Annotated in this window: 59 protein-coding genes and 1 pseudogene (2 of these 60 running past the window's edge); 45 read left to right on the top strand and 15 right to left on the bottom strand. The window is 63.3% G+C overall.

From position 1 onward, the window contains the following. Together E2E30_RS18945 and E2E30_RS18950 are read left to right on the top strand one after the other, a co-directional pair. A protein-coding gene (locus E2E30_RS18945; RefSeq protein ID WP_240699143.1) for a relaxase/mobilization nuclease domain-containing protein crosses the window boundary here: on the top strand, positions 1-1147 show its 3' portion. 278 nt of this gene lie to the left of the window's left edge; 1147 of the gene's 1425 nt are visible here — the last part of the coding sequence; the start codon falls outside the window, past its left edge; it ends in the stop codon at positions 1145-1147. Next, positions 1144-2031: a hypothetical protein gene (locus E2E30_RS18950; protein ID WP_133192239.1), complete on the top strand. Its 888-nt coding sequence runs from the start codon at positions 1144-1146 to the stop codon at positions 2029-2031. Before E2E30_RS18945 ends, E2E30_RS18950 begins: the two co-directional genes overlap by 4 nt. A 40-nt stretch (positions 2032-2071) precedes the next feature. On the opposite strand, the gene E2E30_RS20855 is transcribed toward E2E30_RS18950, so the two are convergent. The 6 genes from E2E30_RS20855 to E2E30_RS18980 form a co-directional block, all read right to left on the bottom strand. Further along, positions 2072-2335, bottom strand: a complete 264-nt coding sequence (locus E2E30_RS20855) for a hypothetical protein (RefSeq protein ID WP_165954593.1) — start codon at positions 2333-2335, stop codon at positions 2072-2074. A gap of 289 nt (positions 2336-2624) precedes the next feature. Beyond that, positions 2625-2888, bottom strand: coding sequence for a DksA/TraR family C4-type zinc finger protein (locus tag E2E30_RS18960; RefSeq protein ID WP_024310576.1), 264 nt, complete (start codon positions 2886-2888; stop codon positions 2625-2627). A gap of 127 nt (positions 2889-3015) precedes the next feature. Beyond that, entirely contained in the window at positions 3016-3912 is an 897-nt protein-coding gene (locus tag E2E30_RS18965; protein ID WP_133192241.1) for a bestrophin family protein, read from the bottom strand. A gap of 67 nt (positions 3913-3979) precedes the next feature. Then, complete coding sequence (locus E2E30_RS18970) at positions 3980-4096, bottom strand: DUF2474 domain-containing protein (protein WP_133192242.1); 117 nt, start codon at positions 4094-4096, stop codon at positions 3980-3982. Further along, entirely contained in the window at positions 4096-5100 is a 1005-nt protein-coding gene (cydB, locus tag E2E30_RS18975) for a cytochrome d ubiquinol oxidase subunit II (protein WP_133192366.1), read from the bottom strand. Before cydB ends, E2E30_RS18970 begins: the two co-directional genes overlap by 1 nt. A 2-nt stretch (positions 5101-5102) precedes the next feature. Then, complete coding sequence (locus E2E30_RS18980) at positions 5103-6515, bottom strand: cytochrome ubiquinol oxidase subunit I (RefSeq protein ID WP_133192243.1); 1413 nt, start codon at positions 6513-6515, stop codon at positions 5103-5105. 288 nt (positions 6516-6803) lie between these two features. Between E2E30_RS18980 and E2E30_RS18985 the strand changes: the two genes are divergently transcribed. The 13 genes from E2E30_RS18985 to E2E30_RS19045 all read left to right on the top strand — a co-directional run bounded on the left by E2E30_RS18985 (position 6804) and on the right by E2E30_RS19045 (position 22575). Next, positions 6804-7094, top strand: a complete 291-nt coding sequence (locus E2E30_RS18985) for a metal/formaldehyde-sensitive transcriptional repressor (protein WP_133192367.1) — start codon at positions 6804-6806, stop codon at positions 7092-7094. Between the two features lie 247 nt (positions 7095-7341). Then, positions 7342-8262: a LysR family transcriptional regulator gene (locus E2E30_RS18990; protein WP_133192244.1), complete on the top strand. Its 921-nt coding sequence runs from the start codon at positions 7342-7344 to the stop codon at positions 8260-8262. 231 nt (positions 8263-8493) lie between these two features. Further along, entirely contained in the window at positions 8494-9705 is a 1212-nt protein-coding gene (locus E2E30_RS18995; protein WP_020486678.1) for a glutathione-independent formaldehyde dehydrogenase, read from the top strand. 341 nt (positions 9706-10046) lie between these two features. Next, positions 10047-11156 carry an S-(hydroxymethyl)glutathione dehydrogenase/class III alcohol dehydrogenase gene (locus tag E2E30_RS19000; protein ID WP_017980840.1) on the top strand — a complete coding sequence of 370 codons (1110 nt, stop codon included), beginning with the start codon at positions 10047-10049 and terminating at the stop codon, positions 11154-11156. Positions 11157-11208: 52 nt separating this feature from the next. Beyond that, a complete protein-coding gene (locus E2E30_RS19005) occupies positions 11209-11607 on the top strand; it encodes a VOC family protein (protein ID WP_062126553.1) in 399 nt (132 codons plus the stop codon). 147 nt (positions 11608-11754) lie between these two features. Then, positions 11755-12585 (top strand): S-formylglutathione hydrolase, encoded by an 831-nt coding sequence (fghA, locus tag E2E30_RS19010; RefSeq protein WP_133192245.1) that lies wholly within the window; start codon positions 11755-11757, stop codon positions 12583-12585. A 20-nt stretch (positions 12586-12605) separates the two neighbouring features. After that, on the top strand, positions 12606-13940 hold the full coding sequence (locus E2E30_RS19015; protein WP_133192246.1) for an NAD(P)/FAD-dependent oxidoreductase: 1335 nt from the start codon (positions 12606-12608) through the stop codon (positions 13938-13940). Positions 13941-13980: 40 nt separating this feature from the next. Next, a complete protein-coding gene (locus E2E30_RS19020; protein ID WP_133192247.1) occupies positions 13981-15255 on the top strand; it encodes a DUF3422 domain-containing protein in 1275 nt (424 codons plus the stop codon). A 64-nt stretch (positions 15256-15319) separates the two neighbouring features. Further along, on the top strand, positions 15320-17296 hold the full coding sequence (gene uvrB, locus E2E30_RS19025) for an excinuclease ABC subunit UvrB (protein ID WP_133192248.1): 1977 nt from the start codon (positions 15320-15322) through the stop codon (positions 17294-17296). 22 nt (positions 17297-17318) lie between these two features. Continuing rightward, positions 17319-19973, top strand: a complete 2655-nt coding sequence (locus E2E30_RS19030) for an excinuclease ABC subunit UvrA (protein ID WP_133192249.1) — start codon at positions 17319-17321, stop codon at positions 19971-19973. A gap of 56 nt (positions 19974-20029) precedes the next feature. Next, positions 20030-21127, top strand: a complete 1098-nt coding sequence (locus E2E30_RS19035) for a Dyp-type peroxidase (protein ID WP_133192250.1) — start codon at positions 20030-20032, stop codon at positions 21125-21127. Then, positions 21120-21941, top strand: coding sequence for a family 1 encapsulin nanocompartment shell protein (locus E2E30_RS19040; protein WP_062127258.1), 822 nt, complete (start codon positions 21120-21122; stop codon positions 21939-21941). The genes E2E30_RS19035 and E2E30_RS19040 overlap by 8 nt, the downstream gene beginning before the upstream one ends. A gap of 52 nt (positions 21942-21993) precedes the next feature. Beyond that, entirely contained in the window at positions 21994-22575 is a 582-nt protein-coding gene (locus tag E2E30_RS19045; RefSeq protein WP_133192251.1) for a PRC-barrel domain-containing protein, read from the top strand. Between the two features lie 11 nt (positions 22576-22586). On the opposite strand, the gene E2E30_RS19050 is transcribed toward E2E30_RS19045, so the two are convergent. The 4 genes and pseudogenes from E2E30_RS19050 to virB11 all read right to left on the bottom strand — a co-directional run. Continuing rightward, positions 22587-22883 carry a type II toxin-antitoxin system RelE/ParE family toxin gene (locus tag E2E30_RS19050; protein WP_021233331.1) on the bottom strand — a complete coding sequence of 99 codons (297 nt, stop codon included), beginning with the start codon at positions 22881-22883 and terminating at the stop codon, positions 22587-22589. Next, complete coding sequence (locus tag E2E30_RS19055) at positions 22880-23158, bottom strand: type II toxin-antitoxin system ParD family antitoxin (RefSeq protein WP_021233332.1); 279 nt, start codon at positions 23156-23158, stop codon at positions 22880-22882. Before E2E30_RS19055 ends, E2E30_RS19050 begins: the two co-directional genes overlap by 4 nt. A gap of 116 nt (positions 23159-23274) precedes the next feature. Continuing rightward, a complete protein-coding gene (locus E2E30_RS19060) occupies positions 23275-25194 on the bottom strand; it encodes a type IV secretory system conjugative DNA transfer family protein (RefSeq protein WP_133192252.1) in 1920 nt (639 codons plus the stop codon). A 21-nt stretch (positions 25195-25215) separates the two neighbouring features. Further along, a pseudogene (gene virB11, locus E2E30_RS19065) lies at positions 25216-25968 on the bottom strand (P-type DNA transfer ATPase VirB11); the annotation flags it as partial. A 64-nt stretch (positions 25969-26032) separates the two neighbouring features. Between virB11 and E2E30_RS19070 the strand changes: the two are divergent. The 3 genes from E2E30_RS19070 (at position 26033) to E2E30_RS19080 (ending at position 28746) form a co-directional block, all read left to right on the top strand. Beyond that, entirely contained in the window at positions 26033-26800 is a 768-nt protein-coding gene (locus E2E30_RS19070) for an IS6 family transposase (protein ID WP_066521070.1), read from the top strand. Positions 26801-26887: 87 nt separating this feature from the next. Further along, positions 26888-27397 (top strand): hypothetical protein, encoded by a 510-nt coding sequence (locus E2E30_RS19075; protein WP_133192253.1) that lies wholly within the window; start codon positions 26888-26890, stop codon positions 27395-27397. 53 nt (positions 27398-27450) lie between these two features. Further along, the gene (locus E2E30_RS19080) at positions 27451-28746 is read left to right on the top strand and encodes a hypothetical protein (RefSeq protein WP_133192254.1); all 1296 of its coding nucleotides are present in this window, start codon (positions 27451-27453) and stop codon (positions 28744-28746) included. On the opposite strand, the gene E2E30_RS19085 is transcribed toward E2E30_RS19080, so the two are convergent. Next, positions 28743-28985, bottom strand: coding sequence for a hypothetical protein (locus E2E30_RS19085; RefSeq protein WP_133192255.1), 243 nt, complete (start codon positions 28983-28985; stop codon positions 28743-28745). The two genes, E2E30_RS19080 and E2E30_RS19085, sit on opposite strands and share 4 nt — an antisense overlap. 50 nt (positions 28986-29035) lie before the next feature. Between E2E30_RS19085 and E2E30_RS19090 the strand changes: the two genes are divergently transcribed. The 8 genes from E2E30_RS19090 (at position 29036) to E2E30_RS19125 (ending at position 34226) form a co-directional block, all read left to right on the top strand. Next, the gene (locus tag E2E30_RS19090; protein WP_240699144.1) at positions 29036-29611 is read left to right on the top strand and encodes a hypothetical protein; all 576 of its coding nucleotides are present in this window, start codon (positions 29036-29038) and stop codon (positions 29609-29611) included. 259 nt (positions 29612-29870) lie between these two features. Further along, a complete protein-coding gene (locus tag E2E30_RS19095) occupies positions 29871-30155 on the top strand; it encodes a hypothetical protein (protein ID WP_133192256.1) in 285 nt (94 codons plus the stop codon). A 47-nt stretch (positions 30156-30202) separates the two neighbouring features. Beyond that, positions 30203-30745: a hypothetical protein gene (locus E2E30_RS19100; RefSeq protein WP_133192257.1), complete on the top strand. Its 543-nt coding sequence runs from the start codon at positions 30203-30205 to the stop codon at positions 30743-30745. A 175-nt stretch (positions 30746-30920) separates the two neighbouring features. After that, positions 30921-31436, top strand: coding sequence for a DUF736 domain-containing protein (locus E2E30_RS19105; RefSeq protein WP_133192258.1), 516 nt, complete (start codon positions 30921-30923; stop codon positions 31434-31436). A 243-nt stretch (positions 31437-31679) separates the two neighbouring features. After that, complete coding sequence (locus tag E2E30_RS19110) at positions 31680-32207, top strand: hypothetical protein (protein ID WP_133192259.1); 528 nt, start codon at positions 31680-31682, stop codon at positions 32205-32207. 214 nt (positions 32208-32421) lie between these two features. Then, entirely contained in the window at positions 32422-32634 is a 213-nt protein-coding gene (locus E2E30_RS19115; RefSeq protein WP_133192260.1) for a hypothetical protein, read from the top strand. A 58-nt stretch (positions 32635-32692) separates the two neighbouring features. Next, positions 32693-33025 carry a hypothetical protein gene (locus E2E30_RS19120; protein WP_133192261.1) on the top strand — a complete coding sequence of 111 codons (333 nt, stop codon included), beginning with the start codon at positions 32693-32695 and terminating at the stop codon, positions 33023-33025. Between the two features lie 178 nt (positions 33026-33203). After that, on the top strand, positions 33204-34226 hold the full coding sequence (locus E2E30_RS19125; RefSeq protein WP_133192262.1) for an IS110 family transposase: 1023 nt from the start codon (positions 33204-33206) through the stop codon (positions 34224-34226). 1223 nt (positions 34227-35449) lie between these two features. Here E2E30_RS19125 and E2E30_RS19135 read toward each other — a convergent pair. Then, the gene (locus E2E30_RS19135) at positions 35450-35803 is read right to left on the bottom strand and encodes a hypothetical protein (protein WP_133192264.1); all 354 of its coding nucleotides are present in this window, start codon (positions 35801-35803) and stop codon (positions 35450-35452) included. Positions 35804-36122: 319 nt separating this feature from the next. Between E2E30_RS19135 and E2E30_RS19140 the strand changes: the two genes are divergently transcribed. The 7 genes from E2E30_RS19140 to E2E30_RS19170 all read left to right on the top strand — a co-directional run bounded on the left by E2E30_RS19140 (position 36123) and on the right by E2E30_RS19170 (position 43143). Beyond that, the gene (locus E2E30_RS19140; RefSeq protein ID WP_133192265.1) at positions 36123-36548 is read left to right on the top strand and encodes a hypothetical protein; all 426 of its coding nucleotides are present in this window, start codon (positions 36123-36125) and stop codon (positions 36546-36548) included. 173 nt (positions 36549-36721) lie between these two features. After that, positions 36722-37180 (top strand): DUF736 domain-containing protein, encoded by a 459-nt coding sequence (locus tag E2E30_RS19145; protein WP_133192266.1) that lies wholly within the window; start codon positions 36722-36724, stop codon positions 37178-37180. Between the two features lie 177 nt (positions 37181-37357). Further along, on the top strand, positions 37358-37570 hold the full coding sequence (locus E2E30_RS19150; RefSeq protein WP_133192267.1) for a hypothetical protein: 213 nt from the start codon (positions 37358-37360) through the stop codon (positions 37568-37570). 712 nt (positions 37571-38282) lie between these two features. Further along, positions 38283-38621: a single-stranded DNA-binding protein gene (locus E2E30_RS19155; protein WP_133192268.1), complete on the top strand. Its 339-nt coding sequence runs from the start codon at positions 38283-38285 to the stop codon at positions 38619-38621. 107 nt (positions 38622-38728) lie between these two features. Beyond that, complete coding sequence (locus E2E30_RS19160; RefSeq protein WP_133192269.1) at positions 38729-39115, top strand: hypothetical protein; 387 nt, start codon at positions 38729-38731, stop codon at positions 39113-39115. Positions 39116-39634: 519 nt separating this feature from the next. Continuing rightward, positions 39635-40651, top strand: a complete 1017-nt coding sequence (locus E2E30_RS19165) for an SLOG family protein (protein ID WP_133192270.1) — start codon at positions 39635-39637, stop codon at positions 40649-40651. Between the two features lie 1934 nt (positions 40652-42585). Further along, positions 42586-43143: a hypothetical protein gene (locus tag E2E30_RS19170; RefSeq protein WP_133192271.1), complete on the top strand. Its 558-nt coding sequence runs from the start codon at positions 42586-42588 to the stop codon at positions 43141-43143. 169 nt (positions 43144-43312) lie between these two features. Here the strand turns inward: E2E30_RS19170 and E2E30_RS19175 are convergent, their stop codons facing one another. Beyond that, positions 43313-43531 carry a hypothetical protein gene (locus E2E30_RS19175; RefSeq protein WP_133192272.1) on the bottom strand — a complete coding sequence of 73 codons (219 nt, stop codon included), beginning with the start codon at positions 43529-43531 and terminating at the stop codon, positions 43313-43315. A gap of 545 nt (positions 43532-44076) precedes the next feature. On the opposite strand from E2E30_RS19175, the gene E2E30_RS19180 reads away from it, so the two are divergent. From E2E30_RS19180 to E2E30_RS19235, 12 genes are all read left to right on the top strand, one after another. Further along, a complete protein-coding gene (locus E2E30_RS19180) occupies positions 44077-44367 on the top strand; it encodes a CopG family transcriptional regulator (RefSeq protein ID WP_133192273.1) in 291 nt (96 codons plus the stop codon). Then, positions 44354-46840, top strand: coding sequence for a type IV secretion system DNA-binding domain-containing protein (locus E2E30_RS19185; RefSeq protein WP_133192274.1), 2487 nt, complete (start codon positions 44354-44356; stop codon positions 46838-46840). The genes E2E30_RS19180 and E2E30_RS19185 overlap by 14 nt, the downstream gene beginning before the upstream one ends. 3 nt (positions 46841-46843) lie before the next feature. Beyond that, positions 46844-49969 carry a MobF family relaxase gene (gene mobF / locus E2E30_RS19190; protein ID WP_133192275.1) on the top strand — a complete coding sequence of 1042 codons (3126 nt, stop codon included), beginning with the start codon at positions 46844-46846 and terminating at the stop codon, positions 49967-49969. Beyond that, the gene (locus tag E2E30_RS19195; RefSeq protein ID WP_133192276.1) at positions 49966-50208 is read left to right on the top strand and encodes a hypothetical protein; all 243 of its coding nucleotides are present in this window, start codon (positions 49966-49968) and stop codon (positions 50206-50208) included. The genes mobF and E2E30_RS19195 overlap by 4 nt, the downstream gene beginning before the upstream one ends. Next, complete coding sequence (locus tag E2E30_RS19200) at positions 50205-50531, top strand: hypothetical protein (RefSeq protein ID WP_133192277.1); 327 nt, start codon at positions 50205-50207, stop codon at positions 50529-50531. The genes E2E30_RS19195 and E2E30_RS19200 overlap by 4 nt, the downstream gene beginning before the upstream one ends. Continuing rightward, complete coding sequence (locus tag E2E30_RS19205; RefSeq protein WP_133192278.1) at positions 50521-51255, top strand: type IV secretion system DNA-binding domain-containing protein; 735 nt, start codon at positions 50521-50523, stop codon at positions 51253-51255. The genes E2E30_RS19200 and E2E30_RS19205 overlap by 11 nt, the downstream gene beginning before the upstream one ends. Continuing rightward, the gene (locus tag E2E30_RS19210; protein ID WP_133192279.1) at positions 51242-51931 is read left to right on the top strand and encodes a hypothetical protein; all 690 of its coding nucleotides are present in this window, start codon (positions 51242-51244) and stop codon (positions 51929-51931) included. The genes E2E30_RS19205 and E2E30_RS19210 overlap by 14 nt, the downstream gene beginning before the upstream one ends. A 130-nt stretch (positions 51932-52061) precedes the next feature. Then, positions 52062-52271 carry a hypothetical protein gene (locus E2E30_RS19215; RefSeq protein ID WP_133192280.1) on the top strand — a complete coding sequence of 70 codons (210 nt, stop codon included), beginning with the start codon at positions 52062-52064 and terminating at the stop codon, positions 52269-52271. Positions 52272-52333: 62 nt separating this feature from the next. Continuing rightward, positions 52334-52624 carry a hypothetical protein gene (locus E2E30_RS19220; protein ID WP_133192281.1) on the top strand — a complete coding sequence of 97 codons (291 nt, stop codon included), beginning with the start codon at positions 52334-52336 and terminating at the stop codon, positions 52622-52624. Next, positions 52617-53477: a CsgG/HfaB family protein gene (locus E2E30_RS19225; RefSeq protein ID WP_133192282.1), complete on the top strand. Its 861-nt coding sequence runs from the start codon at positions 52617-52619 to the stop codon at positions 53475-53477. The genes E2E30_RS19220 and E2E30_RS19225 overlap by 8 nt, the downstream gene beginning before the upstream one ends. Positions 53478-53527: 50 nt before the next feature. Further along, a complete protein-coding gene (locus E2E30_RS19230; protein ID WP_240699128.1) occupies positions 53528-54598 on the top strand; it encodes a nuclease-related domain-containing protein in 1071 nt (356 codons plus the stop codon). Further along, positions 54595-55104: a hypothetical protein gene (locus E2E30_RS19235; RefSeq protein ID WP_133192284.1), complete on the top strand. Its 510-nt coding sequence runs from the start codon at positions 54595-54597 to the stop codon at positions 55102-55104. The genes E2E30_RS19230 and E2E30_RS19235 overlap by 4 nt, the downstream gene beginning before the upstream one ends. 150 nt (positions 55105-55254) lie before the next feature. On the opposite strand, the gene E2E30_RS19240 is transcribed toward E2E30_RS19235, so the two are convergent. Then, positions 55255-55857, bottom strand: a complete 603-nt coding sequence (locus E2E30_RS19240; protein ID WP_133192285.1) for a plasmid pRiA4b ORF-3 family protein — start codon at positions 55855-55857, stop codon at positions 55255-55257. Further along, positions 55854-55861 carry the 3' end of an IS66 family transposase gene (gene tnpC / locus E2E30_RS19245; protein ID WP_133192369.1) on the bottom strand. Its footprint extends 1543 nt past the window's final position, so 8 of the gene's 1551 nt are visible here — the last part of the coding sequence; the start codon falls outside the window, past its right edge; the stop codon is at positions 55854-55856. Before tnpC ends, E2E30_RS19240 begins: the two co-directional genes overlap by 4 nt.

Consider the following 55861-nt stretch of genomic DNA (forward strand, 5'->3'; position numbering starts at 1 on the left):
GCCAGAGGTGATGGTCCGTATTACGGGGCGTCAACATGGCGGCGGGCACGTCCTCGCAAACTTCTCTTATATCAGCCGCCTTGGGCATGGGGCGGAGAAGCAGGTGCCGCTCTATACAAGTGACGGCGACATTCTCCACGACGGGAAGGATATGCAAATTCTTGCCCAGGATTGGCAGGAATGGGAGATGGGAGATGATGCGCGTCGCAAGGGCGCTACGTCCATTTCCATGATCCTTTCTATGCCCGCGGGCACCGATCCCGAGCGGTTGAGAGAGGCGGCGCTGGACTTCGCACGCGAAGAGTTTGCGAACCGATCATGGGTGGCGTCGCTCCATGTCGATCGCGACCATCCCCACGTCCACCTTACTTTCGCGCGCCGCGATCATGATGGCCGGCGCTTCCATCCAAGCCGCGATGACCTGTTTCGGTATCGGCAGCGGTTTGCGGCGAGGTTGCGAGATCGAGGTATTGAGGCGAACGCCACTCCTGCGAGAGCGCGGGGCATCGACCCGAAGCATGAGCCGATCGCGGCGAAGAAGGTGCGGGAGAAGGGGCAGGTTCCGCGCGTGGACAGAAGCCGTGCCGAACGCGCACGGAGCTTCCGCGACCGAGGCATTCCCGATCCGGTGAACGCTGTCCTTGCCAATCAGCGGGCAGCGGTGTTGACGGCCTATGAGCGGTCGATCGCGGAGCTATCATCGTCCCCTTCGCTCGCCGATCAGGCGATTGCCAAGAGCCTTGAGAAATTCGTCGCTTCCATGCCGGCGCCGGAACCCAATTCAGTACGGGCGGATCGATTGGCGAGAGGCGAGCGCGATGCTCCTTCCCAGCTTGGTCGCGATGGAGGTGTGACCACGGCGCTAGATCCGGTTGCTGCTGCGCTCGCGCGGGCGAAGGCGATGCGCGAGCAGATTGAGGCGGGCAAGAGCGACTTGTCCGCGCACGAGCAGCCGCAGAGCGGGGCAAATGCCGAGCGTCCTTCTGGCGTATCGGATCGTCTGCGCTCGCTGATGGACGACGCCAGTCGGTCGGCTCCGGCGCCGGAGCCGGGCAAAGCGGATGACATCATGCGACAGACCCAGGAGCGGGATCGAGAGCAACGCGAGCGCGATCGGACACGCGATAAGGATGGACCACGGCGATGACCACGGAAGGCAGCGACGTCATCATGGCGGCCGTGCTGGACGCCCTTACGATGGTGCAGGGGCAGCTCGACACGATCGCGAAGAGCAACGCGCGGATTGAGGCGACGCACAAGGACATTCTCCATCGGCTCGACACGATCGACGCGGGCCAGGCCGGCGTTACGGACTTGGTGCCGGTGTTAGAAACGATCCTTGGGCGGTTGATCGAGGACCGCGACGTGAACCGCGCAGGCTTCGCGAAGACGGCCGAGGTTGCCGCGTTCGCCTATGCCGCTGCTATGGGCAACCGGATGCCTCTGCCCGTCGAGGTGGCGGATGATCCGTTGCTCGAACGCTTCATGCTCCTTCAACCCCCCGATCATGTCGCAGAGGGCCGCGCCCTGGTGGAATGGCGGCGCACGATCAAGAGCGCCGGTACGGCCGAGCTGGTCGACGTCCTGAGTCGCCAATATGAACCATCGCCCACCGACACGCCCGAGGCGCGGGTGCTGCGCTATCAACTCGCTGCACTCACCCGCGCGGAGATCGACGGCCGTGGCGAGGCGTTGCCGGCGCTACCGCACGGCACGGTGGCGCAAGATCGGTCCTCGCAAGCCCGCAAGGCGCGTTCGGAGGATCTAGCGCGGTTGTGGCGCGCCGGCCCCAGCGTCGCGCTGTTCGCCGAGGCCGAGCTTGCGCCGACGCTGGACCTTTTCGCCAAGGCAGAGCGCGAGCGCGAGGGGACGATCGGCGAGGCGCAGCTTTCGGCCGAGCTGGCGGCGCTGCATGGCGATTTGGGCGATCGGATCGAGGCGGGCGAGCGCCCGTCGCTTCCGACAGGGCGGGAAACGAACGCCGGCGAGCGGTCGAGCGCGATCGAGGCCGATAACAGCAGGCGGCGCTAGGGCCTCCTCGCGGTTGACAGTTTGAGCGGCCGAGCCCCGGTTACGGCACATGATCTTCGCACGGGCCTGGCTCAAGACCTGACCCTACACGGACCATGTTGGTCAGAAATTCGGCAAAATGCCGGCCTTCGTCCAAGTCGATCCACAGGGGTTGGAAGGGGCCTTCAATCCTATCTAGCCACTCTCGCAGCTTTGCTCGGTTGTCGGCAGCGTTCTCACGTTCGACAAGCGCGCTCGCTATCGCGGCTGCCTGCATGGAATAGCCGACATTGGGCAGGCCGGCAGGAAAACTCGTAACACCCATTATCGTCCCTTTCTGGAATAGAGCCGAAGGCGATGGCTCACATCGACTTCTGGCCCTCGCCGAGAGCGGGGGGTGAATGGGCAAATGGGGCCGATCGGGGGGGAGGGGGATCGCCCGCCCTGCACAAGCCGCAGGCGCGGAAGGGTGGGGAAACCGCCCCGATCGCCAAGCGGAGCGCGCCCGCGCGCGGAGACGGTCCAGCCCTTGCACAGAGGGGGGCGGCGCCCCCTTCATCCTCAGCGCCGCTTTAGCGGCGCTCGAATAACGTGGTTGGCCCCCCCTCGCGCAATTAGCGCAACTGGCTGTCCTTGCTGCCCCGGCGATTGATGCCGGTGAAGGTCGGGCGCTTATCGCGCTCGCTTTGACAGGCGACACAGGTTCTTACGCCGGGTATGGCCGTGCGGCGTTTCGCCGGGATTTCGTCGCCGCAAACCTCGCAGTCGGTGCTACCCTCGCCGGAAGGCAGACGCGATCGGGCGGCGAAAACCGCGTCCATGATCGTTGCATCAATCTGGTCCTGCACCGCACTATCGGGTGCCCATCCATTTGCCATCGCCACAAGCTCCTCGATTTTGACCTTGGGGGTCAGATAGTCGGGGGCGCATGGGCAAAGCACGCGACTATCCAGCACAGCACCCGAATATAGGGTACTCCCTGCCAGTATCAAGGAGTGTGGAAATTTAGCTCAGGACGGATTTATGGGGTTCCAGTGGCGCGGGTAGATCTTCTTCGCCAAGCAGCGACAACATATCCCGCTCGATTGTCCGCTTCATCGCATACAGCGGCAGACAGTTTGGCTCGACGCCGAACGGGTCTTCCAGCTCGTGACCCAGCGCATCGAGGCCGAAAAAGGTATAGGCGGTGAGGAGCACCGGCAGGAGCGTCCACCAGTCGAGTGATCCTGCGAGCGCGAAGGGAAGCATCACGCAAAAGATAATTGCGGTGCGATGGAGCAGCAGAGAATAGGCGAACGGCACGGGCGTTGTGGATATCCGCTCACAAGCGCCCTGAACCTTGCCGAAGGATCGCATGTCTTCTGCCACGACGGCATAGTGAATCGGCGTAATGACGCCAGTCTGCTTTAGCTGGAGCAGCCTGCGCCCCATACGATCGAGCACGAGGTTCGTGACGTTCGGGCTCTTTGTCGCCGGGCCGATATCGACCCACGGCGCAATGGCGGCGATTTCGTCCTCGCCGCGAAGGCGTGCGGTGAGGCCGCAGGCAAAGCCACATATGCTATGGAGCAACGCGCGCCGATCCTCGTCAGGGAGAAGCGATGTCTCGCGCGCGAACGAACGGGCCGAGATAATCAGATCGCCCCATAGCTGCCGCCCCTCCCACCATCGCGCATAGCAGGCATTGTTGCGGAAGCTCATGAAGATCGAGAGCGCGATACCGATCAGGGTGAAAGGGATCGTCGAAATCCGCGCGAAAATGCCGGGATGGGTTTGGGCGGCTAGGATGGCGATCACACTGACGACCGCGATCGCCGCCAGCCTCCGTGCGATGCGCGGCAGGATCGAGCCATGCACGGTGAAAATGATATCTTGGAAGCTCGGTTGCGATCGAACGATCATGGTCCGTGGAATGTCCTTCGCCTGTTTGCCAGCATTTCCATCGGCAGCTCGTCGAAACGAGCTGCCGTCAGGGTTGGAGGATGAGGCGAATGACCTGCGCGACCGCCCCCAGCGCCAAAACGCTGGCCGCCCAGATTAAGACCATCCAGGCGAGCCGTCGACCGAGCGGTTTTTGCTCATCCATCAGTGATAGCCGTGGGCGCCGACCTTACCGCGAAACACCCAATAGGCCCAGGCGGTATAGCCGAGAATGATCGGAATGATGATGGCCGCACCCGTCAGCATGAAGAGCTGGCTTTGCGGAGGAGCGGCTGCATCCCAGATCGTGACGGCGCGGGGAACGACATAGGGGTAGATGCTGATCCCCAGCCCAACGAAACCGAGAAAGAACAGGCCAAGCGCCATAATGAAGGGCAGGCGCTCCGCGCCGCGCTTCAGGCTCCAGAAGAAGGTTGCAGCGCAGATCGCCACCAGCAGAGGAACCTGCGCGGTGAGAAGCACGCCGGGCATCGCAAACCAGCGTCGCCAATAGTCATAGGTCAGGAACGGCGTCGCGGCACTGACGGCGAAAAGCGCGAGTAGCGTCGCCCCGCCGAGCCAAAAAGCCAGACGCCGCGCGCGTCGTTGGCCCGGCCCTTCGGTTTTCCAGACCAGCCAGGCCGCGCCTAGAAGCGCATATCCGATCACGACTGCCGCGCCGGTCAAGAGGCTGAACGCGCTTAACCAATCCAGCCACCCCCCGGCATAGGCATCGGCCTCGACCCGCACGCCTTGCAGGATCGCGCCCAGCGTGATCCCCTGCGAGAACGCCGCTAGAACGGACCCAAAGCTGAAGGCGACATCCCAGAAGGGACGATGGCGCGGATCTCGCCAACGAAACTCGAATGCCACCCCGCGAAACACGAGACCGAGCAACATCGCGATGATGAGCGGGTAGGTTGCGGGAAGGATGATGGCGTAGGCAAGGGGAAAGGCCGCGAAGAGACCGCCTCCGCCCAGCACGAGCCATGTTTCATTGCCATCCCAGACCGGCGCGATCGAGTTCATTGCCTGATCTCGCTCTTCTCCGACCGAAAGGCTCGGAAAGAGGATGCCGATGCCCAGATCGAACCCGTCCATCACGACATAGGCGAAGACAGCAAAGCCGATGATACCGGCCCAGATTATGGTGAGATCGAGGTGCTCCATGTTCATGCCTCTCGTCCGGTCGAAGCAACGACGCCGCTCGCCGGCGTAATGCCCGCCGCACGTTGCGGCACCTTGGACGGTTCCGGCTCACCGGCTGCGGGTGGCTTTGCCATCATCCGGAGCAGATAATAGGTGCCGGCCCCGAAGGCGCCGAAATAGACGAGGATGAAAGCGATGAGGGACGCCGCGACGGCGGGTGCGGCCAGGGGGGAATGGGACTCTGCGGTTCGCAGCAGGCCGTAAACGGTGAAGGGCTGTCGCCCAACCTCCGTCGTCACCCATCCTGCTATGACCGCGACGAAACCTGACGGACCAAGCGCGACAGCGGCGCGGTGAAGCCAGTGCCAGTCATAGAGCTTGCCGCGCCAGCGGGCGAGCAGGCTCCAAAGTCCCAGCCCCAGCATGGCGAGGCCCATCGCCACCATGATCCGAAACGACCAGAAGACGATCGGCGTGGGCGGCCAGCGATCGCGCGGGAAGTCGTTGAGGCCGGGGAGGGGCGCTTTGGGATCGTGCTTGAGGATAAGCGATCCCAGATAGGGGATTTCGACCTTGCCGTGGACCACCGCATCCTTGTTGCTCGGGAGGCCGAAAAGGATGAGCGAAGCGCCGTCGGGGCTGGCCTCATAATGACCTTCCATCGCGAGAACCTTCGCCGGCTGATGCTCCAGCGTGTTGAGGCCGTGTTGATCGCCCGCGAGAATCTGGATCGGAGCGACAAGCGCCGCCATCCACATCGCCATCGAGAACATCTTGCGCGCGCCGGGATTCGCGCGGTCGCGCAGAAGGTGCCATCCCCCGACCGCACCGACGACCATCGCCGTCGTCAGATAGGCCCCGATGACCGTGTGAACGAGGCGGTATGGAAAGCTCGCGTTGAAGATGATCGGAAGCCACGAACCTGCGGGCACGAACTGGCCCTTGGCATTGATCGCATAGCCTGCCGGCGTCTGCATCCAGCTATTCACGGAAATGATCCAGGTCGCCGAGATGAGCGTCCCGACGGCGACCATGCAGGTCGCGAAAAAGTGCGGCCCTTTGCCCACCTTGTTGATTCCGAACAGCATGACACCGAGGAAGCCCGCTTCAAGGAAGAACGCGGTGAGAACCTCATAGGCCATCAACGGGCCGATGACGGGGCCGGCCTTGGCGGAGAACACCGACCAGTTCGTCCCAAACTGATAGGACATGACCACGCCCGAGACCACGCCCATGCCGAAGGCAACGGCGAAGATCTTGAGCCAATAGCGGTAGAGATTGGCGTAAACGCCGCTCCCCGTCTTCAGCCACAACCCTTCAAGCACCATCAGGTAACTTGCCGTACCGATGGAGAAGGCCGGAAAAATGAAGTGGAAGGAGACCGTGAACGCGAATTGTGCGCGCGCCAGGATTACCGGATCGAGATTCGCAAACACCAGATTTTCTCCCTGACTTTCGGCCTCCTCAACCGCGACCAGAGTTGTGGAGCTGCGGCGCGTGCTCGGCGAAAAGTGGAACAGCCTTGGCCGCTTTCATATCATACTCCCCACCAGTATCAAGGGGGATGGAACCATAGATCAGCTCCTGATGTTTGGAGCGGGGGAAGCGGGCTGTTGCGGCTATGAATCGGCAGAGGCCGTCGACGAGCCGCGACCCTTAATTCACAAGCGGGTTGAAACTCCCCCCCTGTATAGTATGTAATGGTGATCTTTCAGGAAAGCGCGATGCCACATTCACCAGAGGACAAGAAGCGGGCCATCACACGCCTTCGCCGTATCAAAGGGCAGGCGGAAGCGCTGGAAAGGGCGATCGAGGCAGGTACGGATTGCGCACCCCTGCTCCAACAGATCGTGGCAATGCGGGGAGCGACCAACGGATTGATGGCAGAGGTGATGGAGAGCCATCTTAAAGAGACGTTCGGGCCTTCAAGCAAGGCGGACGGGAGTCATGAGGCCGACTCTTACGACAATGACATGGAGGGGGTCATGAAGATATTGAGAACATACCTCAAATGAAGATACGACCAATCTTCGCTTGGTACGATTTGTGGGTTGGCGTTTTCATAGATCGTCCGAAGAGGCGGATATATATTTTTCCGGTTCCGTGTCTTGGATTGATGATTCAGCTTCAACACGCCGCCGCATCCTGACCGAACTACCTTTCAAGGGTCTCAGTACAGGATTGCCGCCGCCATGCCCGAGCGAGTCGAGCGCAATCGCGAATTGTCGCTGCGCCGGATGCCGCAGGCAGATGGGATAGCATATGATCGTCAAGAATTTCGAATATCTCATAGCGCTCGATCGCGAGGGCCATTTCGGGCGGGCCGCCAAGAGCTGCAACGTGTCGCAGCCGACGCTTTCGGCGGGCATCAAGCAGCTAGAGGAAGATCTGGGCGTCGAGATCGTGCGGCATGGCCGGCGATATGACGGTCTCACATTGGAAGGCGAGACGGTGCTCGCCTGGGCCAAGAAGATCGAACGCGACTGTGACGGGCTGGAGAATGACCTGTCGGCCCTCAAACGCGGGCTGGAGGGCCTGTTCCGTTTGGGTATGGTATCAGGCACTTCGACTGTCGGCGCGATCGTCAGCGCTGCTCTTGCGGATCAAATCCCCCTGCTGGGGCAAACCGTGACGGCGAACGGCACCGCTTCGCTGTTGAGATCCTTGCTGGATCACGAAATGGACATGGCGCTGACCTATCTCGGCGAGGTTCCAAAGGACGAGTTCGAGACCCATCATCTCTACCGGGAACATACGACCCTGTTCCAGATGAACGAAGAGCCGCAGCCCAAGCGAGTCGCGTGGGATCATGTAGTGAGCCTGCCGCTTTGCATTCTGGCAGGCGCGCTCCCCAGCGAGGCACAGTTGCAGCTCGCGCACTGCTCGGCCGCGACGATCAACACGGACACGATCGACATTCTGGCCGCGCACCTGGCCACAGGGCGTTATGCGGCAGTCTTGCCCCAGTCGCTTGCGACCCGCCTCGCCCACATTCCAAACCTTCAGGCTTCAGCGCTGACGGGTGCGGGCGCGCACGCAGATGTTGGATTCGTCAGCGTCAAGGGCGAGGCAAAGTCGCCGCCCTCGGCAGCCCTTCTTGAGCTGGTCCACACTCCCAAAGTCGTGTCCCCTTTGCAGGAAATCCTTGCATTGCATCGCCAATTTCAGCCTCGAAAGGGCTGAAATGGCAATGTTGCGCTGCGAAAAACGCTCATAGGAATTTTCTATCTCAAGATAGAAACTTCGAGTTTGCTGTCACATGCAGCCAAAGCCATTCTGCATGGACGATAATGAAGAGGTCTGGATCGCCAAAGGCGTATTGTGTTGATTTAATTCAGCGCAGCTCCTTTGGCGCGTCCGCTAAAAACTTCAACATTATTGAGGGGTGGCGGACGAGAGCTAGGAGATAATGCGATGGCTACCGGAAACAGGATCGTCACATTCGAGAAGCCGATGGAGATGAAGGTCAACACCTTCAAATTCCCGGAGCTGATTACTCCGCAGGGCAAGAAAGCCCCCCACGGCGCCATTCTCAAGATCGTCACCACCAATATCTGCGGCAGCGACCTTCACATCTACCGTGGTTCGTTCGAAGTCCCCAAGGGGATGACGATGGGCCATGAGATGACCGGCGAGGTGATCGAGGTCGGCTCCGACGTCGAATATATCAAGGTCGGCGATATCGTGTCCGTTCCCTTCAACGTCGGCTGCGGACGCTGCTACAACTGCAAGCACATGCGCTCGGACGTGTGCGAGCACACCAACCCCGAAGTCGATTGCGGCGCCTACGGCTTCAACCTGGGCGGATGGACCGGCGGTCAGGGGGATTACCTGTTCGTGCCCTATGCAGACTTCAATCTGCTGGCCTTCCCCGACAAGGACGCGGCCATGGCGAAGATCCGTGATCTGACGCTGCTTTCGGACGTGCTGCCGACCGCGTTCCACGGGTTCGCTGCGCCCGACTGGCCGGCGCAGCCTGCGTATATCGTCGGCGAGAATGTGCTGATCTTCGGCGCGGGGCCTGTCGGTCGCGCGGGCGCAGCCTGCGCGAAGCTCCTCGGTGCCGGCGCCATCATCGTCGCCGACTTCATTCAGGAGCGGCTCGATCTCCTCAAGCCGCACGGCGTCGAGACCATCAACCTGTCGGACGGCATTCCGATCGAGGATCATCTGGAACGGATCACCGGCAAGCGCGAGGCCGATCGCGTCATCGACTATGTGGGCCTCGACTGTCGCGGGTTCGGGGCGGAGTCCGACCAGATCGTCGAGAACGCCGTCACCAACGCGCTGCTGAAATATGTCCGCTTCGGTGGGATGACCAGCACGGTCGGCGTTTACTGCCCCAATCCGATCTCCAAGAATCGGGACAACAAGAAGGGCAGCATGGAAGTCGATTGGGCCAGTGGCTGGATCAAGTCGCCGCGGATGTCGGCAGGCCAGTCGCCGACGGCGAATTACAACCACGCCCTCATGCGGGCGATCCTGAACGATCGGATGCCCTATCTGACCCCGATGATGAACACGAAAATCATCAAGCTGGAGGATGCGCCGGCGGCCTACAAGGAGTTCGATGACGGATCGGCGTTCAAGTACGTCATCGATCCGCACGGCTCCGTGGCGGCCTGATCTTCTTCTAACCCGGAATGTCCCCCGGTCATGACCGGGGGACATTCTGAGTCGTAGGGGGCGGACTGCCTTCCGCACGAACACCCCCTTCCGGCTTGTCGATCTAACTCCCCCCCGGATCGGCAAGCCGCCCCTTTCCGGAAACGCAGCATCAACGATCGCGCTGCGCTTTCCCAAGCCATGACGTCCTGTCAGGCGCTTGCATCCCTCAGTCGATATCCCTCTTGCATACTGGCTAGGAGTATATTAGACATACTCCCGCCAGTATGTGTTTGTCCGAGAGTCGCGCTTCGCCGGGCTTCACAACCGGCGGTCCGATTCAACCAACGAGGGAAATCAAAATGAAATCTCGCGCCGCCGTAGCCTTCGAGGCAGGCAAGCCGCTCGAAATCGTCGAGATCGATGTCGCACCGCCCCAGAAAGGCGAAGTGCTCATCAAGGTCACGCATACCGGGGTATGCCACACCGACGCTTTCACGCTGTCCGGCAACGATCCGGAGGGCATTTTCCCGGTCGTTCTCGGCCACGAGGGCGCGGGCATCGTCGTCGAGGTCGGCGAGGGCGTCACCAGCGTCAAGCCGGGCGATCACGTCATTCCGCTCTACACCGCCGAGTGCGGCAAGTGCGAGTTCTGTCTGTCCGGCAAGACCAACCTGTGCGTCGCGGTCCGCGAAACGCAGGGCAAGGGCCTGATGCCTGATGGCACCACGCGCTTCTCCTACAACGGCCAGCCCCTCTATCACTACATGGGCTGCTCGACGTTCAGCGAATACACCGTCGTCGCCGAAGTCTCGCTTGCCAAGATCAACCCCGAAGCGAACCCCGAGCATGTCTGCCTTCTGGGCTGCGGCGTCACCACCGGCATCGGCGCCGTCCATAACACCGCCAAGGTGCAGCCCGGCGACTCGGTTGCCGTGTTCGGTCTGGGCGGCATCGGTCTCGCCGCGATCCAGGGCGCGCGTCAGGCCAAGGCAGGACGCATCATCGCGATCGACACCAACCCGACGAAGTTCGAGCTGGCACGTCAGTTCGGCGCGACCGACTGCATCAACCCCAAGGACTATGACAAGCCGATCCAGCAAGTGCTGATCGAGATGACCGGGTGGGGCATCGACCACACCTTCGAGTGCATCGGCAACGTCCATGTCATGCGGGCCGCGCTGGAATCCGCGCATCGTGGCTGGGGCCAGTCGATCGTCATCGGCGTTGCCGGCGCGGGCCAGGAAATCTCCACCCGTCCGTTCCAGCTCGTCACGGGCCGCGTCTGGAAGGGGTCGGCCTTTGGCGGCGTCAAGGGGCGGACCCAGCTTCCCGGCATGGTCGAGGACGCCATGAAGGGCGAGATCGATCTGGCGCCCTTCGTCACCCACACCATGGGTCTCGATGAGATCAACGAGGCGTTCGACCTGATGCACGAAGGCAAGTCGATCCGCACCGTGATCCACTACTGATCCGACAGATTACGCCGTTTAGTTTCAAACACTAACCTCAAGGAAGAATATCATGGCTGACCCCGTTATCTCCGGCAACGGCGTGTTCTCGCACGTCTTCATCGGCGCTGCCGACGTCGAGCAGTCGTCGGCGTTCTATGACGCCGCTCTGGGCGCCCTGGGCGTCAAGAACCTCGGCCCCTTCGGCAATGGCTGGGTGCTGTACGGTCGCGACAAGCCCGCCTTCATCATTGCCCGTCCCGGCAATGGCGAAGCGCCCTCCAGCAACGGCGTGACGGTCGGCTTTGCCGCCGCGACGCCCGCCGAAGTGGACGCTTTCCACGCGGCCGGCCTCGCGGCCGGTGGCACCGACGAGGGCCAGCCCGGCCCGCGTGGCCACTTGCCGGGTGCCTATGCGGCCTATCTGCGTGATCCGGCGGGCAACAAGGTCTGCTCGTACACCTTCATCTGAAGCCGGAAGGTGAGGGCGATACCCGCAACCCTATGACTGGCTGTCGCCGGCGCTGAAACAGGCGCCGGCGCTTCCCCCCGCACAACAGCCAGCAAAAGGGCTCCTATCGCCACACCGTCCACCAACCGTCGAAGCAAGGAAACAAAAATGGAACGTGTCGAACATCACGCCAGCTTCGGCGGTTGGCAGGACGTCTATCAGCATGACTCGATCAGCCTGGGTTGCCCGATGAAGGTCGGCGTCTATCTGCCTCCCCAGGTGAAAGACGGTCGCGTGCCGGTGCTGTATTGGCTGTCCGGTCTGACCTGCACCGAGCAGAATTTCATCACCAAGGCTGTCGCGCAGCGTTTCGCTGCCGAGCACGGGATCATCCTCGTCGTGCCGGACACGAGCCCGCGAGGCGAAGGCGTGGCCGACGATCCCAGCTATGATCTGGGGCAGGGCGCCGGCTTCTACGTCAACGCGACGCAGGAACCTTGGGCCGCCCACTACCGCATGTACGATTATGTCGTCGAGGAATTGCCGGCGCTGATCGAAGCCACATTCCCGGCCGATGATCGCCGGGCTATCGCGGGCCATTCCATGGGCGGGCATGGCGCCCTTGTTGCCGCCCTGCGCAACCCCGGACGCTATCGCAGCGTATCGGCCTTCTCGCCGATCGTAGCGCCGAGCCAGGTGCCTTGGGGCGAGCGTGCCTTCACGGCCTATCTGGGTGACGATCGCGAGGCGTGGAAGCAATATGACGCGATCGAACTTATCAAGGGCGCCCGCGAGCGTCTGCCGTTGCTCGTCCATCAGGGTCTGGATGACGAGTTTGTCGAGCGCGAGCTGCGCCCAGACTTGCTAGAGGCGGCGTGCAAGGCTGCCGAGCACCCGTTGACGCTCCATCGGCTGCCTGGATACGACCACAGCTATTATTTCATCGCGAGCTTCATCGGCGAGCATATCGCCCACCATGCCGCGGCGCTGTCCCAATGACCGGGCCGTCACCTTCAACCATGCGCGAAATCGCGCCCAGCCATGACCCGGCCGCGGGCCGCCATCGCGTGGTGGTCGTGGGGGCGGGCTTCGGCGGCCTCGAAACCGTGCAGCGGCTCGCCGGGAGCGGCGTGGACATCACGCTCGTCGATCGCCGCAACCACCATCTCTTTCAGCCGCTGCTCTATCAGGTGGCGGGCGCCTCGCTGTCGCCATCAGAGATCGCATGGCCGATCCGTTCGCTCTTCGCCAAGCGGAAGGACGTGCGGACCCTGCTCGGCGAGGTTGAAGGTGTCGATACAGGCGGTCGGCGCGTCATTCTGGAGGACGGCTCGACGGTTGCCTATGACACGCTCGTCATCGCGACGGGCGCGCGGCATTCCTATTTCGGCCACGATCAATGGGAACCGTTTGCTCCCGGCCTGAAATCGCTGGAGGATGCAACCACCATTCGCCGGCGCCTTCTGGTCGCCTTCGAGGAAGCCGAGCGTGAGACGGACCCCGCGCGCCGTGCCGCCTTGCAGACCTTCGTCATCATCGGTGGTGGCCCGACCGGCGTGGAGCTGGCCGGCACGATCGCGGAGCTTGCCCGCCTGACGCTGGTGCGGGATTTCCGGTCGATCGACCCGCGTGCGACCCGCGTCGTGCTGATCGAAGCCGGGCAACGGCTCTTGCAGGCTTTCCCGGAAGACCTCTCCGCCTATACCCGGCAGGCGCTCGAAAAGCTCGGCGTCGAAATCAAGCTCGGCACGCCGGTCACGGAATGCTCCGCCGATGGTGTCGTCGTGGATGGGAAGCAGATTCCCGCCGAAACGATCCTGTGGGCAGCAGGCGTCCAGGCATCGCCCGCCGCGCATTGGCTGAACGCTGAAGCCGATCGCGCTGGCCGCGTGATTGTCGGACCGGACCTGACGGTGCCGGGCCATCGCGACATTTTCGTGATCGGCGACACCGCGGCCTCGAACGGGTTCGATGGCAAGCCTGTCCCCGGTCTTGCGCCGGCTGCGAAGCAGGCGGGTCAATATGTCGCCCGGCTTATCCGCCAGCGCCTGAAGGGGCAGAACGAGGTCGCGCCCTTCCATTACCGGCATCAGGGCAATTTGGCGACTATCGGCCGCAGCCTTGCCGTCGTCGACATGGGCCGGTTTAAGTTGCGCGGAGCCTTGGCTTGGTGGATGTGGAAGCTCATCCACATTTATTTCCTGATCGGGGCGCAGAACCGGCTTAGTGTGGCACTAAGCTGGCTGTGGACCCATGGCATAGGATATCGTGGCTCTCGGCTGATTACTTATAGCGATCTAGATCATCGCGACGTGGGGGAGAAGGATGACAAGGGGGGAAAGCCGATTGAGTGAAGCGGGCAGCGCTCCGAATGGCGGTTCGACTGTCTATGGTATGCCGACCTATGAAAATAGGCGGGTTGCCATCGACGAGGTACATGCGCGCCCATATCTCCTGATCGAGTCACCGCGCGCCCTGGTGCAGCTCGCCTTCATGAACGAAGGCAATCTGGCCAAGGATAAGGCGACGCTCGCGGAAATATCGAGCCGAATGGGCGCGTCGCTGCCCGATCAGAACTCCCCCCTTCATGGCCTGACCTGGGATCAGGGCAAATTGCATTGTGAGAAGCATACGGAGTTTTCGACCTACCTGTGGAGCGCGCCTGTTGATCCCGACACGGGGGATCTGGCGGGCGAAGACCCGTTCAAGCACGGCTTCACCCCGCCTGGGCCGGTCATTTGCGGCATCCGGTTGGACGTGGTGGCGTGGACGGAAGAGACCGCGACCTACATTGACCGCTTCGATCCGATCAGCCGCTGCCATTCGCTCGTCGAGGACGGCATGGCGGATATCGTTACCGATTTCCGTCAGGATGCCGATGGGCTGACCCGCATCCTCATCCTCGATCGCGGCCTGACGCCGATCCGGCTTGGCGCGCTGGCGCAGCGGCTCCTTGAAATCGAGACCTATCGGACGTTGGCCCTGCTCGGTATTCCCCTGACCCAATCGCTGGGTCCGCATCTACGCAATATAGAAAAGCGCCTCGCCGCGATCACGGATGAGATGCGCAAGTCGGCTCGGCGCAACAGCGAGGCGCTGCTTTCCAAATTGACGGATCTCTCGGCCGAGCTGGAGGCGGACACGGCGTCCAGCCTCTACCGCTTCGGCGCGAGCCGCGCTTATTACGAGATCGTCGAGGAACGGCTTGCCGCACTCGGCGAAACCTTCGTCCCCGGCTGCTATCGCTGGCGCAGCTTCCTGCATCGCAGGATCGCCCCCGCCATGCGGACCTGTCGCGTGATCGAGGAGCGGCAGGCCAATCTCTCGGACAAGCTGGCGCGCGCGACCACCTTGCTGCGATCTTGGATCGATGTGCAGCTCGAACGCCAGAATAGCGACCTGCTCGCCTCGATGAACAACCGGGCGAAGCTGCAATTGCAGCTTCAGCAGACGGTGGAGGGCCTGTCTGTCGCCGCAATCTCCTATTATGTGATCGGCCTGCTCTCCTATTTCATCAAGGGCATACCGGGCATTCACGACGCAGTGGCGCCTGAGCTGGTGATCGCAGCTTTGGTTCCCCTTGTCCTCCTTGGTGTCTGGTGGACCGTTCGGCGGATCAGGCACGCACACAAGGACCATGGACAGCCGCCCGCGAAGGGGCAGATGTGACCCGAGAATCGTTTTTGGGCACGCTTGAGGCGTTCATGGCCTGGCCCTGGCAGGAGGATATCTGATGTCGACTGGCATATTCATTTTGCACTCCGACTATACCCCGGCGGGCGATCAGCCCGAAGCGATCGCGCGGCTCATATCCGGCATCGAGGAGGGGGCGCACCATCAGACCCTCAAGGGCATCACGGGGTCGGGCAAGACGTTCACGATGGCCAACGTGATCCATCGCCTGAAGCGTCCCACGCTGATCCTGGCCCCCAACAAGACGCTAACGTCGCAGCTCTATGACGAAATGCGGCGATTTTTCCCTGAAAACGCCGTGGAGTATTTCGTCTCCTACTACGACTATTTCCAGCCAGAGGTGTATTTGCCGGGCCGCGATGAGTTCATTCCGAAAGATTCCTCGATCAACGAGCATCTGGAACGGTTGCGCCTTTCGACGACAAAATCCCTGATTGAGCGCCGCGATACGATCGTCGTTGCCTCGGTATCGTCGATCTATGGCATGGGCGATCCCGACAATTATCGCGCGCTCCAGGTTCCGCTGACCGAGGGCGCGCGGTTGGGACAGGAAGAGCTTCTTCGCGGCCTGGCGCGTCTGCAATATGATCGGGCCGAGCACAAGCTGAAGCGCGGCACCTATCGCGCTGATGGCGACGCTGTCGAGGTTTACCCGGCGGATTCGGAATATAAGGCCCTGCGGGTCGGATTGGCGAACGGCCTGATCGCGTCCCTCCAGTGGTTCGATGCGGCGACCGGAAGGCAGCTAGAGAGCACCGATCACTATCTCGTATCGCCCAAGACCGTTCTGGCGGCGACCGCCGATCAGGCCCGCAAGGCCGCCACGGCGATCCTCGCAGAGATGGAGACGCAGGTCGAGCGGCTGACCAGCGAAAATCGCCTGACGGAAGCGGCGCGCCTCTATGATCGCATCACCAACGATGCCGAGATGCTGCGCGAAGTCGGATATTGCTCGGGCATGGAAAATTACGCCTGCTATCTGAGCGGCCGTGACCCTGCGCTCCCGCCCATAACCCTGCTCGACTATCTGCCCAAGGACGGGCTGCTGTTCGTCGATGAATCGCATGTGATGATCCCGCAGATCTCGGCGATGTTCCGGGGCGACCAGGCCCGCAAGGATACGCTGATCGATTATGGCTTCCGCCTGCCATCCTCGAAGGACAGCCACCCCTTGAGCTTCCACGAGTTCGAACAGGTCAAGCCGCAGACGATCTTCGTGTCCGCCACCCCCGGCGCCTATGAGGTAAGGGCCTCGCAAGGCAGGGTGGTCGAACAGATCGTGCGGCCGACCGGCCTGCTCGATCCGAAAGTGGAAATCCGCCCGTCCCAAGGCGCGCGCGATGATTTGCTACGCGAGATCGCGCAGCGCACGAAGCGCGATGAGCGCGTGCTGGTCACGACGCTGACCAAGGTCGCGACCGAGGAGCTGCACGCATTCCTCGAAAGCCAGGGCGTGCGCGCGCGCTACATGCACTCTGACGTCAAGGTCGAGGATCGGGTCGCGATCATCGAGGGCCTGCGCGCGGGCGAGTTTGACGTGCTGATCGGTATCAGCCTGCTACGCGAAGGGCTCGATATCCCCGAAGCGTCGCTGATCGCGATCTTCGATGCGGACCGCGCGGGCTTCCTGCGCTCGGCCCAGGCGCTGATCCAGATGATCGGCCGCGTCGCGCGCAACGTGAACGGCACCGCAGTTCTCTACGCCGATACCGTGACGCCGGCGATGAGGGCCGCGATCGACGAGACCGAGAGTCGGCGACAGCGCCAGATCGCCTTCAACGAAGAGAACGATGTCACCCCGCTCTCGTCGGTTCGCGGCCTGGCGTCGGCGCAGCCCGACCGGGAAGAGCCTTCGGTCCATTCGGAGGCTTTCTGCGAGAACCTGTACGAGCTGTGCGACCGGATCACCGCGAAGGAACAGGCGCTGCTGACGGCAGTAGATAACGATAACGAGGATCGGGCGGAGACGATCCGGGGCGAGTTGGACGGCCTGTACCGTCAGTTCATCTATCTGTGATGCGCCGAGTGAAAGTGACCGTATGAGCAAGGATCAGGAGCCTCAAACCACCCCCGGCAAGGAACGCGCGCCGCGCTCCGGCTTCGTTCAGGTACGCGGCGCGCGGCAGAACAATCTCAAGAATGTCGACGTGGACGTGCCGCGCGACGCCTTCGTGGTGTTCACCGGCATATCCGGATCGGGCAAATCGAGCCTCGCCTTCGGCACCCTCTATGCCGAGGCACAGCGCCGCTATCTGGAATCGGTCGCGCCCTACGCCCGCCGCCTGATCGATCAGGCCGGTGTGCCGGAGGTTGACGCTATCGACGGGTTGCCTCCCGCAGTCGCGTTGCAGCAGCAGCGCGGCTCGGCCAATGCGCGGTCCTCGGTTGGCAGCGTGACGACGCTCTCCAGCCTGGTACGGATGCTCTACTCGCGCGTCGGCGAATATCCGCGCAATCAGCCCATGCTCTATGCGGAGGACTTCTCGCCTAACACAGTCGCGGGCGCCTGCCCGACCTGCCACGGCATCGGGCGCGTCTATGACGCGACCGAAGAGACGATGGTGCCCGACGACACGCTGACGATCCGGGAACGCGCCATCGCCGCATGGCCGCCCGCGTGGCACGGCCAGAACCTGCGCGATATCCTCGTCTCGCTCGGCTATGATGTCGACACCCCATGGCGGGATCTTCCGAAGAAGGATCGCGACTGGATACTCTTCACCGACGAGACGCCGACGGTGCCGGTCTATGCGGGTCTGACGCCCGAGCAGACGCGCGTCGCCCTCAAGCGCCGCATGGAGCCGAGCTATCAGGGCACCTTCACCGGCGCCCGTCGCTATGTGCTGGAGACGTTCGCCAACACCAAAAGCGCGCTGATGAAGAAGCGCGTCTCGCAATATATCATAGGCCGCGATTGCCCGACCTGCGACGGCAAGCGGCTGAAGCGCGAGGCTCTGTCGGTGAAGTTCGCGGGCCTCGACATCGCCGAGTTTGGCGACCTGACGGTGCTGAAGCTCCGGGACTTGCTCACGCCTGTCGCGCATGGCGAGTATGGGGGCGCCGCGGCGGCCCCGAAGGGCCATGTTCTTGGCAAGGCGGCCCGCGATGCGGCTGTTGAACGCAGGGTCGCGGCGGGAGGCTCGGCGCACAAGGCAGCGCCCGACGTGCGCCGCACGCCCAACCTCTCCGATGAGAAGCGGGTCGCCGCGCAGCGTCTCGCATCCGAGCTGCTCGAACGGCTCGGCCCGCTGATCGATCTTGGCCTTGGCTACATCTCGCTCGACCGAAGCACGCCGACGCTTTCCTCCGGCGAGCTGCAACGCCTCCGCCTTGCCACTCAATTGTCCTCACAGCTTTTCGGCGTGGTCTATGTGCTGGACGAGCCCTCGGCGGGGCTGCACCCGGCAGACGGCGAAGCCTTGCTCACCATCCTTGAGCGGCTGAAAGCGGCGGGCAACTCGCTGTTCGTCGTCGAGCATGATCTTGACGTGATCCGCCATGCCGAATGGCTGGTCGATGTAGGGCCAGGAGCAGGCGAAAAGGGCGGTGAAGTGCTCTACAGCGGGCCGATCGCGGGACTGGCCGACGTCGAGGCGTCGATCACGCGCCGCTATCTGTTCGCAGAGCCCGTCGCCCATGACCGGACCCCGCGCGAAGCAAAGGCTTGGCTCCGTCTAGAGGGGGTGACGCGCAACAACCTGCGCGGCCTCGACGTCGAGCTTCCGATCGGTTGCTTCACCGCTGTCACCGGGGTTTCGGGATCGGGCAAATCCAGTCTGGTCAGCCAGGCGCTGCCGGAGCTTGTCGCGGAACAGCTCGGCGGCTCGCCGGCTTCAGAGGAGGAGGATACCGATCCGCTGCTCGATGTTGCGCAGGAAGAGACCGAAGGCCGCATCGTTGCGGGCATGGAGCATGTGCGCAGACTGGTGCGGGTCGATCAGAAGCCGATCGGTCGCACCCCACGCTCGAACCTCTCCACCTACAGCGGCCTGTTCGATCATGTGCGCAAGATCTTTGCCGGCACTCCGTTGGCCAAGAAGCGCCGTTACAGCCCCGGCCGCTTCTCGTTCAACGTCGCCGAAGGCCGCTGCCCGGTATGTGAGGGCGAGGGCTTCGTCATGGTGGAGCTGCTGTTCCTGCCAAGCGTCTATGCGCCGTGCTCGACCTGCCATGGCAGCCGCTACAACCCGCAAACGCTCGAAGTCGAATGGAACGGCCGCAACATCGCCCAGGTGCTCGAACTGACGGTGGACGAGGCGTGCGACTTCTTCGCGGGTGAGGCGTCCGTCATGCGCTCGCTGGATGTGCTGCGGGAGATCGGCCTTGGATATCTGAGGCTCGGGCAGCCGGCGACGGAACTGTCGGGCGGCGAGGCGCAGCGCATCAAGCTTGCGACCGAGCTGCAACGCGCCCAGCGCGGCAACACCATCTACATCCTCGACGAGCCGACTTCGGGGCTTCACCCGTCCGACGCGGATCGGCTGATGCGGCACCTGCAGGGCCTTGTCGACGTGGGCAATACGGTTGTTGTCGTCGAGCATGACATGCGCGCCATCGCACAGGTGGATTGGGTCATCGATCTCGGACCGGGAGCCGGGGAGGAAGGTGGCCTAATCATCGCCAGCGGCGTCCCTAGCGACGTTGCAGAGGCGGAAGGCAGTCTGACCGCGCCCTATCTCAAGGCGGCGCTTTAGCCGCCTTTTGGGTGTGTGCCATAACGATGGGCCGGGTCCGGCCATAGGAGACGAGCTTGCCTTCCACTGTCGCTCAGGATGTTACCGCACGTTCCCAGGCCGTCGATGCCCGGCTCACTCGTGCAGCCATCTTCCTCGTGGTGTCGATGGGCGCGGGTGAAAAGCCCGAGATGGCGGTGCGAAATCTCTGCGCAATCCTTTCCTCGCTGGTGCGTGGTGTCGGCTTTAGGGCAGCGGATGGAGGGCTTTCCTGCATCATGGGGATCGGCTCCGATGCCTGGGACCGACTGTTCGGGGCGCCGCGGCCGAAGGAGCTGCATCCGTTCCGGGAAATTCACGGCGTCCATCATGCGCCTTCGACACCCGGCGACCTGCTGTTCCACATTCGCGCCGCACGGCAGGACCTGTGCTTCGAGATGGCCGCGCAGATCGTGAAGCGCCTCGCCGGCGTCGCCTCGGTCACGGACGAAGTGCATGGCTTCCGCTACTTCGATGATCGCGACTTACTGGGCTTCGTCGATGGGACGGAAAACCCCGTCGAGCAGGGGGCGAGAGATGCCACGGTGATCGGGGCGGCGGACGATCCGGTCTTCGCTGGCGGCAGCTATGTGATCGTCCAGAAATACCTCCATGACCTCGACAAGTGGAACGCGATTCCCGTCGAGCAACAGGAGAAGATCGTCGGGCGCGAGAAACTGTCGGACATCGAGCTGGACGAGGCAGCGAAGCCGAGCTTCGCGCACAACGTCCTCACCAACATCGAGGAGGACGGCGAGCAACTCCAGATCCTGCGCGACAACATGCCGTTCGGCGATGTCGGCAAGGGGGAGTTCGGCACCTATTTCATCGGTTACGCCCGCTCACCCACGCGGATCGAGCGGATGCTCGACAATATGTTCATCGGCCTGCCGCCCGGCAACTACGATCGCCTGCTCGATGTCAGCCGGGCCGTGACCGGCTCGCTCTATTTCGTGCCGTCGGCCGACTTTCTGGACGCCGTGACGCCGGGGCCGCCTGCGGCCGATGGCGACGATAGCAATGGCGATGAAGCTGTGGCTGCGCCGGCACCCACGGCTCCGACACCGGAGGCTCCAACGGCATCGGACGGATCGCTCCGCATTGGATCACTCAAAGACGAGGCCGGACATGAATAACCTCCATCGCGAACTCGCCCCGATCTCAGACGCCGCCTGGGCGCAGATCGAACAAGAGGCGACCCGGACCCTCAAGCGCTATCTGGCCGCGCGCCGCGTCGTGGACGTGCCGGACCCGAAGGGGGCTACGCTCGCGGCCGTGGGCACAGGCCACACCAAGCCGATTGATGCACCGAGCGATGGCGTCCAGGCCGTGCGGCGTGCGGCCAATGCCGTAGTCGAACTGCGCGTGCCCTTCACGCTGACCCGCGCTGCGATCGACGATGTGGAGCGCGGTTCCGAGGATTCCGACTGGCAGCCGCTCAAGGAAGCTGCCCGCACGATCGCCTTTGCCGAAAATCGCGCGATCTTTGATGGCTATGCCGCTGCCGATATCGGCGGCATCCGTCCCGGCGCGAGCAACGAGCCGGTGCCGCTGCCCACGGCCGTCGCCGGATATCCCGCCATCGTCGCGCAAGCCGTCGATCGGTTGCGCCTTGCCGGGGTCGAGGGGCCTTACCGTCTGGTGCTGGGAGACGATCCGTTCACCGCGATCAGCGGCGGCAGCGAGGAGGGCTATCCGGTGCTCCAGCACATCAATCGTCTGGTGGATGGCGATATCATCTGGGCGCCGGGCATCACGGGCGGCGTCGTGCTGACAACGCGGGGCGGCGATTTCGAACTCGATCTCGGACAGGATTTGTCGATCGGCTATCTCAGCCACACCGCCGAGGTGGTTGAGCTGTACCTGCAAGAGAGCTTCACCTTCCGGCTGTTGACGAGCGAGGCGGCTGTTTCGCTCCCGACAGCGGAAGCGTCGGCGCAGCCGGCGTGAAGGCGTTGCCGGTTGCACCGCCCCCACGCGGACCGCAGCGAGGGGTGGGACAATGATAAGTCTCGTCGGTTGGATCGCCACGATCGCGACGATGATCGCGGCGATGATGACGGCTTCCAACCTGGGCGCGCGCGTGACGGGCTGGGGCTTCGTGGTGTTCAGCATCAGCTCGGTTTGCTGGACCACATTGGGCTACGCCACAGGACAGACAGCCTTGGTTGCCACCAATGGATTCCTGATGCTGACGAACCTCGTCGGCATCTGGCGATGGCTGGGGCAGCAGACAAAATATGAGGATGGCGGCCGATCGGCCGAAACAGCCAGCCAAAGATCCGATACGCCGAACCTGTTCACCGCGACCGGCCTGATCGGCATGGCGGTTGATGACAAGAGCGGGATGAATCTGGGCCGGGTTGTCGAGGCCCTGATCGAATGTTCGACCGGCAGGATAAACTATGTGGTGGTCTCGGACGAGCGATATGCCGGTCTTGAAGAGACATTGCGAGCGGTGCCGCTCGAATCCCTCAGGATCGGCTACACGCGCATGACGCTGTTGCTGGACGGCCCGAGCTTCCTGTCACAGCCCGGCCTCAAAAGTCGTGACTGGCCCGCCTTCGCTCCGATCAATCCCTAGCAAGCGATAGCTCACACCAATTGGAGCGCGCGATCATGATCTTGACCGGGGCCAAGAAAGCGCAGGATCAGGATACGGTGGGCTTCTGGCCGGTAGAGGATGCCATAGCGGCGATAGGAACGGCGACGGATACCGTAGCGCTCATAGCGAGGCACCAGAGGATAGCCCTGGGGCAGATCGGCAAGGCGACGGGCCGCCTCACGCAATTCCTCGACAAAGCTGATGGCTCTCGCGGGATTGTCCTTTTCGATATGTTCGGCGATGTGATCGAGGTCGGCCAGCGCATCCGGCGTCAGGATGACTTTCATTGCGGCTGAGCGCTTGCCCGTGTCCGAATCCTGTCGATGATAGCATCGCAGGCGTCGTCGAGGTCGTGGGTGCGCCCCGCCTCGGCATCGGCAAGGCCGCGTTCGATCGAGGCGTCAAGATCATGCAGCCACCGTTCGACATCCTGCGTCTCACCCTGATCGCGCCGAATGAGATCGCGAACATAATCACTCACGCTGGCATAATGCCCGCTGTCGATGCGGCGCTGGACGTAATCCCGCATGGGGTCTGGAAGGGAGACGTTCATCGAAGCCATAAATCACCTCACTACCATTATGGCAAAAACTGCCATTGGTTTCAAGGCGCCTACCTCTCTTGTGCAGCCGTTCCCCCTTCGGGTCATCCCACCGGCGAGGGCAGGATCACATAACGCTAAGCGACCTTTGGCTCGCCTACCATAACAATATGTTGGAAAAGCTTGCTGGTGCGTTCCCCGGCAGGGGCGGCCATGGCGGCGGCGATCGCGGCTTGGTTCAAGCGGTGGTGGGTCGGGGCCGTGCCGCCGCCTCCGGATTGCGGCCCAGGACCATTAGCAGGCGGGGCCGAGCCAGGGCCGCCATTATCATCCGCCTCGGCCGCGGCGATCACCCGCAGGCTGTTTATCGGTGCGGTGGGGTCGGGTCGAATGTTCGGCATTTGCGGTGCGGGGATCTTGGTCAGCGCGACCATGGCCTTCTCCGTATAATAGCGGATTTTCTTGCCATAGACGGGCGGGATGCCGAGGCGCAGGACGATCATGTCCTTTTCGGGGAGCTGCATCAGCTCTTGCGGAAGCATCAGGGGCCGGCGCTGATCGGATTCCGATACCGAGCCGCCGCCACGGCCCCACATGCCGAAGGAGCGCGATTTGGCGCGAAACGTATAAGTGCCAAGCCGCTCGGAAATATCCTTCGCATCATCGTTGGTCGCGGGGCGCATGACCATCTGGACGCCGCAGTTGGATTCAATCTCCGTGGCGACTTTCGGCCCATAGACGTTCTCGAGCTGCGCTCCGCTCTGGATGACGGGGAGGAGGCGAATGCCATAGCCGGCGACGTAGCTGAAACCATTGGCGATCACCGATGCGCGGCCGAGGCGCGAGAACTCGTCGAGCAAGAGCAGCAGGCGGACCTGGTGCTTGTTACCCGAGGGCAACTCGCGGACATTGAGATCAATGAGCTGTTGGAAAAGCAGGCCATAGATCGGTGCCACGCGATCCAGATCATCCGGCGAGACGCCGAGATAGAGCGAGATCCGCTTGTCGCGGAACTCGCGCAGATCGAAATCGCTGACAGCCGTTGCCGCATCGACATAGGGGTTCAGCCACAGATTGATCTTGGCGGTGACGGACTGGCGGGTTGACGTGAAGGTATTGGCCGAGGCCATGATCCAATCCCGCAGCGCCGACACGCACGCACCTGATAGCGGTTTGCCCTCCCGCTCGCGCTGCGAGATGATTTTGGGAAATCGCTTCTGTGCATCGCCGGCGGCGAATTGGCGGTAGATTTCGCCGATGGTGAAGGGGAGCGCATCGTCGCCATCATCCGCCGTGGCGGCGACATAGGCTGCGACACCGAGAAACGCCGTCCTGGCGCTTTCCGCCCAAAAGGTCTCGCCCTGCAGGGGCAGGGGAAAAAGCATGACGCTGATTTTTTGCAGCTCGTTGACGACTTCGACCTGATCGCGTCGGTTGATGTAGGCGAGCGGGTTGTAGCGGCATGTGCGACCGTGGGCATCGAGCGGGTTGAACAAGAGTGTTTGCTGGCGAAGGTTCGTCATCCGAAAGCCTGCTGTCGCCGCCCAATTCTCTTGCTTCACATCGAGGACGACAACCGAATCCGGCCATTGGAGAAGGTTCGGGATCACGACGCCGACGCCCTTGCCGGCGCGGGTGGGCGCTTCGAGCAAGACATGCTCGGTTCCCCCAAAGCGCATGAACTTGCCGTTGATGCGGCCGAGGAGAATGCCGGCATCCTCCAAGAGCTTGGCCTTGCGGACCTCGCCGATCCGCGCCCAACGGGCTTCGCCGTGGAGCTTCTGGCCCGTGAAGAGCGACGACACGATACCGATCAGGCAGACCGCGAAGGCGATGAAGAAACCGGCGAGAAACGGCTTCCACACGATCGGCAAGTGGCGCATCGACCATAATGCACCCGGAACGCGCGCCCAGGGCGTGTGCGCCGAGAGGAGATGCGCCTTCCAAAGCACCACCACGGCGCCGATCGCGGCGCTTATCATCAAGCCTATGATGACGAGGAACGCGATGGCGGCCGGCTCGGACGCCCCTTGGTTGCGAACCATTTTACCGCTCATAATGCGATCCTCCGCTCGAATCTAATCGCGAGGCTTGCCCGCAGGATCGAACCACACTTCCGTCATACGATAGCGCGCCGGCTTCCCGTCACCTGGGGGAAGCCGGTGCATCTGCACGACGATATCAACCAGCGAGCGCAACAGGGCGCGGATATCGTGCCGATCGAGATCGTTGCCGCCTTCCGATTCCTTGACCAGCAGCGTGAGCTGTTCCAGCGCACCTTCGGCCGTATTGGCATGGACCGTGGTTATCGAGCCTGGATGGCCGCTGTTGACGTTGCGCAGATAGAAGAAGGCGGTGCCGTCGCGTAGCTCTTGGAGCAGGATGCGATCGGGTCGCATACGCAGCGCCGATTCCAGCAATTCCTTTGCGCCGGCTTTTTGAAGGCCCTTTCCGTCCTTGGAATACATCATGTGGACGTGGTTGCGCTGTGGCACCACCAGCTCGCGGGTGTCTTCGATCGTCAGGATGCGCTCGTAATCGGGAATGAGCCTAATCAGGCCCTTGGAGAAGCTCGTCTTGCCGGAACCCGTGGCGCCGGAGATCAGGATATTTTTGCGGGATTCGACCGCGAGCCGGAAGAAGCCCTTCCAGTCGCCGGCCTCGCGAAATCGCATCAGCGCGGAGTCGACCTCTTCATGCAGGCCATGAGCGCGGACCTCACTGAAAAGCCCGGCGCGGTCGAAATCGTCGATGTCCATAGAGACACCCGACGCTTTCCGGATCGTGATCGAGACGAATCCCCGCTCGACGGCAGGGGGGACGACGACCTGCGGGCTCTGTTGCAAACTGATCCGATTTTCGGTGATCTGTCTTGCCGAGAGTGAGGGTGGCGCGATGTCAGGGTTCAAAGGGCGGCATTTTGAGGGTGAGATCGTGCTTTGGGCGGTGCGATGGTACTGCCGGTATGGCATCAGCTACCGGGATCTTGAGCAGATGATGGGCGAACGTGGCGTGAATGTTGACCATTCCACGATCTACCGCTGGGTTCAGAGATACGCCCCGGAGATCGAGAAGCGGCTGCGCTGGCAATGGCGCCGCCCTGCCTCGACGAGTTGGCGGGTCGATGAGACCTATATCAAGGTTCGTGGTGCCTGGACGTATCTGTATCGCGCGGTCGACAAGGACGGGAACACGATCGATTTTTATCTCTCGCCAACGCGGAATACGAAGGCTGCGAAGCGTTTCCTGGGCAAGGCGCTGGGCGGGTTGAAGGACTGGGAGAAACCCGAGATCATCAATACCGATAAGGCGCCGACCTACACCGCCGCCATTGCTGAACTGAAAGCGGAAGGCAAATGTCCCAAGGATACCCAGCATCGCCAGGTGAAGTATCTGAACAACGTCGTTGAGGCTGACCATGGCAAGCTGAAGCAGCTGATCCGGCCGGTGCGGGGTTTCAAGACACTGAAGACGGCGTATGCGACGATCAAAGGCTTCGAGGTGATGCGGGCCCTGCGCAAGGGACAGGCAGCTGCCTTCAATCTCACCCGCGACATTTGCGGCGAGGCGCGGCTGGTCGAGCGTGCCTTCGGCCTCGGCGCTTGCGCCCTCACCGAAGCCATTCAACTCATCGGCAAACGGATGGAACTTGAAGCAGCCTAATGGGCACCGCTCGAACAGCCATGAGACGAACTGCGCCCGTCATCACAGTTTGCAACAGAGCCCCAAAGAGGACCATCGGAGATCCCCATGCCCTACTTCGTCGATATTGGCGGCACGCCGGCCAACGAGCCCTGCGCGCAGCTCGGCCAGACACCCAACTTCGAGATCCTCAACAAGCTTGAGGTGCTCGCATACAAGTACGCTATCATCGCCCGATACGGGGTTCCACCTCCCGGGTGCCGCCTGACGGGCCTCTCCAATCGACACGATTTCGGCCGGTACGTTTCGCTCGTGCTTCACGTCGAAAACGAACTGGATGACCAAGTTCGTGCATATGCCGAGACGGTCGAGGAAGGGCTGAGCACGTGGCTGGAAGCGGGCTTCCGCGCGCCCGTGGAATATGACGACGCGACGCCGACAGTCATCACGACCGATCCGATCGAGATCCTCGTCAGCGCCCTGCACGTCACCCGACCCGGCCCGGACGGGCGCTTCCCGATCGCAGACTTCGAGACGCTGCACGGGAACCTGACTGCCGCGTTTCCCGGCGAGGCCGCAATCGCCGCGGCGCGGCTCACCGAGGCCGCAGCCGCCTAACGGCGCCCCCGCTGCCCGGATCGGGTGGCTCCCAAACACGAACGAGGCCGACGATGTCCGACGCCTTTGACCCATCAGATCCCGCCGCGTGGCGGTCCCGCGGACGCACACCCGAGCACGCAGCGGCGATCGCTGCTGCGTGGCAAACCTTCCCCGATCTTCCAGCCGACGCCCCCCTCTCGGACCGTATGGCACGAGGCCGCGAACGGATCGCCGCGATGCGAAGCGTCAACGATGCGATCGCGGCCGAGAGCGCGACGCGGCGCGAGGTGAGCAACTTCGCTTTCACCGAGGATCAAGTGCGTCGAGGTCGCGGCAACGATCGCGACATCGCGATCCTGCGCGGCCGCGAAAGCTACGCACTGAGCTGGGACCTCGCCAACCGCTACGCGGATGGCTGGTACGCCGCGCATGTCGGGTGGCCGCACCGATACCCTGATGGGATTCCGTCAGTGACGCCGCTCGCCGACCGCCACGCCGCCTATGATCAAGGTTTCTCAGACGGGGGAGGGGACCGGACTGACCTATTCGACGCCGCACGCCGCAGCCTCGTGGCAGACATGCGCCGCGACAACTTGCCCCGCGATCCTCAGATCATCCTCGCCGGGCGACCTGCACCGAGCAGCTACCCGAAGCCCTCTGATCATCACCGACCGGCCCGATGGTCGCGACGCTTGTTGATCCTCGGTGCCGATGTCATCGCTGCAGAGCCTGCATGGGATTTCCTGGCGATAACCCTAGCACGACCAGGTGCCGAGGCCGCGACGATCGTCGTCCTTACGGCCGACGGTTTTGTCAGCCCAGACGCGATCGGCGGTCAGACAACAGACGCAATCATGATCGACCACCAGGCCGCGGCCGCCCAGCTTTCCGCCCTTCTGCAAAATCGTGAATACGACGATGTGCTGATTGCGCTGCAAGGGCATGACCTCGACCTGATCGATACCGTCGCTCACATCCTGCCTCTTGCTCGCACATTAGAGCGCACTCGCAATTCGCGACTTCAGCAGCGCACTCACCTTCGGACCTGGCTTGATCGCGGCTTCACCGGAACGACGGTCGCCGCACAGGGGCATATCCGATGGGGAAAGGCGATCACCGCATTGTACGGTAGCCTCGGCGAGTTCACCGCGCGCCACGTCGGTCCGGCGCCGGGCAAAGGCCATCTTGTCCGCGTCGAGACCAAGAACGGTCTCGCTACCGGCTTTGCCACAACCGACGGAACGCCGCTCGACCCCGAGATCGTCGTCACCAGCAAGGCAAAGCTCCGGGGCGAGATCGCCGCGACGCTGCGTGCCTTTGGAGGCGCAACGCGCCTCATGGCAGCAGCCGACCGGCGAGCGGCTTAAGGCCGGAATCCCGGGCTGGGTACGTAGGGATGTTCCTGGCGGATAATCTCTTCCGCTTTGCCAATAGCCTCGCGCTGACGCGCTGACCCTTTTGGCGCGATCGACCAGTTCGAGCGCGGGTGGAAGACCACGGGCAATGCCGTGACCGGTCCTACCGCCCTGCGCCACGCCAAGTCGCTGCCGCCTGCTGCGCCGACCAGCAAGGTCACGAAAAGATCCTCGATGTCGCCGGTCGTCATCGAGCCTGAACGCACGGCCGTACCGGCCGTGCCGCACAAACCCACTGCTCATGCACATCGGAGAACCCATTATGGCCGCTATCACAGACCTCCCCGTCATGACTCGTGCCGACGCCGTTTCGCTTGGCTTTGCCGGCTTCAACGACGTTCCGCACAAGCCGATCGACATCCCTGATGGCGCGTTCACCCTTACGGCGAAGACCAGCGAAGGTCGCCGAGTCACCTTCTGCTTCATGGGAAAGACCTACGACGGCCCCGCCCGCTTCGTGGACATCCAGTTCCACGATCGCGGCAGCACGATCCCGGTCCCGAGTGGCGGGGTATCACCCACCCTTAACGCATTCGCAGTGACGGGTGGCGGACGCCACGTCACCGATAGCCGTGGACTGGACGAGGGCCAAAAACCCTCGATCCTGGTCCTGCTCATGGACGAGGCCGGGGACGAACCGCCGCATCCCGACCCCTCGCGTCGACCGCTGCTGGATCGCGACCTTGCTGAATTGCTGACCCGCGCCGCCGGCGTCATCACCGACCCCGACAGCGAGATCAGATCGAACCGCGACAGCCTCGTCGACGCTCTTCACGCCGAAGCCGCGAAACGCCGTCCGCGCGAACCCGGGTCATGACCGGGTCACGCAGCGACGCCATGCACGTCGCACACACCGCCGCGGGCTGGATCGTCCTCGACAACAGCACCGCACATCGCGGCCGCTTATCGGCACCGTGCCCCACCCGAGCCGAAGCAGTCGCCCGCAAGAAAGCTCTGGGACGCGCCTTGCGTCACCAGCGCCACGAGGACCCTCGTGACGCCTGATGGAAGAGGAGGAGGAGTGGGCTCGCGGAATCCGGCGGTGGTGGAGCCGACCGGCCAGACAGGAGCACATCATGCGGAGCATCCTCGCATTCTACGAGATTGACCGAATCTACGGAGGTCCGGAAGAAGGAGGCTGGTGGTACGACAGCGGCACCTTTGTGCGCGCAATCACCATCCATTTCGACGACGAGACCGCGATCGCAGCGCAGCGTCGCGCAAACCGCCTTCTCGAGCGCTTGCAACGCCACAAGCCGGACGTGTCGTCGGTGATCTATGATGGCGGGCGCTACCGCGCCTACACCTTCTCGGGCCTGCCGCCCGAACGCTTCCCCGTCGAGCGGCCAAGATATTCCTGACCGCATCCGCGGTCGCCCCCCCAATCGAAACCTTGAAGGAAACGGTCATGCACCGCGTCCACTTCTACGACACCAGCGCGGCCGCCTACGAAGCGTGCCTCGATCAAAGCCCCTGCATCCTCGAAGGGGATGTCCTCGCCATCGTTCCCGAAGGTGTCATCGGCCTCGCGTCGACCGACCCGCTCGCGGTCACGATCGAGACGGGCGCACTGCGCACGCTCACGCCGATGTCGTCCGCACGAATCCTCCGCGAAACCACCCATGATGCGGACCAATGGCGTCACGCGGTCGAGCTCGCACTGGCACACCACTTGCCCATTGCGCCGCACTTCCTCCCGTTCGCCCTACGCTGCGTCCCGCTCCTTCCGTCTCAGACGGTCGTCGCCCTCACCCTCGACGATGTCATGATGGCGATCGACGCCATTCGACACCGGGAAACCCAGCTGACCAAACGTGCCGCGCTGATCGATGCGGAAAGCTCGCACGGACTGTTCCTCAATTCCGCCCTGCGAAAACTGGCGACAGCCCGGCGTCACCTTCAGCGCCACCCCCCGGCAACGATCCCTGATCACCCCTGCGGTCCCTCGTAGCGACGCCCTCCACGAAGGTCGGCCCCAAGACCCTCAAGGCGATCCACCGCCACGCGAAAAGCGCGTCGGTGAGGGGCGCTTTCGCGCCCTGCCCGGCCGAAGGGCCGGGGAGGAGAGAGGGATTGAAGATGTTGTCGAGGACATGGGGTCCAGCAGACACACAGGAGACGTTACGATGAACATCGGTCAGATCAAGCAGAACGAAGCCGGCATCTTCATGGGCCGCATCTCGACGCTCGCGGTCGCAATGACGATCGCGCTGAAGCCCGTTCAGTCCGCCAACCCGCGCGCGCCGCGCTATGAGATTCACGCACTCACCCCGGGCCGCACGTGGGTGCAGGTCGGTGCCTTCTTCGAGCTCAACTCGAACAACACCGGCGAAGCCTTCCTGAACGGCCGCATCGACGATCCCTCGCTCGCCCAGCCGCTGCAGGTCTCGGCCTTCCGCCAGGAGGACGGGTCGTACAACGTCGTCTGGCAACGCGCGCAGAAGCGTCGCGATGTGACCAGCGCGCTCGGCATCAAGTCGGACGAGGATCCCGCACCGCCCTTCGGTGCCGACGGCAGCGCCGCAACCGACGGCCCGGTCGATAACGCTGGCGCCGGCGATGACGGCCTCGGCGAGACCACCGCACAGGTCGAGGACGCGCCGCGTCGCAGCCGCGCAAAGCGTGTCGCCGAAAGCGCCTGACCCTCTTCCGGTGCCGCCCACTCCCTCGCGGCACCGGCAGACGTCGCAGGTCCACCCCCTTTTACCCTGCGCGTTTCTAGGGCGGTGCCTCACCAGGCATCGCCCTTTTTTTGCCCAAAAGGGGACAGGCCTCGAAACGGACCTAAAACCGTCTTGCATCTCCGCCATAAGTAGATTCTGCTGCACCTGCGAATCCAAGTTGAACAGTCTTTCAACCTTTTGTCTGAAGGGAAGGAGGTGGTGGTGGATAGCTGGACGAATGGTGCCGAAGGCCCGCTCAAGACCAGCGCGCCACGAAAGCAACGAGGTGCCACCATGGCCGACCGCGTTTCCGTCTCCATCTCCATCGGCGGAAGACTACCCGCCGAGCTTCTCGACGAACTCGTCGAGAAGGCAAATGCTCAGAATCTCTCGACTGAATGGGATGGTGAGCCATTCACCACGACTGACCTGCCCGATGGCGAACCTCTTGTACTGCAGGGGCACGAGATCGCTAACGGCAAGATCGACGAGATCGAGGACTTCTGCTGCACTAACGACTTGCCCTTCTGGCGATGGTCGGGCGGCGCGCCGGGCTCCTTCCCCGCTGAGATCGTGTTGTGGAAGGGCGAGGGTGAGCGGCGCGCATTTACCGCGGATGAGAATGGGCAACCGGTCCTCACCTCGGACGAAGCCAAAGAAATCACGAGCCTCGACGATCTTCGGGAGCATTTCGCCACCGGCGCTTACCTCCCGCCGCCTTTCATGATCGTTCCACCGACCACCGGCTGAAGCGGCGCGACCCACAGAGGGGCGGCGAAACGCGCGTTCCATGCGCGGCCTATTCGTCCGCGATCACCGTTTCAGCCGTTCCGCTCGCGCTTCGATTACACCTTCCGCATAGCCGCTACCCTCCGCCAGGCACTGCTCGCTCGCATCGTGACGACCCTGCGGGCCGCTCACTTGCTACGCCTCGCGCGTGCCGGCGTCGCGCCCGGAGATCATCATGCCCATCCAAACGATTCACCAGTCCCTCTCGTTCGACACGATCATCAAAGATCATGCGAACCGGGAGAGCGCCGAAGCTCACATGGCAAAGATGCTGCGCGAGTACGGCGATTGGCCCGTGGACGCCGCGGCTAGCGCTGCCAGAGAGGGGCGCTCGGTCCTGGTCGCCGACAACGGCGACGACGAGACAATCGAAATCCGGGTGACCTGACCATGTCACTGGCGGGAGCGCGCTGCCGCCGATACCATGCCGTTACGAGGAGTAGATCATGCTCAACGTCATTCCGGTCGCCGTCCCGCTCGTCTTCACTGCCGGCGCGATCATCCTGTTTGCCCGACGTCGTGTTCCGCTCAGCTACGTCTTCCTAGCCCTAGGCTTGGGCATGTTCTCTCTCGTGGCCTGGCCCTTCTGGCCGGTCGACGCAAAGGGCGAGCATCATGCGATCGTGCTGTCGCGTGCCGGACCACTCGGCGCGAAAGCCTATCGAAGCGCCATGTCAGATGGACGCATCACGCGCGATGAACTTCGCACCATCCGTGAAGCTTCCGGGCAAGATCTGGACACCGAGTACGGTCTGTCGACGCCAAATAACCGCAACTAGCTGCGCAGACACTGAAGGGCGCCCGCCCTGTGGGCGGGACCGGGCTCTAGCCGGCTTTGCCGCCCGGAGCCCCTTGCGGGTCTCCGCCCTGCCGGGTGACATGGGGTAACAGCGTCCGCGGTCCTGATGCATCGTCGTCAGGTGGCGCTGCCGCCACTACAGGTGACGGAGAAGCCTCATGACGAGTTATGTTGGTCTCGATGTATCGCTGGCAGAAACCAGCGTGTGCGTGTTGAACTCGGATGGAAAGGTTCGGTACGAGGGTAAGGCAAAAAGCTTGCCCGACGACTTGGTGGCTTGCATCCACCAACATGCCGCCGATGCCGAGCGCGTTGCGATCGAAACGGGTCAAACGACGGCGCTCCTATTCAAGGCCATGAAGACGGCAGGAATTCCGGTCGTATGCCTGGAGACTCGGCATGCGCATAAGGTCTTGTCCGCGAGGCGAAACAAAACCGACCGGAACGATGCGAGGGGATTGGCTGATCTTGTTCGCGTCGGCTGGTATAGAGAGGCTTGGGTCCGAGGCGCATCGGCCCACGCTATCCGCAGCCTCCTGCTTGCACGGCGTATGCTGCTCGTGACGAGGAGAACCCTTGAGAACACATTGCGCGGGGCAGTCAAACGCTTCGGGCTCATCATAACAAAGACGGCTGGCGGCACATTCACGCGCCGCGCCGTTGCTGCTATGGAGCTCGACCCTGCTTATGCCGCCTTCGCGCAGCCAATCCTAGCCGTTCTGGAAACCGTGGCGGCTCAGATCCGGGTATATGAACGCCAGCTCCAGAGCGTGGTGAGGGGCAATGCTACAATCGCCAGGCTGATGACCGTACCAGGCATCGGGTACTTGTCCGCTCTCGCGTTCTACTCGACCATAGAGGATCCCGCCCGGTTCAAACGCTCGGATGACGTCGGCCCGTATCTTGGTCTGACCCCGCGGACACATCAGTCTGGCGAAGTCGACTGGAGCGGGCGGATTACAAAAACCGGTGACAACATGACCCGGGCCTACCTGTTCGAGGCTGCCAACGTCATCCTTACGCGCGTCACCAAACCGACGCCGTTGCGAGCATGGGGGCTACGGCTCAAAGAGCGCAGCGGAATGAAGAAGGCTCAGGTCGCAGTGGCGCGCAAACTGGCAGTCATGATGCATGCCATTTGGAGCGATGGCACCGAATTTGAGTGGAGAGCGGCAGCATAGCACCTCCCTCCCCGAAGCTCCCCAACGGGAGGCGTCCTTGCCGGGACGCGAGCCGAAGTTGACCTCGTAGTGATCGTTGCGGCTCTGACCCGCGCGGCAGTAACATTGAGGCAGCTTTAGCCACGGACACCATCGTGAGGCGGTATTCCCGACCTCGGAACGAACCTTGTGCCCGGCATTGACCCAGCCCACACCAAGGATGACGCTGTATCGAAGTATAAACCTCGTTACCGTACAGCCTTACGAGACGCGTGCTTCACGCCACAGCTTTTATCGTCCAAATTGTAGGTCGGAGCAGCTACCTTCATTTTACCGTCGTCGATGTCACTTTCCTAGTTACAAATATTCGAACGCTATCTAGCCTGCAAATGAAGAAATATTTGACAAAGCACCTATCAGAGACTCCAAATATTAACGCTGCCAGCCTGGCTCCACGCTAACTCCTTTTAGGAATGCGTTGGCCACTGTGCAGCCGTCACCCTCTAAAGCACCCTTCAAGTGCGGTGTTTTGTCCGTCCCACTTTCATTCTGAACGTAAGAAACAGTGACTGTTCGAATGGATATTCCACCGTAAGTATAGGAGACCAACCATTGATTTGTTTCATGGGCGACATAAAGAAGTAGCGGTCCTGGTTTAGAGCTAGAGCTAGCTACATCGCTAAAGCTAATGCCTCTGGCCATCCTCGGTAGGATCGGACCATGACGTTTTGCGATATCGGCTTTGATCTCGGGCGGAAGTGAGCTCATATTATCATAAAACGTAACTTGTCGGATTAAGGCGCAATCGCCCAGCGGGTTAATCTCGGCTTGCGAGATAGCAAGCCCGGCGAAAATGATAAGCATTGGTCAGGGGTACTCACGTTCGATTGCGGAAAGCTCAGCGGCGAATTCCCTCAGGGCAGCTTTGAATCTTATTCGGGCGCTTGATTTGCTTCGTAAGCAGCTGCCCAATGCGATTGCATCAAATCCCGGGTCCGCGCCCCATCTCTCAGCATCTTTCCGCTTTAACGCCGCGATACGGGAGCCGAAGCGGCGATCAAACTCCCGGTGTTGCCGTCGCGCAACGCTACGATCACAAGAGATATTACCCTGCTGGTACGGCTCTGCATAGAACAGCCGCTCACTTAGCCGCTGTGATGGTATCGATAAGCTTTGTGCCTGAGCCAAGAGAGCGAGTGCGACTAACATGTTTATCCACCATCTCGTGCATCGCGCACTTTAGATCAACGGCGACTGGCTGCTGCCGGTTGTATCTCGATAATACGCCAGTTGCCGGTCTGCTGTATTAATCGTGCAATCTGATGAACGTCGCGGCCTGTGTAACGAGCCGTGAATTCGCAGGTCGTTATGGGCAGCTCGCCAGGCTCGCGGTCGCCGCAACTCACGTCCCGGATCTGCCAAGCTGCCTGTGGCAGATGAAACAGGACGATTTCCCCCTTCCGGAGAGCCTCATCAGCGGCGACCTTTCGAACAGTGCTATCGTGGGCCAGCAGCGCGTCTATCAACTCTGTGTAGGTGGGGCATAGCAGCAGTGAGGCGCAACGGCTGGTCGCCGCGAGCAACAGCGTGGAGAACATAAGGCAGCCTCCTCTAAGATTCGGCCAATACTCCGGACGCCGGTTCGACACCAACTATGTCTACAAATTTTGCCCCGGCATGCGGACATCGGGGTAGACAGGCCAGTTGCCGCCAAGTCGCGACGCCTGTGATCGCCGTACGGGCTGACGAAGAACCCAAGCGGTTCCAACAAATGCCTTGCCAAGCTCGCTGTTAAGGAACGATCCCTCGCTGTAGGCAGAGCTCGCTTGCTTGTGACGGCCCTGACGGGCCAGTCACATACTACGCGTCGCTCGTGCCGAGCGGCTTCACCGGACGAACCGGAAGGAAAGGGCTCCAATGTTCAAGTGGATTGCCTCTTGGGGAAGCGGTCGCCTGACGAAGATGCCCGACATATGCGAGCACGCGCGTCAGCAAGCGATGTCTCAGCTTCTCAATGCCGGAGCCCTGACGCCCCAGTATCGCTCCGACGTGACCTCCGAAAAGGACTTCGAGGAACGACAAATCCGCTTGCCGCTCTGCACGGTGTGGGGTGAGGATCCCCAACCGGACGGCGTCCGGTTCACTCTCTCCGTCAGTCTACTTCAGGTAGAAGACGCCCTCCTCGAACAGTTGAGCGCATCAGAACCGCGATTCCGCGACGAGCGGGACAGGCTCCACGCCGATATCAAACAAACCGTTCTTCGCAGTCTCACCAACGCGGTGAACGCCACCGGCGCGCCGCCAAGCGTCATCTGTTCGGCACTGACCTCGTCTTCCTCCTAAACGACCGCCCCAGGACGCTCCCTACCACTCCCTACCATCGTCCACCGCCACGCGAAAAGCGCGTCGGTGAGGGGCGCTTTCGCGCCCTGCCCGTCCGAAGGGCCGGGGAGGAGAGAGGGATTGAAGATGTTGTCGAGGACATGGGGTCCAGCAGACACACAGGAGACGTTACGATGAACATCGGTCAGATCAAGCAGAACGAAGCCGGCATCTTCATGGGCCGCATCTCGACGCTCGCAGTGGCGATGACGATCGCGCTGAAGCCGGTCCAATCGAACAATCCCCGCGCGCCGCGCTACGAGATCCACGCGCTCACCCCCGGCCGCACCTGGGTGCAGGTCGGCGCGCTCTTCGAACTCACCTCCAACAACACCGGCGAAGCCTTCCTGAACGGCCGCATCGACGATCCCTCGCTCGCTCAGCCGCTGCAGGTCTCGGCCTTCCGGCAGGAGGATGGCTCGTACAACATCGTCTGGCAGCGCGCGCAGAAGCGTCGCGACGTGACCAGCGCGCTCGGCATCAAGTCGGACGAGGATCCCGCACCGCCCTTCGGTGCCGACGGCGCCGCATCCGGCCTGCCGGCCGCTGATGGCCTCGGCGAAAGCACCGCCCCGCTCGAGGAGGTGGCCTAACTCCACGCTGGGCGACGCCGACCCGTCGCCCGCTACTCTCGACGGGGATCGCTTCACCACCCGAAGCGGTCCCCGTTGACGTGCCCTACGCCTAGCGCGCTGCGTCGTCTTCAATGAACGAAGGCGACCGGAGCCACACTTCAATCGTTCAACATTCCACGCTATATGGAGAGAACCATGGCGACTATCGCACCAGATCCTCAACTCGATATCCGCGAACAGCTCGCGCGGATCGACAAGATGCAGGTCGAAATCCAAAAAACGCAGGCTGATCTCGCCAAGGTGAAGCTCGAGGTACGCTTTTTCCCCGGAACGCTCCTTTTTCAGGCAACCCTCGCCGCCGCAGCGCTGATGACAGCGGGTGCCGCGATCGCGAAGTTCTTCGGCTGATCCCGACCGACGCTTCGCGTCGGTCCCCCTCCCGATTGATCGCCCGTCTGGACCCACCACCATCGGTACAAGCAAACCTGACAAATTAGTCCGACTGCACTTCCGGCGATGCGACACGTCAATCACGCACGGGGTTTAGCCTCAACCGACCAGACCAGCGCGGAGATCACGAGCTCGCGAACACGCTTCGCGCTCGACCTTGATGCGGTCCAACGAGCACTGCCCGGAGACGCCCTGCCAACGGCAACCAAGCAGTTTTCGGATCACCTAGCGGCGATATCCTCGCCCGCTCGCTCCCTGTGGTCGAGCATAAGCCGAGTTCCGGGTACGTCCTCGAGACGAAGTTCGTCATGGGGCCGACCGCGCACTCGGCCACTCGACATACAGGTCAGACGATCGATCCTGACGGTTCACGCGGATTGTTCATGGCGACCGCTCTAGGACCTCAGGAGCTATCGGACGGCTCATCCGCCGGTTCGTGTCACCTGCGATCCGGCCCGGCACCGCGCAACCCCTTTGGCAGGGCCGTGTTGCCGCGCTGAAGCGCGGCTGCCCGCTCCACCCCTGCAAAAGGGGTTTCCCTCCAGGTCCACCGTGCCCGCCGCCTGAGCGCCGGCCCCGATAGCCCTTCCGGTGCGCAGCACCGCGCCAGATCGCCCTCCGGTGACACCGGCGGACGGTCCGCCCGACACCACCCGAGGGAGCAATCGCCATGAACAACGTGAACCTGATCGGCCGCCTGACCCGCGCCCCTGAGCTGCGCGCGGTCAACCCCACGACCAACGTCGCAACCATCTTCGTCGCAACAGATCGCCCTAAGCTCAACAAAGACGGTCACACCTACAAGGGCGAGGACGGCTTCACCGTCAAGGAGACCGAATACCACAAGGTCACGTGCTTCAACGGTCTCGCCAAGGCGGTCGCCGGGAACCGCAAGAAGGGCGACCTGATCGCGATCGAAGGTCGCCTCCACTACACCCGCTGGCAGGACGCCGAGGGTAACGACCGCTACGGTTGCGAGATCATCGCCGACCGCGCCGAGTTCTACTGACCCGCCGGGTTTGGGCGGCGCCTTACGGCGCCGCCCTTTTCGCGTGCTCACGCTCGATCCGCGAGCGCCCCCGTCGCAACCACCACAACATCACGGAGGATACCGCGATGCCCACGCAGCAAGACATGTTCGATCCAGAACCCGATCCCGACATCACCCAGCGCGATCCCGAGAGCGATGACGCAGGATCGACGCCCCGACTGGAGCCACTCGCCGCACCTTGCGGTTTTCGTGACCAGCGCAATGAACCTTGCGCCCGTCTCGCCAGCAGACCGCTGTCGATCGACGGCGTCCAGCTGGTCAGCCGGGGCACCCCGATGCTGCTGTGCGACCCGGCATGCTTCCGCGGCGCGTCGACGCCGACGATCGGTGACAACGCCGGTGCGGACGGAGATGTCGAACAGAGCGACGATCCTGACGTTGGACGCGACCCCGAAGATCCCGGCTACGACGACACATGGGGGCACGGTGAATGGGAGCGCGACGACGGCTAGGAGGCTCAGGGACGGGGTAGGGGTGTGGGCGACCCGCCTATGGCGGGACCGGGCTCTCATCGGCCCTAGCGGGCCTTACGGAGCCCCCTGAAGGGGTCTCCGCCCTTCGGGTTTCGATCCCTTCGCTGACGCCGGGGCGTCCTGCGCGCGGGCGACGGCAGCGAAGCTGCCTTAGCGACGTCACGGCCTAGCGGCCGCGTCATCGCCGCCCGTGCTCGGATCACCCCGGCGCACCCACCACAAACCAATATTTTCTCTCTCTGTGAAGTGGAAGTTTGGCATGCGGGGTGAGCGGACCGTCAAGGACGAGCGGTCCCCCAATTTTCACGACCCCCGCCACTCCGCTGCGCTCCGCTCTGGGGGCCGAGAAAATCGGCTCCACCACTCGCGAGCGTTAACCGGGGTCCACGCCCGAAGGGCGCGGCTTCCCAGTTAACGTCCCTGACGGCCCTGACCGCCGCATGCCGTGTGAGATTCCTCACCAAGAGAAGGTGAGATTTTCAACTCATGGAGGCTATCATGACCAACACTTTCCGCAACTTCTCCGACGCCGCCCGCGCGATGAACGACGCCCGGATGAACGACAGCGCCGCGAACATCGACGCTGACACGCAGCAGACCTACGATGGCGCCTTCGTGGAGAGCAGCGAGATGGCCAAGCTGACCGTCTTCAACGCCCCCGAGAAGCTGGACATGCCCGACCCCGAAATGGCCGCCGCAGCCGTTGACCTCATGCTGCGGACGGTTTTCGACGTCACGCGCGATACTCGGATGGAGGAGTTCGCCGCCGACATCGCATGGGGCATCGTCAACTCCTTCCACATGGTGACCAAGCGCATCGAGGGACGCGAGGATGACGCCGCCCGCAAGCTGAAGGACATGGTGGAAGCCTACGACCCCAGCGAGATCTACGCCGTCGAACTCGAGGACACGCAGCTTCTCTGCCAGACGCTGGAGGGTTGCGCCGAAGCGATGCGGTGCATGCGGGACCACGCCGGGGAGGTGTTCCGGGTGGAGACGGGGCGCCCCTTCAACACCATCCGCGGCAGCAGGGTCTCCTCCAAGCTCACCGCGTCGGTGATTGACGGGAAGGACTATCTCGCCGCCCGCGCCGCCAAGCGCCGGGAAGATCACGCTCCGACCGGTCCGGTTGTCGCCTTCTCGGGCGGACAGGTCTGGCACGACCACGAGCAGCTCTTCGACCGCCTCGACCAGATCAAGCGTCGCATTCCGGCGATGGTCCTGATGACCACCGGCATGAACAAGGGTGCAGACGCCGTCGCAGCCGCATGGGCGTCGTCGCGGCAGGTCAAGCTGGTACGCATGATGCTGGAAACGCGGTACGGTCCGAAGGCGGCTTTCCTCCGCAACGACCGCATCGCCAACCAGCGCCCGGTTGAGGCGATCGTCTGCGAAGGCTCGGGCGTCCAGTCCGACTTCGCCCGGAAGATGCGCACCGCCGGCGTTCCGCTTCACGTCTTCCGTCTCGCCGAGCAGGCCCCGATGGCTCCCGCAGCGCGCAGCCGTCGCGCCTGACGCACCCGATGGAGGGGCTCCGGGCAACCGGGGCCTCTCCCCTTTTTTACGTCGCCTGGGCGGCGCTCAGGGGCATCGAGCCCCCTCGCGCCGCGGGGACTGACCTCACGGTCGATACTTCACACCGAGCGTCCGCACCGGCTCGCTCGCATCGCGGCCGCGCAGTCGCGCGTCGCGCTCGCTACGCCTCGACCGGTGCGGCCCATGGCAGGGTCGCGCCCAGCCACCGGCACGGCTCGCTGGCGGGCGTGGCGATGCCGTTGCATCGCCGACGCTGCCGCTACGCATCGCGCCGTGCCGATCGCCCCAGCGGACGCCGCAGCGGCACTGCTCGCTCGCATCACGGCGAGCCCTTCGGGTCGCCCGTTCGCTACGCCTCGCGCGCCGGCGATCGGGACCTCGCGGCACGCACCGCACCGGCTCGCTCGCATCGCGGCCGCGCAGTCGCGCGTCGCGCTCGCTACGCCTCGACCGGTGCGGTCCATGGCAGGGTCGCGCCCAGCCACCGGCACGGCTCGCTGGCGGGCGTGGCGATGCCGTTGCATCGCCGACGCTGCCGCTACGCATCGCGCCGTGCCGATCGCCCCAGCGGACGCCGCAGCGGCACTGCTCGCTCGCATCACGGCGACCCCGTCGGGTCGCCAGTTCGCTACGCCTCGCGCGCCGGCGCTGGAGACCTGGTGGCACCCACCGCACCGGCTCGCTCGCATCGCGGCCGCGCAGTCGCGCGTCGCGCTCGCTACGCCTCGACCGGTGCGGTCCATGGCAGGGTCGCGCCCAGCCACCGGCACGGCTCGCTAGCGGGCGTGGCGATGCCGTTGCATCGCCGACGCTGCCGCTACGCATCGCGCCGTGCCGATCGCCCCAGCGGATGCCGCACCGGCACTGCTCGCTCGCATCACGGCGACCCCGTCGGGTCGCCAGTTCGCTACGCCTCGCGCGCCGGCGCTGGAGACCTGGTGGCACCCACCGCACCGGCTCGCTCGCATCGCGGCCGCGCAGTCGCGCGTCGCGCTCGCTACGCCTCGACCGGTGCGGCCCAAGGCAGGTCGCGCCCAGCCTCGCGGCACGGCTCGCTGGCGGGCGTGGCGATGCCGTTGCATCGCCGACGCTGCCGCTGCGCATCGCGCCGTGCCGATCGACCTAGCGGATGCCGCACCGGCACTGCTCGCTCGCATCACGGCGACCCCTTCGGGTCGCCCGTTCGCTACGCCTCGCGCGCCGGCAATCGGGACCTCATGGCACCCGCCGCACCGGCTCGCTCGCATCGCGGCCGCGCAGCCGCGCGTCGCGCTCGCTACGCCTCGACCGGTGCGGCCCAAGGCAGGTCGCGCCCAGCTTCGCGGCACGGCTCGCTGGCGGGCGTGGCGATGCCGTTGCATCGCCGACGCTGCCGCTGCGCATCGCGCCGTGCCGATCGACCCAGCGGATGCCGCACCGGCACTGCTCGCTCGCATCACGGCGAGCCCTTCGGGTCGCCCGTTCGCTACGCCTCGCGCGCCGGCGATCGGGACCTCGCGGCACGCACCGCACCGGCTCGCTCGCATCGCGGCCGCGCAGCCGCGCGTCGCGCTCGCTACGCCTCGACCGGTGCGGCCCAAGGCAGGTCGCGCCCAGCCTCGCGGCACGGCTCGCTGGCGGGCGTGGCGATGCCGTTGCATCGCCGACGCTGCCGCTACGCATCGCGCCGTGCCGATCGCCCCAGCGGATGCCGCACCGGCACTGCTCGCTCGCATCACGGCGAGCCCGTCGGGTCGCCCGTTCGCTACGCCTCGCGCGCCGCTCCAACCTCCCGCCTAGAACGCACCTCCTACCGAACTCTAACTGGTCGAGCTCGGTCCTACGGACCGACGCTCCCATAGACGATCTGTGCGACCCTTACGGGTCGAGGGAAGGAGGCTTTGCCAAAGTGATTTCACTTGGGAGGCAAAGCCATGTCGATCACTTTCTTTCTCAGCGCCGGGGCAAAGAACGACGTAATGCCCGCTACCATCACAGCGCGCCAACTTGCTGCCTTTCGGTCGTTTGCACGCACGCGAGACGAACTTGTCGAGCAGGAAGACGACGATCCACTCGAAGCAGGCAGCTTCGAGGCTCGCGTCTGCCCATGGTCACTTGCCAGCATCTGCGCACTTTTCGATCACGACGAAGGCGTCATCGCAGTTGTCGAGGAGGCTCAGTTCCGTGGCCTCAACGTCCGCTTCTATCGTGACGATCAGACCCGTTCAATTTCGATGCGAGTCGCCGATACGCCCGATGGTTCGCGCACGGTCAATTTAGTCGATCAGACCGCCCATCACGTGCTCGACGCGATGCGTCTCACTGACGACCACCGCGGAAGCATTCCAATCGCTGAACTGCGCCAGATCCTAGCGGAGCCTACGGTTCGCGAAAACCTCCACCAGCTGGACACCGGAATGTCGCTGGACCGCCTCGATCAGCTGGCTGACCAAGCCGATACGGATCACGATTTTCGTCTTGTCTGGGGTTAGCCTCCCTTCGGACAATCTCAGGGGGAGCTGGGAAACCGGCTTCCCCTTTTTTTGCTCGATAGGCTCCAGCTCGCGATGCCCAACCAATTAGAAAAAAAGGGGAGGGCCTAACGGCCTCTCCCCTTTCATTTTGCCCGGCAGGCGCCAGCCTGCCTGCACAGCTGTCCTTCTACGCGGCGAGACGCTTCGCGACTTCAGCTACGCCCATCGACTTTACCGCTCCAAGGATCGATCGAATCTGCTCCGAGTCACCCTTCAGAAGCCCCGACTTCTCCACCTCTTTGAGGAGCTCAGAACGCTCCCTTTCCGCAAGCTGGCGACGTCGCTCGTCCAGCTTCTTTGCCTCAGCCGCGAGCTGCGCGCGTTCCTCCTCGATTGTGCGTGCCATCGTCGTGCCTTTTCCTGATGTGTTGCCAGCCTCCGGGTAGGACGATGACAGGCGTTTCGACGTGTCGCAAGCGAGAGCTAATATGACGGCCTTTGGCCGTCGGAAGCGCCCCCGATAATCCGTGCTTTGCCGGATCATCGAACAGGGTTCGACGGACCTCGCCTTTGGCGGGTCCGTCGTGGGTGCGGATCGCTTCGCAAACCCGACACGTCGCCACCTAAAGCTGGACGCCTCCGGCGGCTTTCCCTTCGGACCCTGACTCAACATGGGGACGAAGAGCAATGATGCTTCGGACCACTATGACAGTCCCTAGGATAGGCACACCCTATGCGGCGACCGCAGGTGTAAGTGCCTGAAAAGGAACGTGTATTCCGTGGTGATACCGTAGTCGTGTGTAATACGGCTCCGTTGTGCCCGCTAACGCACTGATTTTGCGCGGAAACCGGTGTAGTTGCACGTAACACAGAAAGCATCTTCCGCTACCGATCGAACGGAGCTAAGTTGGCCTCTCCGAAACTCCCACCATCCACAGTTTGGATGGTGCAATGTCGAACCCACCTATCACGCTGCGTCTGTCTGACGACCAGCGAGCGGCCATAGACCGTGCGGCATCCGACCGGGGTATTTCCCGTTCCGAGATCATCCGCCTGGCGTTGATTTTCGGCGTCCCGCTTGCGGCAGCCAGCCACTCCTTCAACGTTAGTCGCGTGCTGCTCATCCTTGAGCAACTTTCAGCCTCGATGGACCTCATCGTCACCCGGGAACATCCCGACTACGCTGAGCGGATAATCGACATCGCTCAGGAGCGCGTGGAGGCCCACCATGCGCAAAGGTGATATCCGCTTCAACGGGCAGGCCGCGGTCGTCGAGCACGCCTCCGCACGCGGCCGGATCACGCGAAACTCGGGCAATTTCACGCGCGGCTCCCAGCTGCTCTCAAGCCAGTACAAAATGGCCTGGGCCGCGTCGCTTGTGCCCGTGTGGATCTGGCTCGGATCCTTCATCGTCCTATTCAACATCATGGTCTGGCTCGGCTTGGCCGAGCACGAATTTCAGCTCGACCTGATGAAGCTCTATTCGACCATCTGGACGTGGGTGGATGGAGACCGCTTCCACCTGATCAATCTGACCCTTCCAAATGGCAGCGTGACCAAGGTGCCGATCGGCTACGTACCCTTTGAGCCGAACGTCGTTCACGCCTGGAATCAGACGGTCAAAATCTTCCTCACGACGCTGGTGATGGCGACGGCGGTCGCGGTCCCGCTGATCAGCTGGTTCATCACCTGGGCGAACAAGCGCGGCCGTGACGTTCTGACCGAGCGTCACAACCGTGGATCGATGCTAGTCGAACGGCAGCTGCTGCTCGACAACGTACGCCGCCACAACCTCATTCAGTTCCGGAAGGAGTGCGCCGAGCACGATCCTCCCTACGACCCAAATATGGTCGCCAAAGCCCCGATCATCGACCGCGTCGACGACGGAATCCACGTTCCATACTCCATCGCAGGGATTCCCTATCCGTGGCGCCTAGAGCAGAGCCACACGATGCTGATCGGCACGACCGGGACGGGCAAGACGACGCAGTTGCGCAGCCACGTTTCCCAGATTCGCAAACGCGGTCACAGAGCCGTTATTTTCGATCTCACCGGCACGTTCTTGGAGACGTTTTTCGACCCCGAAACCGACGTAATCCTTAACCCAATGGACGAACGCTGCGCCCCTTGGACGCTGTTCGATGAGTGCCGCAACTATGCCGATTTCGTATCGGCAGCAGCGGCACTGATCCCGTCGCATCCCGACGACAAGGAACCGTTCTGGCAGAACGCTGCGCGAATGCTTTTCATCGAGATGTGCCTGAAGCTGCAGGAGGCAGGCGAGGGCAACAATGCCGCGATCGCCCATCACCTCATGACCGCCGATCTGAAGAAGATCCACGCCCAGCTTGAGGACACCGTTGCGGCGCCGCTGACGACCGAGAAAGCCGCTCGGATGGCGGAATCAATCCGGTCGGTGCTGAACGTCAACGGACAGGCGTTGCGCTTCATGCCGGACCCGGTCGAGGGCGGGGCTCCGGCGTTCTCGATTCGCGACTGGATCGCGACCGATAATCGAGACGGATCGATCATGTTCATCACCGGCTCGTACAACGACCTGGAGATGACCCGCGGCCTCTTCACGCTGTGGATCGACCTCGCCGTCAACAACCTGATGCGACTGCCCAAGACGCGCGATCTTCGCACCTGGTATCTCTTTGACGAGGTCCATGCGCTGCACGCCCTTCCGGGGATTGAGCACGGCCTTCAATCGGCCCGGAACTTCGGGGGCGCCTTCGTCCTCGGGATCCACTCATTCGACAAGCTCGTCGCGACCTACGGTCTTCAAAATGCCACGGCACTGACGGGCCTCGCGCGTACCAAACTGATCCTCGCCACGGCGGACCGGACTACCGCGGAGAAATGCTCGGAGTTCATCGGCAATCGCGAAGTGCGACAGGTCGATGAAGCCTACAGCTACGGCTACAACAATACCCGTGACGCATCGACGCTCACGCCGCGCACCGCGGTGGAGCCGCTGGTGCTTCCAGACGACATCACCGACCTTCCCTCGCTAAACGGCTTCGTGAAATTTCCGGATGGTTTCCCGGCTGCTCGGATCAAGCTCACCTACAAATCTTATCCCGAAGTCGCCCCGGGCTCGATGCCCCGAAAGGACTTCAAGCCAACCCCGTACATTTCGCCGGAAGAGCGGCGAAATCGGGCGGCTAAGAACAAGGGCGCGGATGAGGGAGGCGAGGGTGGCCGGGAGCATACGCCCACACGGCCCGTAGGAGGCGTGGAGGAGCGGGGCGAGAACGAGCCGGAGCGGACGGCTCCCGAGCCTCGAAAGGGTCAGAGCGAAGCCGAGAAGGCGGCCGCGGCGATGGATGTCGTCGGCGCAACCCAAGTGGCTCTCGACCAGATCCCGGGTCGATCCGGTGGAGCGGCTCCGCAAGGCACCGGTCCAACGAAGTCCGGCGACGCAAAGGAGGCACCACCTTCACCTGTGAAGGCAGCCCGCGCCGGTCTCCGCCTCACCGATCCGGGCATGACCCGTAGCCTTGATCCGGGCCAGCAGACCGCGCGTGGTGACGGTGCCCGCTCCATCGGCAACCCCGTCCTCGATCGTCTCGACGACGACCGTCAGGAGGATCAGTCGGTCCGCGAACTGCGCGACGGCTTCGCCACCATCGGCAACGCCGACCATCATCATCGCCACCACGGGCACGACCAATCGCCCTCGGTCGACGATGACATGGACATGGGGATGTAAGCGATGCTTTCCGTCGCCTCCGTCAAGTCGGCTTCCGGCGCAGCGAGCTACTTCGCCAAGGACGACTATTACACCGCCGAGCACTCCTCCGAGGCGACCCTCTGGGGCGGCATTGGGGCTGCAGAGATCGGCCTCAAGGGGGAGGTCACCAAGGAGGCGTTCGAGAAGATCCTCAACGGTGAGATGCCATCGGGCGAGAAGGTCGGCCAGGTGCCGAACCGGCAGCACGGCGTCGACCTGACATTCTCGATGCCGAAATCCGCGAGCATCCTCGCCTACGTCACTGGCGACACCCGCATCCTCGCAGCTCATATGAACGCCGTTAAGACGACAATGGCGTGGGTCGAAAAGACGTTCGCCGAAGGGCGCACATACGACCGCTCAAAAGCGGGTGACGCAGTCCGCACCGGCAACCTCGTCTACGCCATGTTCCAGCACGACACGAGCCGTGCGCTCGACCCGCAGGGGCACATCCACGTCCTCGTCGCCAACATGACCAAGATGGCCAACGGGGTCTGGCAAGCGCTGCACAACGGTCAGCTATGGAAGAACAACACCACGATCGGTTCGGCCTATCACGCCAATTACCGCGCCGAGCTGGCGAAGATCGGCTTTGAGACGTCGGTTTCCGGCAAACATGGCCAGTTCGAAATCAACGGCGTGCCCAAAAAGGTCATCGAGGCCTACAGCCAGCGCAGCACCGACATAAGGGCGAAGGCTGCTGAGCTTGGCATAACCAACCCCAAGCAGATCGATCGGATCACCACAAACACCCGCGATGCGAAGCTCAACGTCGAGGATCGCGACGCTCTCCGTGCAGCGTGGCGCGACCGTGCGGCGGAGATGGGGTTCGACGGCCGGGCCCTGGTCGAAGCCGCGAAAGCACGAGCGAGCGGTAATGCGATAGACAGCAAACCAGGCACCATGGAGCGCATCCGCGAGACCATCGCCGGCATCCGTGAGACGCTTGGGGACGCTTTCCGCCCGAACGATCCGCTGATTGTCAGCGGCCTCGAGCGTCTGCGGATCTCTCCGGTCGACCTACGAGCCCAGCACGCTGTCGCCTCCGCCATCCGGATCCACGCGCAGCGCGAAGCGGCGTTCTCGATCCCCGACGTCGTGAAGACGGCTCTCGATCGCGGCCTGAAAGGCGTCACACCCGACCATGTCGACCGGCGCGTGTCCGAGCTCATCCGCGCCGAGCAACTGATCCCTGGTAAGCAGGACCGCATCGATGGCGTCGTCACCCACGTCACCACGCCGGAGGCGCTCGCAACCGAGCGGGGCATCCTAGCTGAGATCGAGCGGGGCAAGGGACAGGGGCGCGTCATCGTCTCGCCGGAGACGGTGATCGCTCGGCTCCATGCCGCTTCCGGCGACAAGGAACTGAACGCTGGCCAGATGGCGGCCGCAACGATGGCACTCACGTCCTCCGACCGCATCGTCGCCGTCCAGGGCGTGTCGGGCGCCGGCAAGTCCACGATGCTCGCGAGCGTCTCGCGCAACGTCGAACAGGAAGGGGGCAAGGTCGTCGGCTTGGCGCTGATGAAGGCCACCTCCGACCGGCTTGGCGCGGAGGCCGGCATCGAGAGCCGCACCGTCTCTTCCTTCGTCCACAGCTACGCCCGTCATGCGCTGGCAGGAAAGGGTGCCGACTATGACGGCGCCCGCAACGAGCTGGCCGGCACCACCATCATCCTCGACGAGGCGTCCATGGTCGGATCGGACCAGATGAAGCACCTGGTCGGGATCGCCAACGCGCTTGGGGTCGATCGATACCTGATGATTGGCGATCGCCAGCAGATCACGGCGGTCGACGCCGGCAAGGCCTTCGCACTCGCGCAGGCGGGCGGGATCACGATGGCGCGCATGGATGAGAACCTGCGCCAACGAACCGAGCAGCTGCGGACCGTTGCTGCGCTCACCAATCGCGGCGCGGCTCGCGAAGCCATGGCGATGCTCGGCAACAAGGTGACTGCCAATCCCGAGCACGTGAAAGCGGCATCCGAACACTGGCTAGGCCTCACGCCCGAGCAGCGGGCCTCAACAGCGATGTTCTCGTCGGGGCGGGTGGCCCGTGCCGAGCTCAACGTCCGCATACAGGAAGGTCTCGCTGCCGAAGGGACGCTGAAGGGTGAGGGAGTGGAAATTGGCGTCCTCGATAAGGTCAACCTGACCCGGGAAGAACTCCGCTACCCCCAGGCTTACGAGGCGAAGGGCGATGCACGGCTCGTCATCGATCTGCGGTTTGCGATCCGCGAGCTTGGCCTGCCGCGGGGCACCTTTGACGTGATCGGGGTCAATGCCAAAGGGCATGTCCAAGTCCAGATCGGCAACAAGGTCAAAACCTTCGACCCGCAGAAGATCTCGCCTCTCGACAAGACCGATGCGATGCAACTCGCCCAGAGGGAGGAAATCAAGCTCCACGAAGGCGACAAGATCCGCTGGACGACGAACGACAAGGATCGCGGTCTCAACAACAACGACATCGCGCGCGTGCTGTCGGCCGATCCGTCAGGGATCAAGGTGGAGGCGAGCGACGGGCGCATCCATGAGCTGAAGCCCGGCGACCCTATGATGGAGCGCATCAGCCTCGCCTACGCGCTCAACATGCACGCCGCTCAGGGCATCACCGCCGACAATGCGATCGCCGTAATGAGCTACAAGGAGTCCAACCTCTCCAATCAGCGGCTCTTCAACGTCACGGTCACACGCGTCCGTGACGATATCCAGCTGTTTACCGACAATCGCGAGAAGCTGACCCAGGCGATCGAGCGCAACGAGGGTAACAAGACCTCCGCGCTCGAAACCACCGGCGAGTTGTCGATCGACCCAGCGCGAAGCTCGCTGCCGGAGAACGGAGCGGCGTCGGGTCTAGGCGGCAGCCCGAGCGGCTTGGGCTCCTCCGGCTCATTCAACCCGACCCTGCCTCCCGATCTCGATCGAGGACCCGAGAAGCTGGTCGGCGACAAGGCGGATATGATCACGCTGGCCGCGATGAGCACAGGCCCGACAGCGCCTGACTTCAAGAACGATCCCACCCTCTCGGCCGCATCGCTGCGGATCGGTGCCGAGCCGCCCGCGATCGAGCTGCCCTTCCCCGAGAAAGACATCGGACTGGAGCTATGACCATGCCCACCACGCCTCTCACCCTCGAACATGTGCTCGCGATCAAGCATTGGCATCCGTGCGACCTCAATACGCACACGCTTGCGGAGTGCAGCCGCCTCGCGCAGCACGACCACGCGCTGCAATGGGGCGCCGAGACACTGGCCATGGCCTCCGTCTTCGCGCTGACCTACGCCGTCCTTGTGCCGGTCACCCGAGCGCTGCGGGCATCGCGTTCCGTCGCGGATGTGCCGGCATGAGCCTCTCCGATCGCGACTTCATGCGTGCGCGGCCAACCGGGCGCACCATCCGCCTCGACGCACCGCCAGACGGCGCGATCGAGGGAGCGGGCTGCGAGCCACCACGTCCGCAGCAGACGCCGCAGGAGCGCTTGTCGCCGGCGCAGGGTCAATCTGCGCGCGCGATGACCCGAGTGCGCCTGACGAGCCTCCTAGCGGCGTTGGTTGCCATCTTCACGCTCGCCTGGGCTCTCGGATGCGCCGTGATCGGCGCGTCGCTGCAGACCGAAGGCGGCTCCTTCACCCCTCCACAGCACGAAAGGTCGCTTCGTCATGGGGATTAGCTATCCGTTCCGCTTCCAGCATGAACCCGAGCCGGCTCGGACACGGCTGACCATCGCTGAGCCCGATACATTGGTTGCCGACACGCTTCGAGCGGTGCGGAAGGGCAACGGTGACCGGATCGTCGTGATCGGCACCGGCGACGCCTTCATTGCTCTGGCAGACCAAACGCGCGACCTCATGATCGATCCGGCGCGCGGCAATTGGGACTTCTTCGCCGATCATCCGAGCAGCTACGCGCGATCGTCCGCGGTCGAAGCGCTCATCCCCATTGATCCACGGGACCTCGACCCAAGCTGGCGCTATGCGTCCCGCTACGTCCTCATGCGGGCCGTCGACCATGTAGGCCTGCAGCCCGGCGCCATGCTCTCCGGCGTGCGCGACCTTGTTCGCGATCTTCCTCCTGATGCGATAGCCGAGCTCGCCGGTCACGATCCGACATGTCGCAAAGCCCTCCGTTGGGCCGAGACGGTGCTTGCTGGCGTCAGAACGCCGTTGCAGTCGATCGCCGACCACGATCCGCGGATGCCCAAGACCTCGATCGTGCGCTGGTTAGCTGGGCCTGCCTCGGCTCTGCTCTTCGTTCACCGCGACCCAGACCGACCCGACCATGAGCCGCAAGCCGTCGTCGCATCGCTGCGAGACCATGCGATGCTTGGACGGATCGATGTGGACATGGCTACTAGCTACGCGCCCTTCACGGAGAGCCAAGATGGGGCTCGATGACCGCGCCTACATGCGCGAGCGCTACCGTAAGCGGCAGGGCTTCGCACCCGAGCGCACTACGTGGAACGACTGGAAGGCACGGCGCGAGCTGCAGTCAGGCCCGACCTGGTTCGTCAACAAGAACGGCGGCCATCGTCATCGGAGCGGTCGCTGGGGATCCTCGAGCAAGAGGCGAGCGCTCCTTGGCATCGGCCTCGGGAGCCTGGTCCTAGTGGCCGCAGCGACGCGCATGGGAGCGCCATTCTGGCTCGCCGAGCAGTTCACGGGAATCATTCTCGGGCAGCAGCACGGATTTCCCGCATCCGGCACTGTCAGTGTGCCCGCAAACATCGACATGAGCCGCGTTGTTGCCAAGCTGACCGTTCAAGGCGGCAGCGAGAATGCGATCGTCCAGATGATCGACGCTAAGACGGGCCGGAACACCCTGTCGATCTACGTGCGCGCCCATGAACGGGTGACGGTGCCGGCGCCAATCGGTGGCTTTCACATGCGGCTCGTCCACGGGCGCGAATGGACCGATGGCAGAAAGCTGTTCGGGAAGGGCACGCTGCACGAAGAAGTCGATGGCGTGATGCGCTTCACCCGCAAGGTCGGTCATGTCCTTGATCTCAGGCTTGGGCACGACAGCAACCTGGCTGTGCGTCGCATCAACCTTCGTCCGGCGCCGCTCGCATGACGACACCGACCAAGATCACGCTCGAGGTCCAGCAGTGGCCGCCAGAGCAGCACAGTTCACGCGCGCCCTTCCAATCCTGTCGCCGGCGCGCTCGCGCGTGGTCGCCTGCGACGCACGAGACGAGGAGCACATGAGCAACTGGAGTTTTGAGGAAATGGGCGAGTTCGGGTCGGCGGCCGACGCCGACCGCTGGGCGAAGCGCCAAGGCCTCGCCCCACAGGACGTCCGGATCACCCACAAGGGGGACGGCGTGGAGCTGGAGGTCCGACGCTCGGCCCTCGGCGATGGCGGCACCCGCCACGACGACCGGCGCGACGGACGTCGCAACGGTTTTTTCTGACAATCAACGAAGGGGTTACAACTGTGAAGACACGACACATCACATCGATCGTCCTAGCGGGCTTGGCGTTCGCCACGCCCGCAGTCGCAAGCGCGGCACCGGCCAGCCCGGTCCTGCTCGCGATGGCCAGCTTCGCCGGCGAGAATGGCGGCACCGACGTGCAGCGCCGGGTGGCGGAGAAGACCGCGCATTATCGCGCGCATGCCAATCACAAAGGCAACTGCAAGGATTGCCCTGACTGCGCCGATTGCGCGAATTGCGATGACGCCGCCAAGACGGTGAGCGCCAACGAGGAGCGGGCCGGGATCTGCGATCCGACCAAGCACGCGAAAGCGGCGAAGGCCGGTGCATAAGCGCGCCGTTATCGCCATCGTGACGGCCGCTATCGCGGCCGTCACCCCTTCCACCCTCCTGGCGCAGAAGCTGGGGCAAGGCGGCACCGGCATCGACGAGAAGACCGAGCTGCCCCGCTGCGAAGTGCCTTTGGGCGTTGCGGCTCTGGTCGAGGAGAAGGCTGCAAACCCGGCCGACAGCCTCTCTCCGCAGCTGCAAGCTCTCATGCGTATGGCCGAAATGCAGAATGGCGGTGCGACGGCGCGGGTCGATCCGCTGCCCTTGGTCAAACTGATGATCGCGCGCTCGGGCTGCTTCCGCGTCGCAGATCGAGGAGAGGCGTTCAGCGCGCTCGAGCGCGAACGCGCGATCGCCGGTGGTGCCGCTGCGGCGCGCCCCGTCACCAAGGCGGATTATCTGCTCCAGGTGAACGTGGTCTACACCGACAGCAAGGCGCGAGAGAGTGGCGGCGGTGTCGGCGGTATGTTCGGGGGCGCGGTGGGGCTCAAGTCCAAGACGATGGAGAGCCAGGTCCTGCTCACGCTCGTTGACGTCAACACCGGCATCCAGGAGGCGGTAGCCAGCGGGTCGGCACGCAAGAAGGATGTCGGCGTTGTCGGGGGTGGTCTGCTGGTCGGCCTCGGCGTTGGAGCACTCGGAGGCACCTACGCGTCGACCGACATAGGCAAGATCACCAGCCTCGCGATGGTCGACGCCTTCCGGAAGCTGATCACCGACGCCAAGCCGCGACTTGAAGCCAAGCTGGTGCCGGCGAAGCCGCCTGCGCCGGTCCCTTCTGCGCCCGCAGCGATCCCGGCCGAAACGGTACAGCCGCTCCCTTCGCAGGCTCAGACGGGAACCCCGAAGCGATGATCCGGAAGCGATCGACACGATCTGCCGAACTGGCGTTGGCGGAGGAGATAATGCGCGATCCTGACTTCAAGGCGCTGCCGGATCGCGTCCGGTCAGCGCTTAAGAACCATGCGCGCGGACTCCGGGGAGAAAAAGAGACCGCGTTCATGCTCGATCGCGAGTTTGGGCCGGGCAACGACCGACACGTCCTTATTCACGATCTACGCATTGCCGATGGTCAGGGCGGCTTCGCTCAGTTCGACCACGTCCTGCTCTCGCGCTTTTCGCGCACGGCGGCAATTTTCGAGTCCAAGAATTATGCCGGCACGATCTCCAAGAACGCTCATGGCGAGTGGATGGTGTGGTATCGCGGCCAGCACCGACCACAGAACATCCCCAATCCGGTCGCGCAGGTTCGACGCCAACGCGACGTCCTCGCGGCCTGGCTGAAGCGCAAGGGCCACTCGAAGGCCTTCGAGCGGATCGGCGTATTCGTCTCCGTGCCCGCGACCAACAACGTCGACCGCTCTAAAGTCGGCGATGAAGAGCCAATCTACAAATGCGATAATCTCGTAGCGGAATGGATGCCATTCGGTGGAACCAGCACGTTGTCGCGCCTATTCTCGACGGGCGTCAGTGGCCCTCAGATGCTGGCGATCGCCGACCAGCTGATTGCAGACCATGTCGAGGAGCAAGACATCTACGTTCGGCTCGGAATCCATCCTGGGCCTGACGGCAGCTTGGCCGAGCCCGACGCCAGCGAAGCTGAAACTCCGGATCCCGAGCCGATCGTCGACGAACCTACCGAGCCAGCGGTGGAGCCAGTGATAACGGCAAGCGAACCCGCTTCGCCGGCAGCAGAGGCAGCCATCGCAGAGAAAGCGCCGCCCTTGCCCGGCCCTCGGAAAGCGGGCGCGCAGATCGAGGTCTGCGCAGGCATCATTGAGCGCACGCTACCAGACGGCCGTATCGCGTTCCGGGCTGCCAAGGACGATCATATCGGCCGCGAGGCGCTGACGGCGCTGTGTAAGGGAAGGGCGGTCTGGAACCCGATGTTCGCAAACTGGGTGTGCCTACCGGAAATCGCGACCGAGATACGTGCTGGCCTTCCGAGCGCCGTGCAGCTGGCGCAATTGCCATGAACATGATGAGCCTGCCGCGGCCGACGTGCCCGTACTGCCATGCAGAAATGCGACGCTGGCCGCTCGGGCAGGCGATGCTAGCCTGCGATACCTGCAGGCGCCCGATCGTGCGCTACCTTGCTCAGCCGAGCGCGCGCATCTTCCACCTTCGACCTGTCTACACCGTGATCTACGCTGCCGCTTTCGTGGTGCTCCTGATCACGATGGCCTTGATTGCCTTCAACCCGGTCGAGACGCGCCATATAATCCCAGCGATCGCCATACCGATCGCCATGTTCGGGGCCTGCGACATCGCGGACGGTTGGCTGTCTTGGCGCACCTCGATCGATCGAGGCTGGCGCACACTTCGCCGCGGCAGGGCGGCACGCGCGATCGGTCTGGCGCGCGGGCTCTTCGGCATCGCCGGCGTTGCTGTCGCAGTAATCGGATTGCTCGCCTACGACGAAATGGCAGGTCGCACGCGAGTGGGAACGCCATTCCCGAAAGTTCAGGCTGAGCGCTCGTGATGCCGCTCTGCCTTGTCCTTGGCGACAGCACGGCTGCGGGCACCGCAGACGCACTCGCGCTGCAGGGCATCCGATGCGAGGTTCACGCGCGCGTTGGAGCGCATGCGAGCGGCTTGGCGAGGGAGTAAGCGTGGCCGGTAGGCCGCCTTGCTATTGGGGGCGGCTTTTCTGGTAGGCGAGTTTGCCAGCGTGGCGGCGGATGGCGATGGCGGCGACAGCAAGTCGGGTGAAGCGTTCGTCGATGTCGTCGGCGTTGTAGGGTCCGCCATACCATTCGCGCAGGCGGTCGTGTTCTTCGTGGTTGGGGTCGGCCATGGCATCGAGGAACATCTCGAAGCCGGGAAGACCACCGACATCCTCGGGCGGGCAGCGTCGTTCGCCCTCGATGAAGCGCGGATATTTGGCATCGGGTTCACCGGGACTGACTGTCTCCACGGTGATGGTGTGCTGCCAGTCGTCACCCATGTCGTAGGTGTAGACGAGTTCCCGCACGCCCCGGTCGATGAGGGCCGCGAGCTTTACGTTCCTGGCCGCGGCCATGCCGCTCTCCGGCCACATTGGGTCGGGGATACCGTAGCGCCGGTTACCGGCCTCGAAATGCCACAAGTGGCAATTCTCCCAACCCATTGCGGCCTGAACGATATCGTGGAGCATCTTGAGGCTGGCGGTGACCGGCACGTCGACGCGGCGCCAGATGGCGGGTTCGATGTCGTTCAGGACGATATGCAGGCGGGCGATGGTGTCGGCGCTCATGCCG

Source organism: Sphingomonas sp. AAP5, assembly GCF_004354345.1.
GTDB lineage: Bacteria > Pseudomonadota > Alphaproteobacteria > Sphingomonadales > Sphingomonadaceae > Sphingomonas > Sphingomonas glacialis.

Coding starts and splice junctions, on each gene's coding strand:
- E2E30_RS19210 (WP_133192279.1), top strand. CDS start 51,242: ATGGGGCTCGATGACCGCGCCTACATGCGCGAGCGCTACCGTAAGCGG.
- E2E30_RS19175 (WP_133192272.1), bottom strand. CDS start 43,531: ATGGCACGCACAATCGAGGAGGAACGCGCGCAGCTCGCGGCTGAGGCA.
- E2E30_RS18995 (WP_020486678.1), top strand. CDS start 8,494: ATGGCTACCGGAAACAGGATCGTCACATTCGAGAAGCCGATGGAGATG.
- E2E30_RS18970 (WP_133192242.1), bottom strand. CDS start 4,096: ATGGATGAGCAAAAACCGCTCGGTCGACGGCTCGCCTGGATGGTCTTA.
- E2E30_RS19230 (WP_240699128.1), top strand. CDS start 53,528: ATGCGCGATCCTGACTTCAAGGCGCTGCCGGATCGCGTCCGGTCAGCG.
- E2E30_RS19060 (WP_133192252.1), bottom strand. CDS start 25,194: ATGAGCGGTAAAATGGTTCGCAACCAAGGGGCGTCCGAGCCGGCCGCC.
- E2E30_RS19205 (WP_133192278.1), top strand. CDS start 50,521: ATGGGGATTAGCTATCCGTTCCGCTTCCAGCATGAACCCGAGCCGGCT.
- E2E30_RS19100 (WP_133192257.1), top strand. CDS start 30,203: ATGCACCGCGTCCACTTCTACGACACCAGCGCGGCCGCCTACGAAGCG.
- E2E30_RS19000 (WP_017980840.1), top strand. CDS start 10,047: ATGAAATCTCGCGCCGCCGTAGCCTTCGAGGCAGGCAAGCCGCTCGAA.
- E2E30_RS19160 (WP_133192269.1), top strand. CDS start 38,729: ATGCCCACGCAGCAAGACATGTTCGATCCAGAACCCGATCCCGACATC.
- E2E30_RS19090 (WP_240699144.1), top strand. CDS start 29,036: ATGCACATCGGAGAACCCATTATGGCCGCTATCACAGACCTCCCCGTC.
- E2E30_RS18960 (WP_024310576.1), bottom strand. CDS start 2,888: ATGGCAAATGGATGGGCACCCGATAGTGCGGTGCAGGACCAGATTGAT.
- E2E30_RS19005 (WP_062126553.1), top strand. CDS start 11,209: ATGGCTGACCCCGTTATCTCCGGCAACGGCGTGTTCTCGCACGTCTTC.
- E2E30_RS19080 (WP_133192254.1), top strand. CDS start 27,451: ATGTCCGACGCCTTTGACCCATCAGATCCCGCCGCGTGGCGGTCCCGC.
- E2E30_RS19135 (WP_133192264.1), bottom strand. CDS start 35,803: ATGTTCTCCACGCTGTTGCTCGCGGCGACCAGCCGTTGCGCCTCACTG.
- E2E30_RS19020 (WP_133192247.1), top strand. CDS start 13,981: ATGCCGACCTATGAAAATAGGCGGGTTGCCATCGACGAGGTACATGCG.
- cydB (WP_133192366.1), bottom strand. CDS start 5,100: ATGGAGCACCTCGATCTCACCATAATCTGGGCCGGTATCATCGGCTTT.
- E2E30_RS19120 (WP_133192261.1), top strand. CDS start 32,693: ATGCTCAACGTCATTCCGGTCGCCGTCCCGCTCGTCTTCACTGCCGGC.
- E2E30_RS19165 (WP_133192270.1), top strand. CDS start 39,635: ATGACCAACACTTTCCGCAACTTCTCCGACGCCGCCCGCGCGATGAAC.
- E2E30_RS19145 (WP_133192266.1), top strand. CDS start 36,722: ATGAACATCGGTCAGATCAAGCAGAACGAAGCCGGCATCTTCATGGGC.
- E2E30_RS19115 (WP_133192260.1), top strand. CDS start 32,422: ATGCCCATCCAAACGATTCACCAGTCCCTCTCGTTCGACACGATCATC.
- uvrB (WP_133192248.1), top strand. CDS start 15,320: ATGTCGACTGGCATATTCATTTTGCACTCCGACTATACCCCGGCGGGC.
- E2E30_RS19150 (WP_133192267.1), top strand. CDS start 37,358: ATGGCGACTATCGCACCAGATCCTCAACTCGATATCCGCGAACAGCTC.
- E2E30_RS18950 (WP_133192239.1), top strand. CDS start 1,144: ATGACCACGGAAGGCAGCGACGTCATCATGGCGGCCGTGCTGGACGCC.
- E2E30_RS19030 (WP_133192249.1), top strand. CDS start 17,319: ATGAGCAAGGATCAGGAGCCTCAAACCACCCCCGGCAAGGAACGCGCG.
- E2E30_RS19055 (WP_021233332.1), bottom strand. CDS start 23,158: ATGGCTTCGATGAACGTCTCCCTTCCAGACCCCATGCGGGATTACGTC.
- E2E30_RS19075 (WP_133192253.1), top strand. CDS start 26,888: ATGCCCTACTTCGTCGATATTGGCGGCACGCCGGCCAACGAGCCCTGC.
- E2E30_RS19050 (WP_021233331.1), bottom strand. CDS start 22,883: ATGAAAGTCATCCTGACGCCGGATGCGCTGGCCGACCTCGATCACATC.
- E2E30_RS19125 (WP_133192262.1), top strand. CDS start 33,204: ATGACGAGTTATGTTGGTCTCGATGTATCGCTGGCAGAAACCAGCGTG.
- E2E30_RS18985 (WP_133192367.1), top strand. CDS start 6,804: ATGCCACATTCACCAGAGGACAAGAAGCGGGCCATCACACGCCTTCGC.
- E2E30_RS19170 (WP_133192271.1), top strand. CDS start 42,586: ATGTCGATCACTTTCTTTCTCAGCGCCGGGGCAAAGAACGACGTAATG.
- E2E30_RS19200 (WP_133192277.1), top strand. CDS start 50,205: ATGAGCCTCTCCGATCGCGACTTCATGCGTGCGCGGCCAACCGGGCGC.
- E2E30_RS19070 (WP_066521070.1), top strand. CDS start 26,033: ATGTCAGGGTTCAAAGGGCGGCATTTTGAGGGTGAGATCGTGCTTTGG.
- E2E30_RS20855 (WP_165954593.1), bottom strand. CDS start 2,335: ATGGGTGTTACGAGTTTTCCTGCCGGCCTGCCCAATGTCGGCTATTCC.
- E2E30_RS19095 (WP_133192256.1), top strand. CDS start 29,871: ATGCGGAGCATCCTCGCATTCTACGAGATTGACCGAATCTACGGAGGT.
- E2E30_RS18990 (WP_133192244.1), top strand. CDS start 7,342: ATGATCGTCAAGAATTTCGAATATCTCATAGCGCTCGATCGCGAGGGC.
- E2E30_RS19155 (WP_133192268.1), top strand. CDS start 38,283: ATGAACAACGTGAACCTGATCGGCCGCCTGACCCGCGCCCCTGAGCTG.
- E2E30_RS19045 (WP_133192251.1), top strand. CDS start 21,994: ATGATAAGTCTCGTCGGTTGGATCGCCACGATCGCGACGATGATCGCG.
- E2E30_RS19180 (WP_133192273.1), top strand. CDS start 44,077: ATGTCGAACCCACCTATCACGCTGCGTCTGTCTGACGACCAGCGAGCG.
- E2E30_RS19015 (WP_133192246.1), top strand. CDS start 12,606: ATGCGCGAAATCGCGCCCAGCCATGACCCGGCCGCGGGCCGCCATCGC.
- E2E30_RS19040 (WP_062127258.1), top strand. CDS start 21,120: ATGAATAACCTCCATCGCGAACTCGCCCCGATCTCAGACGCCGCCTGG.
- E2E30_RS18965 (WP_133192241.1), bottom strand. CDS start 3,912: ATGATCGTTCGATCGCAACCGAGCTTCCAAGATATCATTTTCACCGTG.
- E2E30_RS19105 (WP_133192258.1), top strand. CDS start 30,921: ATGAACATCGGTCAGATCAAGCAGAACGAAGCCGGCATCTTCATGGGC.
- mobF (WP_133192275.1), top strand. CDS start 46,844: ATGCTTTCCGTCGCCTCCGTCAAGTCGGCTTCCGGCGCAGCGAGCTAC.
- E2E30_RS19195 (WP_133192276.1), top strand. CDS start 49,966: ATGACCATGCCCACCACGCCTCTCACCCTCGAACATGTGCTCGCGATC.
- E2E30_RS19085 (WP_133192255.1), bottom strand. CDS start 28,985: ATGACGACCGGCGACATCGAGGATCTTTTCGTGACCTTGCTGGTCGGC.
- E2E30_RS19185 (WP_133192274.1), top strand. CDS start 44,354: ATGCGCAAAGGTGATATCCGCTTCAACGGGCAGGCCGCGGTCGTCGAG.
- fghA (WP_133192245.1), top strand. CDS start 11,755: ATGGAACGTGTCGAACATCACGCCAGCTTCGGCGGTTGGCAGGACGTC.
- E2E30_RS19215 (WP_133192280.1), top strand. CDS start 52,062: ATGAGCAACTGGAGTTTTGAGGAAATGGGCGAGTTCGGGTCGGCGGCC.
- E2E30_RS19140 (WP_133192265.1), top strand. CDS start 36,123: ATGTTCAAGTGGATTGCCTCTTGGGGAAGCGGTCGCCTGACGAAGATG.
- E2E30_RS19235 (WP_133192284.1), top strand. CDS start 54,595: ATGAACATGATGAGCCTGCCGCGGCCGACGTGCCCGTACTGCCATGCA.
- E2E30_RS19240 (WP_133192285.1), bottom strand. CDS start 55,857: ATGAGCGCCGACACCATCGCCCGCCTGCATATCGTCCTGAACGACATC.